Origin of the sequence: Castellaniella sp. FW104-7C03, assembly GCF_040276085.1 — a bacterium.
Classification (GTDB): domain Bacteria; phylum Pseudomonadota; class Gammaproteobacteria; order Burkholderiales; family Burkholderiaceae_B; genus Castellaniella.
In genome coordinates this window covers 1-56,812 of sequence record NZ_JBELOK010000001.1, presented here as the reverse complement: position 1 = coordinate 56,812, position 56,812 = coordinate 1, and the positions used below count along the sequence as shown (strand labels likewise).

The following is a 56,812-nucleotide window of genomic DNA, read 5'->3' as shown; positions in this document are numbered from 1 at the left end:
GTGCTGTACGTGTACCACCGGGTCGCCAATGTGCAGCTCGGCCAGATCGCGCACCATGGCGTCGATATTGCTGTGCTGCTCAAATCGTCGACGCCGGCTGCGGGCGGGCCTGGATGCCTGTGCGGGATAGAGGTCGTTTTCTGTCAGTATCGCCAGGCCCGCGGGGGGCATCAGAAAGCCGCCGCTCAGGGGTGCGACGATGACGGAAAAGCGGACATCGCTGTCGAGAAAATCCTGCCAGGTGTCAAAGGTTGCGTCAGGGGGCAGTTGGTAATCGGTCAGCAACTCGGATAAGGTTTCCCGCCGGCCCGCAGAATCCACACATAGCACGGTGCGCAGCCCTGACGATTGCACGTGCTGGCGCAAACCGGCCAGGGGATCCTCGGCCCGGCGGTTGATGGCCACCACAGGGCAGGGGGCAAAATCTGTATGTGTCTGGTTGTTTACCAGCGCCAGCCGTGCCATCTCGCGCAAGCGCACATGAAACGCTTCGTCGTCCAGGAACAGCGTCTCCAGCGGTAATACCGGACGCTCTGGATCGGATTTTAAAAACTGCCAGCGATTATGCGCGTCTTGCGTAAAGTGCTGGATGGCTGCCGGGGCATCCCCCAGAGTGAGAGCCAGCGTGTCTTCGGGCAGATAGTCAAACAGGGTGGCCGTCTGTTCGAAAAATAGTGGCAGGTAGTACTCCACCCCTGCAAACGCAATGCCGTTACCGATGTCTTTGTAGGGCAGGGCGCGAGAGGGGTCGCCCTCAAAAATCTCCCGGAACCTGGCCCGGAAACGGTTGCGGGCGGCTTCATCCATCGGAAACTCGCGCCCGGGCAAGAGCTCGATCTCATGCACCGGGTACAGGCTGCGCTGGGTGTCGATATCGAAACTGCGGATGGATTCGACTTCACGATCAAACAGATCGATGCGGTAGGGCAGTGCAGACCCCATCGGAAACAGGTCGATCAGCCCGCCGCGGATGCAGAATTCGCCTGGAGCGCTTACCTGGGTGACATGGCTGTAATTGGCCAGCGTGAGCTGTGCCCGCAACTTGTCCTCATCCAGGGTGTCGCCTTGGCGAAACTGAAACGTATAGGCTGCCAGAAACTCGGGGGGTGCTAGGCGCACCAGCGCTGTGGTGACCGGTACCACCAGCACATCCACTTGGCCCTGGCCCAGTGCGTGCAGCGTGCGCAGGCGCTCGGAGATCAGATCCTGGTGCGGAGAAAAGCTGTCGTAGGGCAGGGTTTCCCAGTCGGGCATGAAGCGTACCCGCAGGTCTGGATCAAAGAGTGCAATCTCCTCTGCCAGGCGTTGTGCAGCCAGGGGGTCGGCGCAAAATGCCGCCAGCGGGCGATGTAGCCGGTGGCTGAGCGCAGCCAGCCACAGCGCATCGCCGGAGCCAGGAGGGCGCGCCGTGACATACCGTTGGCCGGGTTTCAGGCTGGACTCGATGGTGTCCAGCGTAGCCATCAAAGGAAAGGGCGAGAGAGCAGAAAGATCTTGCATGAAGAGCGGTAAGGGCACCAGGCGGGGGTATGCCGTCGGGGCTGGCGTGTGGCGCTGCGCAGCGTGTGTGCAGGCATGCCAGCGAAGGGTCGTGTAAGGCTCACAGTATAAAGATTCAGCCGCAACCGTGCGACTCTGCTGCCAGCACAGGGCCATGGTGGGCCAGGCGCAGGCCGTGATGTCCTGTTCTCTGGCCTGCTCGGCTAAAATCGCCTGTCATGAATCCTCATTTGATTGCCATTGTGCCGGCAGCCGGTGTCGGTGCCCGCGCCGCCGGCCCTGAAGGCCTGCCCAAGCAGTATCGCCTGCTGGGGGGCGTTCCCATGCTGCGCCGCTCGGTGCTGGCCTTGCTGGCCAACCCGCAGATTGCCCAGGTGCGGGTTGCCGTTGCGCCGGGCGATCCCTATGTTGCACGGGCCCTGGATGGCCTCTCTGGTGTGGTCTGGCGACCGTGCGGCGGGCCGACACGCTCGGCCACTGTGCTGGCGGCACTGCAGGATGCCGGCTTGCCGGCCGATGCCTGGGTGCTGGTGCACGATGCCGCACGCCCTGGCCTGGCACCCGACGACCTGGCGCGCCTGATTGACACCTGCCTGCAAGCGGGCCGTGGGGGCTTGTTGGCCCGCCCCGTGGCCGACACCGTCAAGCGTGCCGCACCCGAGGCGCCTGCGCAGGTATGTGATACCGTGGCGCGCGAGCACCTGTGGCTGGCCCAAACGCCGCAGATGTTCAGGGCGGCAGAGCTGCAGGCGGCCCTGCAGGCGTGTGCGGGGCTAGGCTACATCACCGATGAGGCCTCAGCCATAGAGCATCAGGGTCAGCAGCCGCTGCTGGTGCCGGGCAACCGTTTAAACGATAAGCTCACCTGGCCGGAGGACTTTGATTGGTTCGAGTCCTGCCTGCGCGGGCAGGCGGGCACACAGGCTTCGGAGATCCCATGACAGCCCAATGTCCGTTTCGAGTAGGCCAGGGCCACGATCTGCACGCTTTGGTGCCCGATCGGCCACTGGTGATTGGTGGGGTAACCATTCCCTATCCGCTTGGCCTGGCAGGCCATTCGGATGCGGATGTGTTGTTGCATGCCGTCACCGACGCTATTTTGGGTGCGGCTGGCCTGGGAGATATCGGGCGGCATTTCTCAGATCGTGATCCCCGCTGGAGTGGCGCTGATAGCCGTCTGTTTTTGCGTGAGGCTGTGCGCCTGGCACGCGAAAAGGGCTGGCAGGTGGTGAATATCGATGCCACTGTGCATGCCCAGGCCCCGAAGATTGGGCCTCATGCGCCTGCCATGGTGGCGTGCATCGCACAGGAAACCGGCGTGAATGCGGCAGATGTGAATATCAAGGCCAAGACCAACGAGGGCCTGGGATATCTGGGCCGCAGCGAAGGCATTGCTGCCAGCGCAGTTGCCTTGCTGGCCCGGATACCGGCCTGAGGCCGCTACTTGTTAAAGGGTGCTGCCGCCGATTGGGCGGTTGCAGGCGCACAGGCCTTCGGTAAGCAAAGCATCCAGGATGCGCAGGGTTTCTTCGGGGCTGCGCCCAACGTTGAAGTTGTTCACTGATACATGCTGGATGATGTTGTCGGGATCCGCAATAAAAGTGGCCCGCAGGGCCACGCCCTCGGTTTTTTCGCGGATGCCGAGCTGGTCGATCAGGGCGCCGGCAGTGTCGCTGAATTGATAGTGATTGAGCTTGCTGAGCTCGGGGTTTTCTCGCCGCCAGGCAAGCTTCACGTACTCGTTGTCGGTGGATCCCCCCATCAGAATGGCTTCGCGTTCTTCGAAGGCATCGGCCAGTGCATTGAAGCCGACGATTTCGGTGGGGCAAACCAGGGTGAAGTCCTTGGGGTAAAAATAAATCACTTTCCATTTACCTGGAAAGGAAGATTCGGTGATGTCCTCGAAGGCAGAAACGCCGTTTTCCTCGTACTGATTAAAACCGGGTTTGACACCGGTGACGCGGAAGGCCTCGAGCTTGTCGCCTATGGTTTTCATCGGGGCTCCTGAGTGATGGACGGCCAAACGGGCCGCCCCTTCATTCTACGCTACAGATTTGTCGGCCGGCCGGGCCTTGATCTTGGGGATTTCGATCCGTGCAAGCAACCCCTGTGAGGGTTGCGAGATGAGTTCGAATTTGCCGCCCACCTGTCCCAGCAGGCGCTCGACAATCGACAGGCCAAGGCCGGCGCCACTGACGCCAGTGCGGGCGGTTTCACCGCGAGCAAAGGGCCGGAGCAGCCGCTGGACTTCGGCGTGCGGGATGCCGACGCCGCGATCCTGGACTTCGATGCGCAGCAGGTTGCCGTTCTGATAGGCCCGTACGGTGATGTGCGGGCGGTCGTCGCTGGGGCTGTGGCCGTAGCGCCGGGCGTTCTCGATCAGGTTGCTGACGATGCGTTTGAGGTCGTTGGCGCTGATGCGTGCCTGCAGGCCGGGGTCGATGCTGGATTTGAGCTCGCCACCCAGGGATTCGGTGTGTGAGCGCTCGCGCTCGGTGAGATCCTGCAGTACCCGGGAGACGTCTATGCCGGTTTCAGGCACTTGCCCGGCGGGCCGGGCGTATTCCATCAACTGGCCGATACTGTGATTGATCTGTGCGAGGTCATCGTCGATGGCCTGCCGTGCCTCGTCGCTCATGTGGCTCATCTCGATTTCAAGCCGAATCCGCGCCAGGGGCGTGCGCAGGTCGTGCGAGATGCCAGCCAGCATGATTTCGCGATCAGCCTCGTTCTGACGGAGATCCCGGGCCATCCGGTTAAAGGCGATGTTCAGATCGCGGATCTCGATGGGGCCTTTTTCGGGCAGGGGAGTGGGTGTCTGGCCGCGGGCGAGTTCGCGCGCAACTTTGGCCAGCCGTGACAAGGGGTGGTTGATGAAGCGCACACTGATCGCTGCCCCCAGCAGGGCCAGCATCAGGGATGCGGCTACCCAGCCCAGCCACTCCCGGCCCGTGGTCAGGCGCAACTGATCGCGGTCGAACACCAGCCAGTACAGTTGGTCGTCGATGTGAAAGCTGATCCAGATGCCCGGCACCTGATTGACTGCCCACATGATGGCTGTTTGTGACCCCAGGCGGCTGCGAATCCCGCTGGAAACGTTGTCCCAGTAAGTGTTGTGCGGCAGGGGTTCGAGCACATCGGTGGATTCGCGCGGTTGTACCCGCAGGCTTTCCTGGGTGGCAAGATCAAGCAGCAAGGCTGGGCGCACTTTTTGGGGCGCGTACACCAGCGCTGAGCGCGTAATGCTGACGGTGGTGGAAATCCGCTGGGCCAGCTGCATGGCACGCGGGCCTTCTTCGATGTTGAACACCACCTGCAACCAGGCGCCCAGACTGATCAGGATCAGTAGGGCGATCAGCAGAAATGAACGCGTAAAGAGGCCCAGGCGCAGCCTGGGCAACAGAGAATGCCGCAGCCGTTTGACAAGCGTCATGAGGAAGCAGGGCATGCCGGCCACTGGCCGGCATGCCGATCAGGGGTTATTGGCCGCCATCGGGCACGAATACATAACCCAGACCCCAGACGGTCTGGATGAAGACGGGCTTGGATGGATTAGGTTCAATCAGCTTGCGCAGGCGGGAGATTTGCACGTCGAGGCTGCGGTCGAAGGCTTCGTATTCGCGTCCACGGGCCAGCTCCATGAGTTTGTCACGGGAGAGCGGAACCTTGGGGTGACGGGCAAATACCTTGAGCACGGAGAACTCGCCCGTGGTGATGGGCACGGAATCGCCATCTTTGGTGAGTGTGCGGGTGGACAGATTAAGGATGTAGGGCCCGAACTCGACGGATTCGTTTTCCTGGCTGGGTGCCCCGGGATGTTCTTCGGTGCCGCGCCGGCGCAAAATGGCGTTGACGCGGGCGAGAAGCTCGCGCGGGTTAAAGGGTTTGGTGAGGTAGTCGTCGGCACCCATCTCGAGGCCCACGATGCGGTCGATTTCTTCGGCCTTGGCGGTGAGTATGATGATGGGGGTGTTGTCGTGGTTGCCCCGCAAACGCCGACAGATGGACAAGCCGTCTTCGCCGGGCAGCATGAGATCGAGCACCAGGAGGTCGAAGTGCTCTCGTTGCCAGAGCTTGGCCATGTCTTTGGCGTCTTCGGCAACGTACACGTTGAAACCCTGCTCGGACAGATAACGCCGCAACAGGTCGCGCAAGCGCGGATCGTCATCAACGATCAGGATCTTGCGGGTTAGAGTCTGGTTATGAGTGTTCATGGGGAAAATGTAACAGGGTGACGGCGGCCGCACCAGTGCTTATCACAAGAAATTACATAAGATGCGTTTAGTTGTGATCTGGATGGCAGGCCAGCCAAAGTTGGCAGGGTTGGGTGCGACGGTGCTGTGGTCTCCAGTAAAATGATGCAGCCATGGACAATTTTCATATTCTAGCGTTCGAAACCTCCGGCAACCAGTGTAGCGTTGCCTTGCTCTCGCAAATCGACGGACGCGTCAGTTTGCGCGCGGCCCAGCATGCCGGTCGTCAAGACCACGCCGAGCGCATCCTGCCCTTGGCGCAGTCTTTGCTCGACCAAGCCAATTTGGCCCGGGCGCAACTGTCTGCGGTTGCGTTTGGCCAGGGCCCAGGCGGGTTTACAGGCCTGCGGGTGGCCTGTGGTGTGGCACAAGGCCTGGCGGTGGCTTTGGATATCCCTGTTCTGCCGGTCGATTCCCTGTGTGCTATCGCCATGCAGCAGGCCTCGGAGAACCCCGCCGGCGTGCATCTGGTGATGCAGGATGCCCGCATGAACGAACTCTATGTCGCTGCCTATCAGTGGCAAGACCCCGATTGGCTCACCTTGCAGGCACCGGCTCTTATTGCACGCGCTGATGTTGCGGCCTGGATGGGAGCTGAGTCTGCCGGCTGGGCCATGCAGGCAGGTGGCGGCTGGACGGTGCACGGAGATGCGCTGGCCGTGTTTCCCGGCTTGGCCGAAGAGTCCCGCCAGATGGGCGCCCAGGTTGCGCCTGACGCGGCATCCGACAAGGTCTGGGCACATGCCTCCACTATTGCCCGGTTGGCTGCGCGCGCATGGCAGGCGGGTCAGGGGCTGGACGCCTCGATGGCCGCCCCCGCCTATGTGCGCGACAAAGTGGCCTACACCACACAAGAGCGCACCCAGGGCCTTGGGGGCAATCCGGCCACAGATGCTACGCAGTGGTCGGTGCATGACATGAGCCTCTCCGATGTCGACGAAGTCGCATCCATCGAGCGTCAGGTGCAGTCCTTTCCCTGGACCAAACAAAATTTTCTGGACGGTCTGCAAGCCGGCTATCGAGGCTGGGTGGTGCGTCGTCTGGGTGCCATGCTGGGGTTTGCACTGGTGATGGACACCCCTGATATGGCCCATTTGCTTGTGATCGGCGTGCGGCCTGATGGTCAGCGCCGGGGTGTAGGGACAGAACTTTTACGCTATTGCCTGGCGCATTGCCGGCAGGCAGGCCTGCCTGCCCTGACACTCGAGGTGCGCCCCAGCAACACGTCCGCCATCGGGTTTTACCAAAAACACGGGTTTCAGCAGGTGGGGTTGCGCCGAGGCTATTACCCGGCCGGCCAGGGTGCCCGCGAGGACGCCTGGATCATGACCCTCACATGCCAAGAGACGTCCGCATGAAACCGCTGGTTCATCCCGCCCAGGCTGCCTGGCTGGCCGAAATCGGTGTTGATTTGCATTGGCTGGATGTGCAGGTGCCAGGTGCGCACCCAACCGTATCTGCAACTGCCCCGTCGGGCGTCGCGGATACTGCTGCTCCCTTGGCCACTCAAGTGGTCCGCGGTTCTGCCGTCAATCCCCTGGATACGCTGCCGGATACCCAGGCAGAATCTTTGGTCCAGGCAGCCACCGATTCCCTGCAAACGCTGGCAGCCGATCTGAAAGTGCCTGGCCGCCAATCGCGCGTCCCATCGCCCGAGGCTGCGCCCACTGCGATACCCGTCCTGGATGTTGTATTGCCCGAGGCTGACCTTGCCCAGTTGGCCAACCTCGTGACGGCTTGCCAGCGGTGTCCGCGTCACCTGCAGCGTCTGCGGGCAGTGCCGGGTGCCGGCGCCGAGAGGCCCCACTATCTGATTGTGGCCGAGCAACCCAGCCTGGATGACGAAATCTCCGGCAAGCCATTTCAGGGGGATTCGGGGCGCCTGTTGGCCGCAATGCTGGCAGCGGTACAGCTGCCTGATGCGCATTCTGTGTATCAAACCTATGTCGTGAAGTGCAGGGCCCCTGGCGGGGCCGAGCCCGCGCCGGCCGAGGTGGCCGCATGCGTGCCGTATCTGCAGCGCGAGATTGCGCTATTAAAGCCGCGATGGATTCTGGCTCTGGGGCGGATGGCTGCGCAAGCAGTGTTGTCTACACAGGCCCCTTTGGATAGCTTGCGTGGAAAGCCGCATATGCTTGGCCTCGAGGGCCAGTCCATCCCGGTGTGGGTGATGCATCAGCCCGCGTCTTTGCTGGTGCGGTCGGCGCTCAAGGCAGAGGCCTGGCACGATTTGCTGGCCTTGCGTACAGCAGTAAACCAGCAGTCGGCCGGCGTTTAACGCAGCGCTGTCCCGTGTTCGGTTTGGCCAATCATTTGTTCCAGCTGGGGGTTGGCCTTGTGGTTCAGGTTGTTCCAGCGGATAAACACCAGCATCAGGCAGGCCACCAATATTCCAAACAGGGCAATAATGCCGTTGATGGGCAGGCCCAGCCAAAGCATCAGGCTGTATACCGCCAGCATCAACAGGATATTCAGTTGTTCGTTGAAATTTTGTACAGCGATAGAATGCCCCGCAGACAGCAGCACATGGCCGCGATGCTGCAGCAGTGCGTTCATGGGCACCACAAAATAGCCCGACAGCGCCCCAATCAGCAATAACAGGGCATATACGGCAAACGGGGCGTATACCAGCGGCATCATCAGCACCACCAGGCCCATGACTACACCCACGGGCAGCACGGATAATGCGCGGCGCAAGGGCACACGGCCCGCCACCACCGCGCCAATAACCGTACCGAACGCGGCAACCCCCATCAGCACGGAGGCCTGGTCCAGGCGGTAACCCAGATGCTGGGCGCCCCATTCGATGACGATGAATTGTAAGGTGGCGCCCGCACCCCAGAACAGGGTGGTGACGGCCAGGGAGATTTGCCCGAGTTTGTCGGACCACAAAACGCGTACGTAGGTAACAAAATTACGCACCAGGGCGGCCGGATGTTTCTCTTGGCGGGGGTAGTATGCGTGAGTGTCGGGAATCAACAAATTGCAGATGGCAGCAGCCACATACACCACCCCGATAATCAGAATCGCGCACTGAGCCGTGTTACTGGCCAGGGCGCTGACCCAGCTGACGGACATCAGCCATTGGGAGACGGCGGGGCTGATCAGTATGCCGCCCAGCACGGTACCCACAATCACTGACAAGACAGTCAGGCCTTCGATCCAGCTGTTGCCCTTGACCAGGAGCTCGGGCGGCAGCATTTCGGTGACGATGCCGTATTTGGCCGGCGAGTACGCGGCAGCGCCTATGCCCACAATAGTGTAGGCCGTAAAAATAAGCGCCAGCTGGTGGCCGTGATCCAGCCCAAAGGCCCCATAGCTGAACATCAGCAGGCAGCCGCAGGTTTTGAGGGCATTGGTGGCAAACATAACCCGGCCTTTGGGGAAAGAATCCGCAAAGGCCCCCACAAACGCGGCCAGCACGACGTAGGCCAGCGCAAACCACCACTTCATCATCGGCGCCATCCAGTCGGGGCCGCTGAGATCGGCAATCAGGCCGATGGCTGCGATCAGCAAGGCGTTGTCGGCCACAGACGACAGCGCCTGTGCAGCCATGACCATGTAAAAGCCTTTGTTCAATCGCAGACCTCAAAGGAGTGGGAGGTGAGCCGCCACGGGCAAGCGCAACGGTAAAATCGAGTTGCAGTATAGCGGGTTGCGAGGCCTTGCCTATCAAGTGATAAGCGGTTAGGGCACAGTTTGGTGCGTTATCATACGCTGTTGCGACTTGCCAGCAGCTTGTCTGCCTCCCACTGTGCGCCTTACGCAGATCAAACTCGCCGGGTTCAAGTCCTTTGTGGACCCAACCGTGATTCCCACACCCAGCGAACTGGTGGGCGTGGTGGGCCCCAATGGCTGTGGTAAATCCAACATCATCGATGCCGTGCGCTGGGTATTGGGCGAATCCAAGGCATCCGAACTCCGCGGCGCTTCCATGCAGGACGTGATTTTCAATGGCTCGGGCCAGCGAAAACCCGCCGCACGGGCTTCTGTCGAGCTCGTCTTTGACAACAGCCAGGGCCGGGCGGCAGGGCAGTGGTCTTCTTTTGCCGAGATCGCCGTGCGCCGCGTACTTACACGCGACGGTGCCAGCAGCTATTTCATCAATAATCAGGCCGTGCGCCGGCGCGACATCCACGACATCTTTCTGGGTACAGGCCTGGGGGCACGGGGTTACGCCATCATCGGCCAGGGAATGATCAACCGGCTCATCGAGGCCAAACCCGAAGAACTGCGTATTTATCTCGAAGAAGCCGCGGGGGTATCACGTTATAAAGAGCGCCGCCGGGAAACCGAGAACCGCCTGCAGGACACTCGGGAAAACCTCACCCGCCTGGACGATATCCTGCGCGAACTCTCTTCCCAGCTCGAAAAACTGCAGTCCCAGGCCCAAGTGGCAGCTGATTACCGGGCACTGCAAGCCGAGGGTGAGCGCAAGCAACATGCCTTGTGGCTGCTACGTGAACAATCCGCACGCGAGAGCCGGCAGACACTGGCCGTGCAAACTGAACAGGCACAAGCCACGCTCGAAGCCTCAGTGGCCCGCATGCGTGCGACAGAATCTGCCCTCGAGGCGCAGCGCCAGCAGCATCTCGATGCCGGCGAGGCCGTGCACGTGGCCCAGGGCAAGCTTTTCGAAGCAGGCGCGGAAGTCAGCCGGCTGGAGGCCGAGATCCGGCACGTGGTCGACTCCCGAAATCGTCTGCAGGCTCGCCGGGCGCAATTGCAGTCCCAGGTGCAAGAGTGGGGAGATCAGCAAACCCACAGCCAGTCGGCTATCGAGGCGCTCGAGCAGCAAATCGAAGAAGCCGAGGCGCAGGCGGAGATCCTTGCGCAGCAGGCGCAAGTGGCCCTCGAGGGCTTGCCGGCGCTGGACAGCCAGTTACGTACGCTGAATCAGCAACGCGAAGACGCCCGTCGTACGCTGGCTCAAACAGAGCAGGCCATTGCCCTGGCTGCGCAATCACAGCGTGATGCCGATCATCAGTGGCGTGCGCTGGACGCCCGTCGTGAACGCCTGCAGGCAGATCATCAGGCCTTGGAGCGCCCCGATCCGTCTACCAAAGAGCAGTTGCTGGGTGCCGCCCGGATGGCAGAATCCCGTCTCGAAGAAGCGCAGGGTCGCGTGCTCGAACTCGAGTCGCGGCTGCCCGGGATCGACGCGGCCTTGCAGCAGGCTCAAGAGGCCGCGCAAGCTGCCCGCCTGTCGCTGGAGCGCCTGGAAGCACGGCGCCAGGCGCTGGTTGCCCTGCAAGAAAAAATCCAGTCCGAAGATGCACTCGAACCCTGGCTGCAGCGCCAGGAGCTGCACGGGATGGCACGACTTTGGCAAGGCCTGCAAGTGGATGCCGGCTGGGAGTCCGCCCTCGAAGCGGTCTTGCACGAGCGCATGAATGCATTGGGCGTACGTACGCTGGATCATCTCTATGCCTTCGAGCAGGATCCACCACCGGCCCGGCTGGCGTTTTATCAGACGCCGCCTTCACCTGCGGATGTTGATGGGGGTGCGCCGCCCGACGCCGTGTCTCTGCTGTCGCGGGTAAGCATCCGGGACGCTGCCTTGCAGCCCTTGTTGGCCCGTTGGTTGCATGGGGTGTTTTGCAGCGACAGCCTGGCCGGCGCACTGGCGCGCCGGGGCGAACTCGCGCCTGGTGCGGTATGGGTTTTACCGACGGGCCATCGGGTGGATGCCGGCAGTGTGCGGTTTTATGCGGCCGATTCCGAGCAGGCTGGTTTGCTGGCGCGCCAGCAACAAATTGCTGATTTGGCCAAGGAAATCCGGGCCGCTCAGTTGATGTCCGATCAAGCGCTCGATGCCCATGCGCGCAGCGACAGCGATCACAGGTCTTTGCAGCAGGCACTGCAGTCCGCCCGCCAGCAAATTGGCGAGCGCATGCAGGCTCATCATGACGCCCAGCTTCAACTCAGCCAGCTCGAGCAGCAACTGGCTCGTTCGGATGAACAGGCCAGCCGTCTGGAGCGCGATCTGGCCGAGCTGCGGGAGCAGCAGGCCGGGCTTGAGACACGCCGAGATGAGGCGCAGGCACGGTTTGAAACCCTGGATGAGCAACTGGCCGTGCAGCAGGAAGCCCAGGCCGGGCTCGATCTGCAGGCCGAGGCCTTGTTTGGACAAGCTGAAAACGCCCGCCAGCTGGGCCGTCAGCACGAGGCCGCCGCGCAAGAGGCCGGCTATACAGTGCGCACCTTGCGTCATCGCCTCGAAGAAACCCATCGCACGCTGCAGTTGGCCGCCGAGCAATCGCGCCGTTCGGGTGCCGAGCTCGAATCCTTGCAAGGCGAGCTCTTCGAGCTGGATGAATCCGTGGCGCAAACTGGCTTGCAAGATGCACTAGAGTCGCGAGCCGCCTGCGAAGAAAGCCTGCGCGCGGCACGGATGCGCCAGGACGAATGCGCCGCGACACTGCGTCAGGCGGATGAAAGCCGTCTGACACTTGAGCGCGAACTTGACCCTCTGCGGGCGCAAATCATCGACTTGCAGCTCAAAGAGCAGGCGGCCCGTTTGGCTGTCGAGCAATATTCCGAGCAACTGGACGCCCAGCAGGTAGATCGGCTGGCACTACAGCGCTATGTGGCCGAGCAGCCGGCGCAGTGGCAGCAACTGGGCTGGCTGCAGACCGAGGTTCAGCGGTTGTCCAGGCAAGTGGATGCCCTGGGCGCAGTCAATCTGGCGGCGCTTGACGAGCTCAAGGCGGCCCAGGATCGCAAAGGGTTTCTGGACAGCCAGCGGGCTGATCTGCTCTCGGCCATCGACACCCTTGAGACCGCGATTCGCAAGATCGACCGCGAGACCCGGGAGCTTTTGTCGCAAACATTCGATGCGGTCAATCAGCACTTTGGCGAGCTTTTCCCGCAGCTGTTTGGGGGTGGCGAGGCTCGCCTGACCATGACGGGCGACGAAATTCTGGATGCGGGTGTCCAGGTGATGGCACAGCCGCCGGGCAAGCGCAACAGCACCATTCATTTGCTGTCTGGCGGCGAAAAAGCGCTGACAGCCACCGCATTGGTATTTGCTTTGTTTAAACTGAACCCGGCGCCGTTTTGTCTGCTGGATGAAGTCGACGCCCCGCTGGATGATGCCAATACCGAGCGTTATGCGCGCCTGGTAAGCGGCATGAGTCAACAAACCCAGTTTCTTTTTATTTCGCATAATAAAATTGCCATGCAGATTGCCCGTCAGCTGATTGGTGTAACCATGCAAGAACAAGGTGTGTCACGCATCGTGGCGGTCGATATGGATTCTGCCTTGCAGTGGGCTGCAGACGCAGCCTGAGCACAGAATGAGGTCTTTATGAGTGATTTGCAGGTATTACTGATTTCTATTGGCGCGGCTCTGATCGTGATCGTGCTGCTGTATAACGGCTGGCAAGAATGGCGGGCTCGACGCAGCATGCGTGCCACTGTGCCCGAGACTGATCACGATATCCTGCTGCAGGATGCGCCTTCGCGCCGCGAGCCGGGGCTGTTCGATGCCGAACCTGCTTCGGCTGCTGCCGACGATCTGTCCGACATCGATGCCACTTGCGAGGCCGTCATCGATATCGCTTTTGCCCACCCGGTTGCCGGAGACTCCCTGACACAGGTGGCTCCGTCCATTACCCGTGCTGGTAAAAAGCCTGTGCGCGTCTTTGCGCAGCGCGAAGGCGGTGGTCATCGCATGGTGATTCATCCCGACGAATCCTATGTCGCCCTGCAGCTGGCCGTGGTGGTGGCCAACCGTTCGGGCCCACTGACCGCAATCGAATGGTCCAACCTCTGGACGCTTGCGCAAAATGTCGCCGAGCGGTTTGATGGGCAGATCGAAGCCCCCGAGCAAGAAGCCGTGCTGCGGCAGGCGGTGGATCTTGATGCGCGCTGTGCCCCGATGGACGCCCAGGTAGGATTGATTTTGCAGCTGTCGGCGCCGCAATCGCCGCAAGCAGTGGCTGATGCGGCCGCCGAGGCTGGCTTTGTGCCGTCGCGCGGGCTGTGGGCCTGGATGGCCGAAAATGGCTTGCCGCGCTTTGTGCTGCAAATCGAGCAACCCGCATCCGATGCCGGGATTCACCGGATTGATCTCGTGCTGGATGTCCCCAACAGCATCCCCGATGATCAGGCCTTCAGCCGGATGGTGGCGGTAGGGCGCGATCTCGCGCAGCGTCTGGATGCCCATGTGCTGGATGATCAGGGCCGCACGTTTCAGGATGCCTCCGCGCCGCCCATCGACCAGCAAATCAGCTCGCTCTACGACCAACTGGATCAAGCCGGGTTTCTGGCAGGCACCGAGCGCACCGCCCGAGTATTTTCGTGAGCCTGGATCCACTTTTTGAGCGGCTGCAACAGCTGCGGGAAGACATTCGCTCGGCCAACCATCAATATTACGTTCAAGACAGCCCCAGCTTATCGGACGCCCAATATGATCGCCTGATGACTGAGCTGCAGGCGATTGAAACCCAGCACCCTCAATGGATTACTCCAGATTCCCCAACTCAACGGGTGGGCGCCGCGCCATCCGGGCATTTTGCCCCTGTGCGTCATGCCGTGCGAATGTTGTCGCTGGGCAATGCCTTCGAAGCAGCAGACATCGAGGCCTTTGACGAGCGTGTGCGCACAACCCTGATAGAGGCGGGCTTGCTGGCGGCCGGTGCGTCGGCCACTACACAGGCCAGCCTGTTTTCAGATTCAAATGCTGCCGCCGTGCCGGATGTATCCCTTGTGGAGTACATGGCTGAGTACAAATTTGATGGCTTGGCGGTCAACCTGCGCTATGAGGCCGGTTTGCTGGTGCAGGCGGCTACCCGGGGCGATGGCTCCAGTGGCGAAGACATCACATCCAATATCCGCACCTTGCGGTCTGTGCCGCTGCGCTTGCGTGGTACCGAAGTGCCGGCCGTGGTGGAAGTGCGGGGCGAAGTGTTGATGAACCGGGCCGACTTTGAACGACTGAACCAGCAGCAACAGGCCCGTGGCGACAAAGCCTTTGTCAATCCGAGAAACGCAGCTGCCGGCAGCTTGCGGCAGCTCGATCCCCGGATTACCGCCCAGCGCCCCTTGCGTTTCTACGCTTATGGCTGGGGGCAAATCCGAGATGAGGCCGGCCGCGATCTCCAGCCTCATGACACGCATGCGGCGATGCTGGACTGGCTTGGCCAGTTTGGCTTCGCCGTCAGCCCGGGCCGCCAGTGTTGCCGGGGGGCGGGCCAATTGCTGCAGTTCTATGAAGCAGTGGGTGCAAACCGCAGCCAGTTGCCCTACGACATCGATGGAGTGGTCTACAAAGTCAATTATCTGCGTGCGCAGACTGTGCTGGGGTTTGTGGCACGTGCACCGCGCTTTGCCATTGCCCACAAGTTTCCGGCACAAGAAGAAACCACGCGCCTGCTGGGTATTGACGTGCAGGTTGGGCGCACCGGGGCGCTAACCCCTGTGGCACGGCTGCAACCCGTATTTGTGGGTGGCGTGACGGTTACCAATGCCACCTTGCACAACGAAGACGAAATTCGCCGCAAGGATATCCGCATTGGTGACACCGTCATTGTGCGGCGGGCAGGCGATGTGATCCCCGAAGTGGTCGGCCCGGTGCTGGATCTGCGTCCGGCCGATGCGCCGGTGTTTGATCTGCTGGCCTTGTGCCCCGTGTGCCCCGAGTGCGGCTCGGCCGTCGAGCGGCCTGAAGGCGAAGCCATTACGCGTTGCACCGGCGGTCTGTTTTGCCCGGCGCAACGCAAGCAAACCCTGTGGCATGCGGCCAGCCGCAAGGCCCTGGATATTGATGGTCTGGGAGACAAGCTTATCGAGCAACTGGTGGATGGTGGCCGCGTGCATACCTTGGCCGATCTCTACACGCTCACGGCGCTTGAACTCTCCACTTACCCGCGCATGGGTATGAAATCCGCCGAAAACCTTGTCCAGGCCATAGATGGCAGCCGGCGCCCGCCTCTGTCGCGTCTGTTGTATGCACTGGGTATCCGCCATGTGGGTGAAACCACTGCCCGAGACCTCGCCCGCTATTTTGGCAGCCTGCAGGGAGTGGTTCAGGCCGATGAGGATGCGCTGTTGCAAGTGCCCGATGTCGGGCCTGTGGTTGCGGCATCGGTCAACCGTTTTTTTGCTGAAGCGCACAACCGGGATGTGCTGGCTGCCCTGCAGGCAGCCGGGGTAGAGCCGCAGCAAGAGGTAGCGCCGGCAGGCGCCCACGCACTAGCCGGCAAAACGCTGGTGCTTACAGGTACATTACCCACGCTCAGCCGCGACGAAGCCACGCAAAAAATCCTGGCGGCAGGCGGCAAGGTAAGCGGCTCGGTGTCCGGCAAAACTGCATGGGTGGTGGCTGGCGAGGACGCCGGCAGCAAGCTGGCGAAGGCTAAATCACTGGGTGTGCCCGTGATTGATGAAGCGGCCTTGCTAGCCTTGCTGTCCTGATTTTGCCCGGGCAATAAAGTTGAGGATCCAGTGCGCCAGCAGTTGGTCGTGTACGGCCAGTTGCAGGCTGTGCCGTGCCGCCAGCACGCGTTCGGCGCCGATGCGGTCGCGCCTGAAATTGACCAGATCAGACACATAGGCACGGGTGAATTCGGGGTGGCCCTGGATGCCCAGAAAGTGCCGGCCAATCTGCATCATGTACATCGGACAAAAGCTGCTGCCCACCAGTATCTGGCCCCCCGGCGGTAGCTCGGACACCTGATCCTGGTGGCTGGCCAGCAACTGCAGATCTTCTGAGTACCAGGGGCTCATCCAGGGTTGTTTCTCTTGCACCGTGGTGGCGTAGACACCCAAGCCCCAACCCATGGGGCTGCGCACCACTTGCCCGCCCATGCTGCGGGCCATCAACTGGTGGCCAAAGCAGATACCTACTAGCGGTTTGTCTGCCTGCCAAAGCAGGCGGATAAAGCCCGATAAGGTGCGGATCCAGTCGAAGTCGTCGTTGGCGCTGCATTTCGAGCCAGTGGTGATCCAGCCATCGTGTGCGTCTGTGGAGGAGGGGGTTTCTCCTTGGTGGCAGGCATATACCGTGAAGCGTGTCCTGGGGTCTGCCGCCAGCAGCAGGGTCTGGATCATGTCCGGGTAGTTGCCATGCCGTGGCTGGAGTTCGGGGGCAACGTCATCACATTGCAGGATGCCGATATTCATGCCGCGCCTCCGGCGGAAGCGCTTGTTGCGGTATTGGTGGCCGTCCAGCGCCGGATTATGTCAAAGTGATCGAACCCCCAGAAAGGCTCGTCGTCGATGATGATGAAGGGTGAGCCAAAGACCCCGCGGGCCATTGCAGCCTCGTTGGATTGCCGCAGCAAGGCCTTGATGGTGTCCGTGGCGATTGCGTTGGCGATAGGCGTGGTGTCCTCGCCGAGATCGGCCGCCAGTTGCAAGGCGCAGTTGGCGTCACTGATGTTGACACCCTGGGTGTAGTACGCCTGAAATACCCGGTGTGCGTAGCGGACGGCCAGTTGTGGATCGGATTGCTGCAGATGCAGCATGATGCGTGCCGCCGCCACGGTGGTAACCGGAAACGGGCTGGGCAACTGAAACGGGATTTGATGTAGGCGTGCGGTTCGGTGCATGTCGCGTCGCGAGTACTCGCCTTTTAGGGGAATCTGCACCAGTGGCGCCGAGCCCATCGCCTTGAACATGGGGCCCAGCAGCACGGGATGCCAGTGCACCGAGCGTTTCAGGTCTTGTGCAAGAGCCTCTATTTGCGTGCTGGCAAAGTAGCCGTACGGCGATGAGAAATCGAAATAAAAATCGATAGGAGCCAGTGTGTCCGCCATTAGTAACCCTCAAATTCTTCTGTCCGGATATTGTCTTCGTCGGTGCCCAGCTCGATGAGCAGCGCCCGCATGGCCTTGACCATCCCTTCCGGCCCGGCCAGATAAAACCGTGGGGAGTGGAGATCCGGCACATGTTTGCGAATCAGCGTGGCGTCGACATGGCCGTGCTCGGCCGCTTCTGTGGAGGCTTGGGTGTACACCGGCACAAAACTGAAATTCTTGTGTGCCTGTGCCAGTTGCTGAAGCTCTTGCGTATAGGCGGCTTGTGCCGGGGTGCGGTTGGCATAGATCAGTGTCAGTGCCTGCTCTGTGTGATCGTGCAGGGCCTGCACGATCATGCTGCGTACCGGCGTGATGCCGATGCCGCCAATGATAAAGACGGCGGGTACGGTTTGGACTTTGTGCAGGGTGAAATCGCCAAAGGGCGCAATCAGCTTAAGCGGTGTGCCGTCCGGGGTGGCCTTGAATGCATTTTTAAACGGGGTGCCCCGCATCCGGGTGGCCACCACGATGTGGGGCTCGTAGGCGGCATTCACAAACGAAAACCCGTGGATGCGGTCTTGTTTTGGGGTGTCATCCGCACTGGGGAGTTTAACGTCACAAAACTGCCCGGCGCGGATCTCTAGCCCCGCGGGTTTTTCGAGCGTGAATTCCATTGTGCCCTCAGCAATCTCTTTTTTGCCGAGCAACTTGACGTCGTAGGTCGTCATGGCTTGCCTCTTGTCGATAAGGTCGATCACAGTCTGTGTTCTCGTCGTACTGGGCGGAACCTCCAGAAACAGTATAGGTCGATGACAGCCAATGGGTGCGCTTGCTGCGGATGGCACCGGGGTTATCTTGCGGGTGCCGGGCAGCAAGGCGACGGTTCAGTCACGAAAGTTTTGATATTGCAGTGGGAGGTCGACGTCGGTCTTGCGCAGCAGGGCGATCACCTGCTGAAGATCGTCACGCTTTTTGCCGGAAATCCGCAGCTTGTCGCCGTTGATCTGTGACTCGACCTTGAGCTTGGCCTGCTTGATGGCTGCAATCAGTTTTTTTGCGGTGGCTTGCTCGATCCCCTGGCGAATGGTGACCTTTTGCCGGGCGCCACCCAGGTTTTCGAGGGGATCGGCGGGTTCCATGCAGCGCACATCAATACCACGGGCCGACAGCCGGCCGCGCAGGATATCCAGCATCTGCTTAAGCTGGAAAGCACTGGGGGCCGATTGCGACACCACGTATCCGTCCAGTTCAAAGCGTGCATCCGTGCCCTTGAAATCGAAGCGGGTAGAGAGTTCACGATTGGCCTGATCCACCGCGTTGGTGAGTTCGTGTGTGTCTACTTCGGAGACAACATCAAAGCTGGGCATAAAAGCATCCTTGAAAAACAGTGATTCCTGGATTGTATCGATGTGCAGGGATTGGCAGAGATCTTGTTAGGGCCGCAACAACGTGCGATTACAGTGCGCGCAACACCATATAGGCGGCGGTGCCTGCCGCAATGCTGGTCAGGGCGTGCCGGGCACGCCACTGCAGGATGATCACCACCAGCACCGCACAAGCTTCTTGCCAGGGCCAGGGCCCTGCGGGATTATGACGCGCCTGGCCGACCATGGTGTCCAGCAACAGCAGGGCCATGATGGAGAGTGGCAGCGTATTGCCCAGCTTGTGTACCCAGGGCTGACGCCGCAGCCATTGGCCTCCGATAAACGGCAGGGCGCGCAGGCCCACTGTGATGGCTGCCATGGCCACAATCGCCAGGACAACGTAAACCGTATCAGCCATGAGAATTGCCTGAAGGATGCGTAGACGGTGTTGCTGTGCGCGGCCGGCGCCAAACGGCCACGATCAGGCTCAGGGCAATGGCCACGGCCAGCGCTTGTGCGGGCATCAGCAGCCAGGCAATGCCGTATGCCCCCAGTGCCGTCCATAAGGGGATGATGTCCCGGCGCGTGCGCCATTGTTCGACTGCCAAGACGGCAAACAGGGCCGCCAGGGCAAAATCCAGGCCTTCCAACCCCAGTTGCCCGCGTGCGCCTAGGATGGCGCCCACCGTAGTGCCCAGGATCCACCATCCATGGTTGAGCGCGCACACCAGCGCCATGCGCCGAGCCCGTTGGGGCTCTGGCAATGCTGTCAGCACCGAGTAGGTCTCGTCCGTGAGCGCAAAAATACTGTACCAGCGCTGCAGACGCGAAGCGGGCATGTGATTGAGCAGCGACAGCCCGTAAAACACGTGGCGCAGGTTAAGCACCAGGGTGGCCAGCGCGATGGTGCTTAAGGGCAGGCCGGCGGCCAGCATCGGTACCATCATGAATTGCGCTGCGCCGGCATAGATCAGCACGCTGGATGCAATGGCCAGCCAGGCCGGCCCGCCCGCCTGGACAAACAGAAATCCAAACACGGCACCCAACGGTACATAGCCCATTGCCACCGGAGTGGTGAGGCTGGTGACAGACAAGGAAGAGGGCGCAGGTGGAGGTGAAGCCATACGTTTTGGGAGATACGGTTTGCTCTGCATCAGTTGCCGGGGCCTGAGGTTTTGAGTCTCGGGCTTGGGGATAACACTCAGAAATCAATCCGTTTAAGAGGGGACGGCCAAGCGGCGAACCGATATCATAACGGTTACCACGTATTTCAAAATTATTCAGTGATGCAATGCGGGCTTTGTTTTAATCATGAACTTTGACCCCGGAACCCTGCTGCTTGTTGCGGCCTTCATCCTGTTTCTACTGGGTGGGCTGATGTTCCTGGCTGCTTTTCAGGGGCGTCGGGAGCCAACCCTTTGGTGGGTGGGTGCCAGCATGTGGTTGTCATGCAGTGCCTTTTTGCTGGGGATCACCCGCCAACATCCAGAATATCTGGCTTTCTCGATTATTGTAACCAACACCCTCCTGATTTTGTCTCACGCCTGCCTCTGGACGGGCCTGCGCCTGTTTCGTGGCCACAAGGTGCTATGGCCCGTCTTGCTGGCGGGGCCGGCCATTTGGCCGGTTCTGGGCCTATGGCCGGTGTTTATGCAAGAGGTCGACCTTCGGGTAGCGGTGTATTCGGTTTTATGCCTGGTGTATCTGCTGGCCGCTATCCGCGAAATCTGGCCAGAGTGGCGCGAACATCAGTCAGCCATTTCACCCTTGCTGGGGTTCCTGGTATTGCATGCCTTGTTTTATGCCTACCGGATCCCTCCCCGCACCTTTCAAGATCATGTCTGGGCAAACTGGCCGGAGTTTGCGCTGGTGATGTTTGAAGGCATCTTTTTTGTCGTGGGTCTTTCATACAGCGTGCTGATGGCGGTACGGGCCCGGGCCGAAGACAACTACCGTTACGCAGCCTTGCATGACGTCTTGACCACGCTACCCAATCGCCGTGCACTGTTTCATCAGGGGGCCGTGCTGCTGCAAGAGGCCAGTGCCCATCACGCGGATATCGCTGCCCTGATGTGTGATCTCGATCATTTCAAGCTGATCAACGACCGCTTTGGCCATGAAACCGGAGACCAGGTGCTGATCCGCTTTGCTCGGGTGCTGCGTGAGGTGGTTGGTGATGAAGGTTTTTACGCCCGGCTGGGCGGCGAGGAGTTTGTCGTTCTGGTTCCTCACACGGGGCGTCTGGGTGCAGAACAATGGGCGCAGAAGATTCGATCCGGCCTGGCGGCATGCAGTGCCCAGCTGCCCAGCCCTCTGACGGTCAGTGTAGGAATCGCCTGTGCTTCGGGTATGCCTGTCAGCCTTGATCGCCTGCTGGCACAGGCAGATCAGGCCATGTACCTGGCCAAGGCGGCCGGGCGCGACTGCATCCGCGTGTGGCCGTAAGCCCGATCCTGGTGTCCTGTCTGGCTAGCCGCCGTAACCAGGCGCTGCCTCTGGCGTCTTTTGCAGTTGCCAGTCGATTCCGGGCTCTCCCTGGGCTTGCAGCCAGGCGTTGGCATCGCGAAAATGCTGACATCCAATAAAAGGACGGGGTGGCCGCATGGCTGATAGTGGTGAAGGATGGTTGGCGGTCAACACCTTCACCGGCCCGGCAGGTGCCTGCATTTCCAGCAATTTTTGGCGTGCCTGGGCATGAGCCCCCCACAGCAAAAGTACTTTTGGGCGAGGCTCGCGCAGCGCCCGCATGATCAATGCGTCGGTGATGTGCTCCCAGCCTTTTTTGGCATGCGAGCCCGGTTGGTGCGCCTCTACGGTCAAGGATGTGTTCAGCAATAAAACGCCTTGGCGGGCCCAGCGCACCAGGCTGTTGCGCGGCGGCTGCGCCGGCATGCCGTATTCGAGTGCCAGTTCTTTAAACATATTGCGCAGGCTGGGGGGTGTGGGGCAAAAATCGGGCACCGAGAACGCCAAGCCTTGCGCCTGATTGGGCCCATGGTAGGGATCTTGTCCGACGATGATGACCTGCACCGCCTCGGGTGGGGTTTCGATCAGGGCCCGAAATGGCCGCAGTGGAAAAATCTGTGCGCCGTCTGCCAGGCGTTGCGTCAGAAGTATATCCAGTTGGGCCACAATCCGGTGCAGATGCGGTGCCAGCAATACCGTGCGCCATTCGGTGGGCAGTGCTTGTATCTGTTCGTCCAGGCTGCCCTGGAAGGCATTCAGAACATCGGTGTTAGGGGCGGGTGTGCTCATGCGGGTTTTTGCGGCCTGATGTGGCAGCATGCAGGAATGCTTGTCAGGCTGAGGTTTCCGGATCGCTTAAAGCAGTACAGTTTACGCTGCCCCTACCCAATAATATCTGGTGATCCCGCCGTCCGGCGCGTATGGTGTCACCTTTGTCCAATTATCCTGGTGTGGAGAGCCTTCCTTATGCAGCAATCAAGCCGTGGCTGGATCAACGGGGCCCTTGGTGTGGCTATTTTTAGCGGCTCCTTGCCTGCCACACGTGTGGCAGTGCTGGGCCTGGATCCCTGGTTTCTCACTGCCGCGCGTGCAGCGCTGGCCGGGATCCTGGCCTTTATCCTGCTGGCGCAGCATCGCCAGCAACGGCCTACTGCTGCCGAGTGGCGCACGCTGGTATTGGTGGCACTGGGAGTAGTGGCAGGCTTTCCCCTGCTGTCTGCCCTGGCGCTGCAAACCATTACCTCAGCACATTCCTTGGTCTTTATTGGCTTGCTGCCCTTGTCCACGGCCTTGTTTGGCACCTGGCTGAGCCACGAGCGCCCCTCACGGGCTTTCTGGATGTTTGCCGTGCTGGGTGCGCTGGCGGTGATGGGGTTTGCCTTCAGTCAGGATGGTTCAGGTTCATTGCTGGCAGATGCTTGCATGGTGGGTGCCATTGTCAGTTGCGGATACGGCTATGCCGAAGGCGGACGGTTGTCACGCCGGCTGGGTGGCTGGCAGGTCATCTGCTGGGTGCTGGTGCTGTCACTACCCATCAGCATCCCGATGGCGTGGATCTGGGCGCCTGTGCAGTGGGCCAGCGTGCCGTGGTCGGCCTGGGCCGGGCTGGGGTATGTGGCGGTATTCAGCATGCTGGTTGGCTTCATCTTCTGGTATCGCGGCCTGGCGTTGGGCGGCATTGCGGCAGTGGGCCAATTGCAGTTGCTGCAGCCGTTTTTAGGTCTTGTGCTGTCAGCCTGGTTGCTGGGTGAATCGGTTACGCCGGCAATGGTGGGTGTCACCGCGTTTGTGGTGGTATGCGTGGCGGGTGCCAAATATACTGCTGCGGCTCCTGTGGCGGTTGAAACCAACGCCTGAACCGCTGAACACATAGGCCAGATATATGAGCTGTATAAGGGCCGCATAAGGGCCGTATATAAGTCCATGCTTTAAACATAATGTACTTGCCAGTGACCAAAGGTATCAGTACAGTGGCCTGTATGGTCAACCACTGGCAATGTCCTTGATCCATCTCTCTTACCAGAAAGAGTTTCGGCGCGCGATCGGCATCGTCAGCCTCTTGACGGTGCTTTTGTTGATGGTGGCTGTGGTGCCTATGCCGGCCGCCTTTCACGATGTCGCCCACTACCTGGCATTGCATACGGTAGTCGAAACCTTGTCAGTCATCACAGCTTCAGTCATTTTTGCTGTGGTCTGGAGCAGCCGGCAAGAGTCATTGTCGCGGCCGCTGGTCTTGCTGGGCAGCACCTTTCTGGGTGTTGCCCTGTTTGATTTCCTGCACCTGCTGTCTTACCAGGGCATGCCGCCGTTTATCACCCCCAGCAGCCCTGAGAAGTCCATTTATTTCTGGTTGTTGGGCCGGCTGCTTGGCGGGATGGGTTTGCTGGCCGCTGGCCTGGTGTCCTGGCAAAAAGGGCGAGTTTGGGTGCCGTTGGGCCTGCAGGTATTGGGTGTTTTGCTGTTTGTGTCGGCACTGTCCCTCCTGTATTTTGGCTGGTCAGGCTGGGTGCCCCGTACGTTTTTACCTGGCCAGGGCCTCACTCCCTTCAAGGTGGGCGCCGAGTACACACTGATCCTGCTGTATCTGGTGGCAGCGGGTCTGTTTGTGTGGCGCATGCGGCAAGAACGCAGGTTCAATGCACCGGATCTCTTCATCGCGGCGTGCGTCATGGCGCAAAGCGAGTTTTTCCTGACGATATACTCCAGCGTCACTGACGGCTATAGCGTCCTTGGCCACCTCTACAAGATTGTTGCCTACATTTTTCTGTACCGGGCGGTGTTCTCAGAGGCCGTGCAACATCCTTATGCCTTGCTGCAAGAGTCCCGCGAACAACTGCGTGCAACGCTTGATGCCTTGCCCGATTTAGTGCTTGATATGGATCTCGATGGCCGCTATCTCAGCATCCATACCGGCAGAGTCGATACCCTGGCGGTGCCACCCGAGCGCTTGCTGGGCCGGCCCGTGGATGAGTTCTTGTCTGCACGCAACAGCCGGATCGTGCGCGAGGCCCTGCACGAGGCCTTTGTGCACGGACAGTCGCGGGGCAAGATAGTGGCGTTGATGGATAAGCGGGTGGTTCACTACTTTGAACTCTCGATTGCCCGCAAGGCCACTGCGCGTGGCCGGACTCCCCAGTTTGCGGTGATTTCCCGTGATGTCACCGATCGCATGAAAAGCGAGCAGGCACTGCGCACATTGTCCATGGCAGTGCTGCAAAGCCCCCAGTCCATCATCATCACAGACCGTCGCGCGTGTATCGAGTTCGTCAACGAGGCGTTTACCCGGGTGAGCGGTTATACCGCTGCCGAGGTTATCGGACGTAATTTGCGCCGGCTCAAGCCGGGACGTACCCCGTCCGCCACGTTTCGGGCGATGTGGGCGCAATTGGCCCAGGGCAACGCTTGGCGTGGCGAATGGATCAACCTTGCCAAGGATGGTCGCGAATACATCGAGTCGGTCCTCATTTACCCGGTGCGCAATGTCCTCGGAGAAGTCACCAATTATCTGGCCCACAACGAGGACATCACCGAAACCCGCCGGGCTGCCGAGCAGATTCGCTCACTTTCCCATTACGATCAGCTCACGGGCCTGCCAAACCGCCAGCTGCTGCGCAAGCATTGCCAGGGCGCACTAGATCGCGGTGACCCGCTGGCCGTTTTGTGGATCGATCTGGATCACTTCAAGGCGGTCAACGACACGCTGGGACACCATGTGGGTGATGTGCTTTTGCAGGAGATGGCACGGCGTCTGCGCAAGGCATTGCCCGAGACTGCTTCTGTCTCGCGCTATTCGGGGGATGATTTTGTGGTGGTCTTGCCGATGTCTTCTCAGGACGATATCGCCCAGCAGGCAGAATCCCTGCTGGCGGCTCTGTACCAGCCCATGCATTTGGCCAATCAGGAGATCTATACCTCTGCCTCTATCGGCGTGGCCCTGCATCCGGATGATGCGGTCGAGTTCGATGTACTGCTGAAGCATGCGGAAACCGCCATGTACCGTGCCAAAAGCGATGGGCGCCATTGCGTGGGGTTCTTTACCCATGAGATGCAAACCCATGTCAGTCGGGAGTTGCTGTTGGGCAATGCCTTGAAGCAGGCGTTGCAAAACCAGGAATTATTTTTGGTGTATCAGCCTCAAATTTCCTTTGAGAACGGCGCGGTGCTGGGTGCGGAGGCCTTGTTGCGCTGGCGTTCGCCCCAATGGGGGCTTGTGCCGCCCAGTGAGTTTATCCCCATTGCTGAACGCAGCGGCCTGATCGCGCCTATTGGCGAGTGGGTGCTGCGCACGGCGTTGCGGCAATTGCGCCAGTGGCAGGTGCAGGGTTTGCCGCCGATGTGCATGGCGGTCAATTTGTCGGCAGTGCAGTTCAATCGGCCGGGTCTGGGCAAGCAGATTCAGGCGATTTTGGCGGAGGCTGGGGTTCCCGCTGGCTTGCTCGAGCTTGAAATCACCGAAGCGGTCGCAATGAAATCGCCCGAAATAGCTGCCTTGCGCATGGAAGAGCTCGCACACATGGGTGTGCGCTTTGCCATCGATGACTTTGGCACCGGGTATTCGTCTTTAAGCTATCTCAAGCGTTTTCGCCTGCACAAGCTGAAAATCGACCAATCCTTTGTGCGGGACATCAACCTTGATCCCGATGATCAGGCGATTGCCACCGCCATCATTCAGCTGTCCCGCAGCCTGGGGCTACGCACCATCGCCGAGGGGGTCGAAACTTTTGAGCAGCAAGAGTTCCTGCGCGCCAATGGCTGCGAAGAAGCACAGGGCTACTTTTACAGCAAACCCCTGGAGACAGAGGCATTTAAGGCTTTTGTGCAGCAAATGCCTTTACCGCGCCTTGCCCGATAAGCCCATGCATCCGAACTTAAGTGACCGAACAGACCACCCAGGACACTAGTGCTTTTCCCAGATCGTCATTTCTGACAGCGTGTGCTGAAACTTGTGCCGGGTTTCGCGGATCACAAACGGTACATCAAGTGGCTCGGCAATCAACTTGAAGTGTGCCTGCAGGTGCTCTTTAAGGCCGTCCAGTGTGGTGTAGTTTTCAGCGTCCTTCTTGAAGCCGCCAATCCAGGCTGCCCGGGGGGTGTGTTCTTCGAGCCAGGTGTAGGGCGACGCAATCATCAGCAGGCCGCCCGACACAATGCGCTCGTGGATGGTGTCGAGAAACCGGGCGGGGTCGTACAGACGGTCGATCAGGTTGGCGGCCAGTATCAGGTCGTAATTACAAAACTGTGGCTTCAGGTTGCAGGCGTCGCCCTGATAAAATTCAACCCGGTCAATCGTCTCTGACAGATCGAGATCGGACAGGCTGCGTGATTTGTAGGACACCAGTTCGCCTTCATCTGTCAGGGTATAGCGCAAGTGCCCTGTCTGGATCAGTTGCACGCCCTGGTTGATGAAGCGGGCAGAGAAGTCGACCCCTGTCACATGATCGAAGTGGCGGGCCAACTCGAAGGTGGCCCGGCCCGACGCGCATCCAAGATCCAGTGCATGGCGATGGGGACGGTTGCCTATGGCTGCAATCGCATGTTGAGCCAAGGCCTGCGGGAAATTGGGCACATCGAAATAGGTGTCGCCGTAGTGGAACTCGGCGTATTCGGACATGAGCTTGTCGGTTTCGTAGTAGGCGGCCGGTGCCTCGGCCGGCGCATGAGACACCACATAGCGGAACCCTGCGTGCTGAAAGAAGTGGCGCCGGAAGGCGTAGCGCGCTGAGCGCGCGGCCTCGTTGCCGCAGGAGATCCAGGATCCACCTTTCATCAGGTTGTGACGGCCATCAAACGTGGGGGTGGTGAAATCATCGTAGATGGGATGGACGTCAAAGCCGTTGAACGGGTAGGTAGGGGTTTCCGTCCATTGCCAGACGTTGCCTACCACGTCAAACCAGTCGCCATGGGCGTGTTGGTCTACCGGGCAGGATGAGGCGCCATGGTCAAGATGCAAATTGGCTGCGCAGCGCTGGTCGGTGGGGTCTTTCAGGCCGGCGGTGTCGTACAGCCGGTACCATTCGTCTTCGGTGGGCAGGCGCACCGGCTGGCCGGTTTCGGCCGCTTTCCAGTTGCAAAATGCCTTGGCTTCAAGGTAATTGACTTCTACCGGCCAGGCCCAGGGCATGGGAACTTCTTGCGTCATCAGACGCAAGTACCAGCCCTGTGGCTTCTTTACCCAAAAAGTGGGGTGGCTGGCCTGGCTGAAGGCCAGCCATTGCTGGCCTTCGTCTGTCCAGTTGTGATGGTTGCGATAGCCGCCCGCCTCTACAAACGCCAGAAATTCCTGGTTGCTGACCAAATAGCGGCTGGCTTGAAAGGATTCGATATTGGCTTCGTGGGTGCCATATTCGTTGTCCCAGCCGTATTGTGGATTTGAAAACGCCTTGCCCAGGCGTACGACGCCTGCGGGTACCCGCGTGACGGTGTTTTCAGGGGCCGGGTGTGGCGTACTGGCCAGTGGCTCCCAGCCTGTGGCCGGCCGCACGTATTTAAGGGCATGCTGGCGAATCAACACAGACGAGGTTTCCAGGTGGATGCGCTCGTGTTCAACTCCCATGATCAGCGCCCACCAGGGGTTTTGCCAATCGATGGGCGATTTCAGGGGAGTGCGGTCGATGACGTCGCACACCAGTGCCCTGACCTTGTTGCGGTAGGCGTGCACTTCGGCCACCGAGGGCCACTGGTAATTGTTGTCGTCCAGATCATCCCAGCTCATTTCGTCCACTCCGACAGCAAAGGTGGATTCGAGTTGCTGGTCTACCCGCTGGTCGATCAGGCGGGCCAAAAGCATCTTGTTGATAAAAAATGTGGCCGTGTGTCCGTAATAGAAGAGCAGGGGGTGCCGCAGCGAGATGGGTTTGACGAGGTAGGCCTCATCGCTGGCCAGACACCGAAACAAGGACTCGTAGCGATCAAAGGTTTCCAGAAAATATCGCCGGATGGACGCCCTGAGCACGTTGGTATCCGGTTCTGCCAGGTTGGGGGTACGCATAAACAACGCCAGGGTGTCAGGGTGTTCGGTGGGCAACAAAGGAACGGCAGGAGTGGACATAAAAAAATCCGTGCAAAAAATTGATGAATCCTGGAAACCCTTTAGCCTAACATGCGACTTGATGTATCGTGCCAGAGACGGTTCCCATGCATAATGCTTTGATGCAGCATACCCCTGTTCTGTTTCAAGGAGCATCGTTGACCACCTGGCTGCGTGTGTATTTCACAGGGCTGTTGCTGGCCTTCTCGGGGTTGCTTGTTTCTGGTGCCGCACTGGCCCAGCCGCTGGCTGCGGTCTGCCCGATCCGCAATGTGTCTGCGGTTCAGTCGCAGATTGCCTCGTTGTCCCAGGTGTGCTTTGCCCAGGACGAAAAACAAGCCCTCAGCCCCCAGGATTTTCTCAGCGGCCGCTGGCCTATCCAGCGCCGTGATGCAGATCAACTGGTTTTTACACATACCAAGACGGCGTACTGGGTATACGTGCCCCTGCGTAATACCGACCCCGTGGCACGCAGCTGGTTTCTGCAACTGGATTATCCCTTGCTGGATAACGTAGATGTCTGGGTGTACCAGCTGGATCCGGGATCCGACGCGCCTCCCGCCCTGGTGGGTGCCCAGCAGATGGGTGATGCCCGTCCTTTTGACGCCCGGCCGGTTACCCATCATCTGTTGATGTTGCCATTGGACTTTTTACCCGGAGAATCGCTGGGCGTGGTGATTCGGGTGCGCAGCAACGGTGCCATCAATATTCCCTTGTCGCTGTATACCGCCGAGGCCGCACTGGCCCAGACCCAGGATCAAAGCCTGGCATTGGGCATGTTTATCGGCGCTGTGTTGTTGCTGGCCCTGTTCAACCTCACGCTGTTTGTCCGCCTCAGGATCCCGCAGCCGCTGTTCAATGCGTTCTACATCATCTGTGTGGGGCTTTTCCTGGCGTCCATGTCGGGCCTCAGTTTTCAGTACCTGTGGCCGGCGTCGCCCTGGCTGGCCAATGTCGCGGTGCCGGTTACCGAGGTTCTTGCCCTGCTCAGCCTCTTGCTCTTTACCCGATGCTTTCTGGGCGTCACGGCTCGGTCGGGATGGCAGCACTACTGCATTCGGGGGTTGGCAGGCATCGGTCTGGTGCTTCTGGTAGCCAGCTTCTGGGTGCCTTATCCGGTCATCATCAAGGTCAATACCGCATATGCCCTGGTCAGCATGCTTGCCATGCTGGGGGTGGGTGTGGCACAGGCCAGATTGGGCCATCTGGATGCGCGTTGGTATGTGGCCTCCTGGCTGGTACTTTATGCCGGGTTCCTGTTTTACGGGTTGGCTGTGTTTGGCTATATGCCCGGTTTTATGGCACAACAGCGCTGGGTACAGATTGCCGCCGGCAGCCAGGTTTTTTTGCTGACGTATGCCGAGGTCATCCAATTGCGCAGGCTGCTGGATCATGCCCTGAAGATCGAGTCTTCGGCCCGCAGCTCCCTGCAGCAGGAAGTCCAGTCCAGAACCGCCGATTTGCGCTCTACGATGGCGGCCTTGCAACAGGCCAACCGCCAGCTGCGCGAGCTGGCCCGCATTGATCCGCTGACAGGGCTGCTCAATCGCCGCGGGCTGGATGAATCTCTGGATGAGTTGCTCAGCCATGTTAAACCGATACCAGAGCCGCAGATCACCTTTGTAGTGTTTGACCTCGACCACTTCAAACGCGTCAACGACCAGCATGGTCATGATGCCGGCGATGAGGTGCTGAAGTGGGTGGCCGAGGTGTTGCGCAACCTGCTGCGACGCCAGTCTGATGTGCTGGCACGGTTTGGCGGCGAAGAGTTTGTTGCGTTGTTACCCCATACGACAGTGCCTGATGCCCAGGCGCTGGTGATGCGGGTGCTGGCACATGTGCACGCACAGACCATCGCGCTACCCAATGGCGCGACGCTTTCGCTCACACTCAGCGCGGGGCTGGCCAGCTGGCAGCCTGGTGACACAGCGGCCAGCCTCTTTCGGCGGGCCGATGAGAGCCTCTATCAGGCCAAGGCACAGGGTCGAAACCGGCTGGTTATCGCCCCTTCTGCCATCATTTGACCCTGCTTCCATCAGGGATGACCCTGACGGCTGCGTGGAAATATCGCACAATGGATGTTTTTCATTGCTTGAGAAGGATCAAGATGGCACGCATCGTTCTGTTCGAAAACATCCATGCCAGCGCCAAAGAAGTCTTTGTGGCCGCGGGTTTTGACGAAGTCATCACCCATACAGGCGCGCTCACCGGAGATGCTTTGCACAATGCGCTTCAAGGCGCGCAGGTGGTGGGCATCCGGTCTCGGACGCATCTCGACCAGGCTGTGCTGTCTGCACTTCCCGAACTTCGTGCCGTTGGCTGTTTTTGTATCGGCACCAATCAGGTAGACCTCGAAACCGCTGCCATGCGGGGGGTTCCTGTCTTTAATGCGCCGTTTTCCAATACGCGCTCGGTGGCCGAGCTTGTCTTGGGCGAAGCCATTTTGTTGCTGCGCCGTATCCCCGAGAAAAACGCGCGTGTCCACGAGGGCTTCTGGGACAAAACGGCCGATGGTGCCTACGAGGCCCGTGGCAAGACACTGGGTATTGTCGGCTATGGCAATATCGGTTCGCAGGTAGGCATTCTGGCCGAGTCCTTTGGTATGCGGGTGCTGTATCACGATATCGAAGCCAAGCTGCCCCTGGGCAATGCGCACGCCACTACTTCCCTCAAGAAATTCCTCGGTCAGGTAGATGTCGTCACCTTGCACGTGCCGGGTGGCAAGGACACCACCAATCTGATGGATGCCGAGGCCATTGCCGCGATGAAGCCAGGCAGCATCTTGATCAACGCCTCGCGCGGCACTGTGGTCGACATTCCCGCGTTGCAAAAGGCGCTCAAGTCAGGGCATTTGTCGGGTGCGGCCATCGATGTGTTCCCCACCGAGCCCAAAAGCCGCGACGAAGGCCTGGACAGCCCGTTGCGTGGCATGCAAAACGTCATTCTTACCCCGCACATTGGAGGCAGCACCCAGGAGTCCCAGGAAAACATCGGCCGCGAAGTGGCCGAGAAGCTCAAGCGTTTTGTCAGTAGTGGTACCACCAAAGGTGCCGTCAATTTCCCCGAGATCGCCTACCACGAGCAGGCGGGCGCCGCGCGGATCATTCATATTCACCAAAACGTGCCTGGTGCCATGGGTGCCCTCAGCAATCTGATGGGCGAGTTTGGCCTCAATATTGTCAGCCAGCAGCTGCAAACCCGGGGCAAAATCGGCTACGCCATCACCGACGTCGATGGCGAGGTCACTGATCAGGTCGTCGAGGGGCTGCGCCGCCACCCCATCACCATCCGCTGCGACCGCGTTTGATTGCACCTTTGAGCCGCCAGCCAACCGCGCCCCGCAAGGGCGCGGTTTTTTTTCGGGCAAGCCTCCTGTTGGCAGCGTCCATGCGTGTATGAAGATTTGTCCGGCTAGTCATCCAGGCCCTAAGACCCTTATACTGACCTGACTTTGTCAGATCACGCGACCCTGGCTTTCCCCATGGATACAGGCGGTCTGCAAAACAAGTGATGGTTTGATCTAGATCATCATCCTTGTTGTCTATGGGGTTTATTGTGCCAGGGTTTCTGTCCCAGGAGTCCTGCGCATGAGCTCTCCCCCTGACGTTTCCTCACGCAAAAAACGTCGTGTCCTTACGGTCTGGACACCCGAAGACCAGGCGTTTTGGGCGCAAGAAGGCCAGGCAATTGCCAACGTCAATCTCTGGATCTCCATTCCGGCCTTGTTTCTCGCCTTTGCCGTGTGGCAAATGTGGAGTGTCGTCGCCGTCAACCTCCCCAATCTTGGGTTTCAGTACACCGAAAACCAGCTGTTCTGGCTGGCTGCGTTGCCTGCGTTGTCAGGGGCAACGCTACGTATCTTTTACTCGTTCATGGTGCCTGTCTTTGGCGGCCGCCTCTGGACAACCCTCACCACGGCCAGCCTGTTGCTGCCTACCATCGGCGTAGGTATCGCCGTACAGGATCCCACCACGCCGTATTCAACCATGCTGATGCTGGCCTTGCTGTGCGGGCTGGGCGGGGGTAATTTTTCTTCCTCCATGTCCAATATCAGTTTCTTTTTTCCCAAAGAGCGCAAGGGCTCTGCTCTGGGGCTCAATGCCGGCCTAGGTAATCTGGGGGTGTCTTCGGTGCAGTTTCTTGCCCCCTTGGTCATCACTATGGGAGTGCTGGGGCCATGGGCGGGTGGTCCGCAAATGGCTACGTTGTCTGGCGCGCATGGGGCCCCCACCGAGGTCTGGGCGCAAAATGCGGCGTTTATCTGGGTGCCCTTCATCATCATCGTCACCATGCTGGCCTGGGTGGGCATGCATGACATCGCCGATGCCAAGGCGTCCTTTTCCCAGCAGGCCGTCATTTTCAAGCGCCGGCACAACTGGATCATGTGTTTTCTGTACCTGGGCACGTTTGGCTCGTTTATCGGGTTTTCTGCCGGCTTTCCGCTACTTATCAAATATCTGTACCCGGATATCCGTCCTTTGCAGTATGCCTGGCTGGGGCCTTTGGTGGGAGCCATGGCACGGCCCTTCGGCGGCTGGCTGTCCGATCGCCTGGGCGGTGCCCGCGTCACTTTCTGGACATTCTTCTGGATGGTTCTGGGCGTGCTGGGTGTGATGCTTTCGTTGCCCGATGGCCAGTCGGCCGGCAGTTTTCCAGGGTTTTTGCTGGCGTTTCTGTTTCTGTTTTTCCTCACGGGGATTGGCAATGGGTCTACCTTTGCCATGATCCCGGTCATTTTCAATGCGCTGGCGCAGCGCCGGCATGCCGCCGGATCTCCCGCCAACGCTGAAGCCGAAGGTGCCAAAGAATCAGCCGCAGTGTTAGGCTTCAGTGGTGCCATGGGGGCCTATGGCGGCTTTTTCATCCCCAAGAGCTTCGGCACGTCCTTTGATCTCACTGGCAGCGCAGACGCCGCCCTGGTTTTCTTCATTGTGTTTTATGCAATCTCCATTGTCGTGACCTGGTGGTTTTATGCCCGGCGCGAGGCGGAGATTCCCTGCTGAACACGTCTTCTGGGCCTGTCCTCACCTGGGTGTGGTGGCGCGGCCGACATTTTTAGAATTCTTTCCAACGGAGCCATCGTCGTGAGCCATTTCATTGATCGCCTGAAATATTTTTCCCGTCCGAAAGAGCCGTTTTCCAATGGGCATGGCACTGTGGTGCACGAAGATCGCACCTGGGAAGAAGCCTACCGCAATCGCTGGCAGCACGACAAAATTGTCCGCTCCACACACGGGGTCAACTGCACGGGCTCCTGTTCCTGGAAAATCTACGTAAAAGGCGGCATTGTTACCTGGGAAACCCAGCAAACCGACTACCCCAGAACCCGCCCTGACATGCCCAACCACGAGCCCCGTGGCTGTCCGCGGGGCGCCACGTTCTCGTGGTACCTGTACAGCGCCAACCGGGTCAAATATCCCATGTTGCGTGGCCGGCTGGCACGGATGTGGCGCGAGCAGCGTCAGTCGCTGGGGCCGGTTCAGGCCTGGGAATCCATCGTCTCTGACCCCGAAAAAGCCTCATCCTATAAATCGATGCGGGGTTTGGGCGGTTTTGTGCGATCCAACTGGGATGAGGTCAACGAGATCATCGCTGCGGCCAATATCTATACCATCAAGCGCTACGGGCCAGATCGCATCGCGGGGTTCTCGCCGATTCCGGCCATGTCCATGATCTCCTACGCCTCGGGCAGCCGTTATCTGTCGCTGCTGGGTGGGTCTTTGCTCAGTTTCTACGACTGGTACTGTGATCTGCCCCCCTCCAGCCCGCAAACCTGGGGCGAGCAAACTGACGTCAGCGAATCCGCCGATTGGTATAACTCCACCTTCATCATGCTGTGGGGCTCCAATGTGCCGCAAACGCGTACACCCGATGCCCACTTCATGGTCGAAGCGCGTTATCGGGGTGCCAAGGTTATTTCGGTTTTCCCGGATTATGCCGAGGGTGCAAAGTTTGGCGATCTCTGGATCCACCCCAAGCAGGGTACCGACGCCGCCTTGGCCCTGGCCATGGGCCATGTGGTGCTCAAAGAGTTTCACCTGGCGGGTAAAAGTGCGTATTTCGACCAATACTGCCGCCAGTACACCGACATGCCTTTCCTGGTTCGGCTGGTGCGTCAGGGCGATCACTACGTGCCGGATCGCAAGCTGCGGGCTGCCGATTTCACCGACCGTCTGGGCCAGCAAAACAACCCCGAATGGAAAACCGTCGCCTGTGACGAAAACACCGGTGATTGGATTGTCCCCCAGGGCTCCATCGGCTTTCGTTGGGGCCAAAAAGAGGGTGAGGACGCCGGCAAATGGAACCTCGAACTCAAAGATGCGCGGGGCCAGGCTGTCAAGCCGCGCCTGTCCTTGCTGGATGTCCGGGACGACGCCGTTCCCGTGGCTTTTCCCTATTTTGGCGGCGTGCACCACGATTACTTCAAGGGCACCGACCACGATGAAGTGTTGGTGCGCCAGTTGCCGGTCAAGCGTGTACAAACTGCCGAAGGCGAAGTGCTGGTGGCCACCGTATTTGATCTTTTCGTGGCCAACTACGGTATCGACCGTGGCTTGGGGGGCGAAAACGTCGCGTCTTCCTTCGATGACGATGTCCCCTACACCCCGGCCTGGCAAGAGCGCATCACGGGTGTGCCCCGCGAACAGGTCATCACCGTGGCGCGCCAGTTTGCCGATAACGCCGACAAAACCCAGGGCAAGTCGATGGTGATTCTTGGGGCCGGCCTCAATCACTGGTATCACATGGATATGTCGTATCGCGGCATCATCAATCTGGTTTCCATGTGTGGCTGTGTGGGTCAGTCGGGTGGTGGCTGGTGCCACTATGTGGGACAAGAAAAACTTCGCCCGCAAACCGGCTGGACGATGCTGACCTTTGCGCTCGATTGGCTGCGCCCGCCACGCCACATGAACGGCACCTCGTTTTTCTACGCCCACTCCGATCAATGGCGCTACGAGAAGCTGAAGGTCTCCGAGCTTCTGTCACCACTGGCCGACCCCACCAAATACCAGGGTGGGCTGATCGACATGAACGTGCGTGCCGAGCGCATGGGCTGGTTGCCCACTGCCCCGCAGCTGCAAGCCAATCCGCTTAAAGTGGTGCAAGATGCCCAGGCAGCCGGGCAAGACCCCAAAGATTACGTCGTCAAGGGCTTGACCGACGGTTCTTTGAAATTGGCCTGCGAAGACCCGGACAACCCCGAGAATTTTCCCCGCAACCTGTTTGTGTGGCGCTCCAATATTTTGGGGTCTTCCGGCAAGGGGCACGAATATTTCCTCAAGCATCTGTTGGGTACGCAACACGGCGTCCAGGGCAAGGATCTGGGCGAAATGGGCGAAAGCCGGCCTCAAGAAGTCAAATGGCACGACGAAGCCCCTCAGGGTAAGCTCGATCTGCTGGTTACGCTCGATTTTCGTATGTCCACCACCTGTGTGTACTCGGACATCGTGCTGCCTACGGCCACCTGGTACGAGAAAAATGATCTCAATACCTCGGACATGCACCCGTTCATCCACCCCTTGTCAGCAGCGGTTGATCCCATCTGGGAGTCGCGCAGCGACTGGGAGATCTACAAGCAGCTGGCCGAGAAATTCACCGAGCTTGCCGCAGACGCAGATCTTCCGGACGAAGATCTCGTCATGCAGCCCATGCAGCATGATTCTCCGGGAGAGCTCTCCGATCCCTACGAGGTTCGCGACTGGCGCAAGGGCGAATGCCAGCCGATCCCGGGCAAGACGATGCCCAACCTGATGGTGGTAAATCGCGACTACAAAAATCTGTACAAGCGCTTTATTACGCTGGGCCCGCTGGCCGAGAAGCTGGGCAATGGCGGCAAGGGCATCTCGTGGGATACCAAAGAAGAAGTCGATTTCTTGCGCAAGCTCAATTACACCGAGCGCGAGCCGGGGGTGGGGCAGGGCCAGCCGCGCATTTTCACGGATATCGACGCCTGCGAGACTGTGCTTACCCTGGCACCCGAAACCAATGGCCATGTGGCGCTCAAGGCCTGGGAGGCCCTCTCCAAATCAACCGGGCGCGATCATACCCATCTGGTGCGCTCCAGCGAGCACGAGAAAATCCGCTTCCGCGATATCCAGGCGCAACCGCGCAAGATTCTCACCTCGCCCACCTGGTCGGGGATCGAATCCGACAAGGTCAGCTACAGCGCGGGCTACACCAATGTGCACGAAATGATCCCCTGGCGCACGCTCACCGGCCGTCAGGAGCTCTATCAGGATCACCCCTGGATGCGCGACTTTGGCGAGGCACTGTGTGTGTACCGGCCACCGGTGGATACAAAAACCATCAAGCCGATGCTCGACAAGCAGTTCAGTAACGGTGAGCCCCATGTGGTGCTTAACTTCATCACACCGCACCAAAAATGGGGCATCCACTCTACCTATTCCGACAACCTGATAATGCTCACCCTATCACGCGGTGGCCCCATTGTCTGGATGTCCGAAATCGATGCCGCCAAGGCGGGCATTGTCGATAATGACTGGATCGAGGTCTTTAACGTCAATGGCGCCCTGGTGGCGCGGGCGGTGGTCAGCCAGCGGGTGCCCGAGGGCATGACCATGATGTATCACGCCCAGGAAAAAATCGTCAATGTGCCGGGCTCCGAGATCACCGGGAAGCGAGGCGGCATTCATAACTCGGTTACCCGCATTGTAATTAAGCCAACCCACATGATTGGCGGATATGCCCACCTGGCCTACGGGTTCAATTATTACGGCACTGTCGGATCCAACCGCGATGAGTTTGTGGTGGTTCGCAAACTGAAGAACGTTGACTGGATGGACGAGACGCACGAAATCCCTGCCCAGACACAGGCCTAAGGAGCTACCCCATGAAAATACGCGCACAAGTTGCCATGGTCCTCAATCTGGACAAATGCATTGGCTGCCATACCTGTTCGATTACCTGCAAAAATGTCTGGACGTCCCGTGAGGGCATGGAATACGCCTGGTTCAACAACGTCGAAACCAAGCCTGGCATTGGCTATCCCAAAGACTGGGAAAACCAGGATCGCTGGAACGGCGGTTGGCGACGCAAGGCCAATGGCCGCATCGAGCCCCGCCAGGGTGGCAAGCTTAAGCTTTTGTCCCGCATTTTTGCCAATCCCAATTTGCCCCAGATTGACGATTACTACGAGCCCTTTACCTACGATTACGAGTATCTGCAAAAAGCCCCCGAGCGCACCACGCCGCCCGTGGCACGGCCGCGTTCGCTGATTACCGGGCAACGCATGGAGAAAATCGAGTGGGGCCCCAACTGGGAGGAAATCCTGGGTGGCGAGTTCTCCAAACGCTCCAAGGATTACAACTTCGAGGACGTGCAAAAAGACATCTACGGGCAGTTTGAAAACACCTTCATGATGTACCTGCCACGGCTGTGCGAGCACTGCCTTAATCCAACCTGTGTGGCCAGTTGCCCCTCGGGCTCCATCTACAAGCGCGCCGAAGACGGTATTGTCCTGATCGACCAGGACAAATGCCGCGGCTGGCGCATGTGCATTTCCGGCTGCCCTTACAAAAAAATTTACTACAACTGGAAATCCGGCAAGGCTGAGAAATGCATCTTCTGCTATCCGCGCATCGAGGCCGGGATGCCTACGGTGTGTTCCGAAACCTGCGTGGGGCGTATTCGTTACCTGGGCGTGCTGCTTTATGATGCCGACCGCATCGAGGCGGCTGCCAGCGTCCCGGACGAAAAAGATCTGTACGAAGCGCAGCTCGATCTTTTCCTGGATCCCTTCGACCCGGAAATCCGTCGTCAGGCCCTGGCCGATGGCATTCCCGAAAACTGGCTGGATGCCGCCTGTAATTCGCCGGTGTACAAAATGGCGGTCGAGTGGAAAATCGCCTTCCCGCTGCACCCCGAATACCGCACCTTGCCGATGGTCTGGTACGTGCCGCCGCTGTCGCCCATTCAATCGGCGGCCAACAGTGGTCAGATTGGCGCGTTTGGCGAAATTCCGGATGTGAAATCCTTGCGAATTCCCCTGCGTTATCTGGCCAATCTGCTGACGGCCGGCAACGAACCCCCTGTTGCGCTTGCGCTCGAACGCATGCTGGCCATGCGTGCATTCATGCGGGCCCGTTCGGTTGACCGCCAGGAGCGTCAGGATATCCTGGATCAGGTTGATCTCACGGTGCACGAAGTCGAAGACATGCATCGCTACCTGGCCATTGCCAACTACGAAGACCGTTTTGTCATCCCCACGGCACACCGCGAAAACGCTGAGAACGCCTTCGAGATCCGGGGCGGTTGCGGTTTTACGTTTGGCAATGGCTGTTCGGGGGGCAGCTCCGAGGGCTCGCTCTTTGGCAAGCCACGCAACAAACGCAAACCGACGGTGGTCTTTCTTGATCCCGCCCGGACGGCCTGAAGGAGACCCGCATGACAGAACTGCTCACAACACGGGATGCGGCGGTGTTCTCCGTGATGTCGCTCTTGCTCAGCTATCCCGAGCAAGATTGGCTTGATGCCTTGCCCGAACTCTCGGATGAACTTCCGCCCGAGGCGCAGCAACGGCTGGCCCCCCTGTTTGCCTATTTGCGCAGCTTCGACGATCTGATCGACCTTCAGGAAGCCTATGTGGCCACCTTCGATCGGCGGGCTGCGCATTCGCTGCATTTATTCGAGCACGTCCACGGCGAATCCCGCGACCGTGGCCAGGCGATGGTGGATCTGCAAAACGAGTACCTGAAGCATGGGCTCGAGCCTGCCACCACCGAGCTGCCCGACTACGTTCCCCTGTTTCTGGAGTTTCTCGGACAGATACCTCCAGAGGCGGCGGAGACCTTGTTGGGCGATGCCATCCATGTCCTGTCTCGACTGGGCGACAAACTCACAGAGTCCGACAGCCCCTACGCCTGCCTGTTTGTGCATTTGCGTACCCTTACGCCGGTGCAGCCCGAGATGTTGCCGGATCCGCCCGAGGGCGAGATGGAAGAAACCATGATCACGTTCGGCCCGCAGGCCGATGGCACTGAGCCTTTGCTGATGCAGCGGGCAGGCCAGCAAACGCAGCCGCTGGTGTTTCATCCGCCACGGGTGCGTGCCAAACAATCAGGCAACAAACCGGTTTGAGGAGATCATCATGAAAGACAGTCTGAATCTTTTCTTTTTCGGGGTGTATCCCTACATTGCCCTCAGCATTTTTTTCCTGGGCAGCCTGGTGCGCTTCGAGCGCGAGCAATACACCTGGAAAAGCGACTCCAGCCAGTTGTTGCGTTCAGGCTCTTTGCGCTGGGGCAGCAATCTCTTCCATATCGGGATCATCTCCCTGTTCTTCACCCATCTGGTGGGCTTGCTGACGCCACCGGCTGTTTATCATGCCTTTGGCGTCACCACCGAGTTCAAGCAACTGCTGGCCATCATTGTGGGCGCCATCCTGGGGATCATCTGCCTCATTGGCTTGTTGCTGCTGATTCATCGCCGCTGGGCAGAAATTCGTATCCACCATAACAGCACCCATGCCGATTGGGTCACGTTGCTGTGGATCCTGCTGGTGCTGGCCTTTGGTCTGGCAACGCTGTTTACTTCAGTGCAGCACACGGACGGTGCCGTGATGATCCAGCTGGGCGAGTGGTCGCAGCGCATTGTCACCTTCCGTTCAGGGGCGGTAGGGGCCCTCGAAGGCGTACCGCTGGTTTATCGCCTGCATATGGTGCTTGGGATGACGCTCTTCCTGATCTTCCCGTTTACCCGGCTGGTGCATGTGTGGTCGGGTTTTGCGTCGGTCACGTATCTGGTGCGTCCCTGGCAACTGGTTCGCCCACGCCGCTAAGGAGGCCTCATGATCACGGTTAATGACATCACCATTACCGAGGCCGAGGTGCTGGCCGAGGTGCCCAATCATCAACAAGAGGCCAACCCGCGCCTGGCGGCCGGCCAAGAACTCGTCTTGCGCGAGCTCATCCGCCAACGGGGTGCAGCGCTGGATCTGAATGCGGATTCGGATGAGGCCCTGACGGCGGCCGTGCTAAATGAAGACGTGCGCACGCCACAGGCAGACGAGGCCAGTTGCCGGCGCTACTACGAGCAGCATCCTGACGAGTTCCGCGAAGGTGATCTCATCGAGGTCTGGCATATTCTTTTTCAGGCCACTTCGGGGCTGGACGTGCAAAAACTGCGCTCCCGGGCCAATTTGCATCTGGCCGAGCTCCACCGCAAAGGTCTGGGGCATTTTGCCCAGTTTGCCCGCGAGTACTCCAACTGCCCCTCCGGGTCAGAAGGCGGCTCGCTGGGTGAACTTACCCGCGGCGAGATGGTGCCCGAGTTTGAAAAGGCCGTGTTTGCCATGCCCGAGTACACGCTGGCCCCCGAGCTTATCGAATCCCGCTTTGGTTTTCATATTGTCCGAACCGGACGTAAGGCCGAAGGCCACATTGTGCCCTTCGAGGCTGCGCATCAGCGCCTGGCCACCTGGCTCGAAGAATCCAGCTATCGCCGGGCGGTACACCAGTACCTGCAGCAACTGGTGGGCAGTGCCCAGATACAGGGTATTCCTATGCAGGGGTCGGATTCACCCTTGGTGCAATAAGCCTGCCTGACGCCTGATACGCACCTCGGCTGCCGGTTTCGCCGGGGTGTCAGGCGTCAAACCAGGCTGGAGGGTACCTGTGGGTGGCAGCACGTCGGCCAGCGTGCGGGCATCCAGATAATCCATAAAGGCCTGCAGGGCCCCGGCAATCACGGGTTTCAGCCCGCAGTGGCCGCTGAGGATGCACTGGTTGTCAGACCCCATGCATTCCACCAGCGCCAGATCGTTTTCCATATCGCGGATCAGGGCACCCAAAGGAATCTCATCTGGCTCGTGAGCCAGCTCCATCCCGCCATTTTTACCACGTACCGTCCGGATCCAGCCGTGTTGCCCCAGCCGGTGGGTGATTTTCATCAGGTGCGGCTCGGAGATGCCATAGAACTGGGCAATTTCCGCAATCGTGCACAGGCGGTCGCGGTGGTTGCTGAGGTACATCAGCAGCCGTACCGCGTAGTCGCTCATGTTGGTGAGGCGCATGGTGGTCCTTGCCCTAACGGGCTTCTGCGGGGCGAACCACCGCCGGCTTTTTGGCCGCGGCCACCGGTGCCGGTTTGTCGGGCCGTGGGCGGATCAGCATAGGAACAAAGCGCCACAGGTAAAGGCCCAGGGCAACAATCCAGGCCACTGCGCTGAGATGCAGTAAGTGCACGCTGGTGGCCGTGGGCCACAGCGCAGCCAGGCGCAGGACGGCTGCCACCACCACCAGCCAATGGCCGGCCAGCATGCTGCGATCCAGCGCCAGGGGCCGCCCCAGGTGGCCCAGGGCAGTACGGGTGAGCATACCGATGATCAGAATGCAAAAGCCTGCCAGGCCAATCAGGTGCACGTGCGTCGCGCTGCGTGCCAGCACCCCATTGAGAATGGCCGGGTCAAACAGATTGCTGAACTGCCAGGCGGCAAACAGCAGGCCGATGCCGATAAAGGCATAGCCCAGGTACAGAATCCAGAGCATCGGCTTGTGCAGGACGGCTTTGGGTTTCCAGTAAAATAGTTGTCCCAGGCTGATCAGGCCGGTGATGAACAGGCTGATCGCCATCACCAGCGGCAGGGTGTGCACCCCGCTGCCGGGTGTCATGGGTGTACCGGTGATCTGCACCCCGATGCCTGCGGCCAGGGCCAGCCCGCTGAACACCATCTGGTATTGCCCGGAGCGTGTCAGCATGGGGATTTTCAGATCAGGCACCATGCGCATTGCAAAAAACGGGATCACCCGGCGGGCAATCAGCAAGGCAATGATGGCCATGCCGATCAGGCCGATGTCAAAGCGCTGCATCAGTTCGATGTAGTTGCCGTCCAGCGCGGCCAGCAGGTACATCAGGTCGGCGACCCCCAGCATGAAAATCAGAACCGGCACCCCATAGTTGCGCCGGCTGCGTCCCTTGATCATGACGCGGCCCAGGGCCACGGCAGAGCCTGCGAAGAATAGGAGTTCGGCAACCAAGGCAACCCAGAAACCCATCAGGCCACCGGCCAGGAAACCGATGCGGGCAATGCACCACAGAATGCAAAGAACGGCCAGCGGTGTGCCGTGCAGGGGGTTAAAGCCCGTCCACGTGGCGCTGGCAGTGAGCAAAAAGCCCACCGCAATGGTGATGATGAAGCCCCAGAGCATCTCGTGCGCATGCCAGCCCACCATGGACAACGGGCCGGTGAGCAGCTGTGGCGTGAAAATCCACAGCGCGATGGAGATCAGTGCCCAGCTTGCCCCCGCGATATACAGCGGGCGGAAACCCAGGGCCAGAAATGCAGCCATGGAAGGGCGGTTGGGGGAGAGAGGCGCGGGCGCTTCTTCAACGTTCAGCAGATGAGACATTTTCGTCAAACTCCGTGACGGGATGATTGGGGGAATGACTGATCTGATAGCCATACCAGAGACTGCGGGCAATCCGCTGGGCAAAATCCTGGGCCTGGGCCTGAAAGGCGGGGTTGTCAAACTCGGCCAGTGTCTCGCGAAACAGATCCAGCCAGCGGATGAACATGCTGCCCTCGATGCCGGGCAAAGCCACATGGCGGGGCATGGGCGTACCACTGTAGGTGCCCGTGCGACGCAGCAGTGACGACCAGAATCTCACCATGCGTTCAAGGTGTTCGTCCCAGTCGTCGATGTGGGCATCAAAGATGGGGCCGAGGGTCTTGTCTTGCCGGACACGGCGGTAAAAGTGGTGGACGAGGGTGACGATTTCGTCTTGGGTGCAGACAAAGGGTTCGTCCATTCAGCGCTCATAAGGTGTCAATTTTCAAAGGTTCATATTATAGGTACCTTATTAAGATACCGTAAAGTGAATCTTTTGACTGGCTGTCGCTACCGTGCTTCAGTTATCATCAAAGCCCTGGCCGACTGTCATGGTATGACCAGGGTTTTTTTGCTGCCGCCAGGGGCGCATTGGATGCCCGGGTGCTTATTGTTGCCAAATCCCCCACATGTCCAAACCCGCCTTTCTGTCGTGTATTGTGCCGTGCCTCAACGAGCAGGCCAACCTGGCTATTTTGCTGCCAGAGCTTCTGGTGACCCTCGAGCCCCACGTGGATCAGCTGGAGATCATCGTGGTTGATGACGGCAGTACCGATGCCACGCCCGATTTCATGCGCCGCATGTGTAGCCTGCATGCCCAGATCGTGTATTTGCGCCTGTCGCGCAATTTTGGCAAAGAGGCCGCCCTGACGGCGGGCCTTGAGGCTGCGCGCGGCACGGTCATGGTTTGCCTGGACGCCGATCTGCAGCATCCACCGCAAATGGTGCCGGCAATGTTGGCGCGTTGGCGTGAAGGCATCCAGATGGTGTATGCCGTCAGGGCCAGCCGCACCGAGGAAAGCCCGTTCAAGCGCTTGGGCACACGGCTGTTTTATGCACTGATGCGCACCTCCGACGGCCTCACTGTACCGCCCAATGCGGGCGATTTCCGCCTGATGGATCGTGTAGTGGTGGATGCACTGTTGCAACTGCCTGAGCGCGACCGCTTCATGAAGGGGCTGTTTGCCTGGGTGGGCTTCGAGGCTGAGCCCATGCCATACACCCCGCTGCAAAGGCGCTTCGGGGTCAGCCGGTTTCGGCCACTGAAGCTCCTGCGTTTTGCCGTGGATGGCCTCACTGCATTTACGACTTGGCCGTTGCGGATCCTCAGCCTGGTGGGGGCCTGCTTGTCCCTGGTTGCATTTTTGTATGGTCTGTTCATCATCATCACGCACTGGTTATATGGTGATGCCGTGCGCGGTTGGGCCACCCTGATCACCGTGGTGCTGTTTTTCTCTGGCGTCAACCTGATGTCGATGGGGGTGGTGGGCGAATACATTGCCCGGATTTTCACCGAGGTCAAAGGCCGTCCGGTGTATCTGCTGCGCGAGCACCTGGGGGGTGACGGTGCACCGGCACAAGCAAAGCAAACCGATGATGTCCCCGCTCAAGACAAGGATGCTTCATGATGCGTGCCACAGGCTTGCGCGGGTTTGGCTCACGCGTGCTGGACAGTACAGAAAACGTCTGGCGCAGCATGCAAACGCGGCGTGCCTGGCCCTGGATTGCTCTATGGGTGTTTGTCTGGCTGGCGGCCACCACTTGGGCCTATCCCTTGCTGTTGCCCGACGAAGGCCGTTACGTGGGGGTGGCCTGGCACATGCTGGTTTCGGGTGACTTTCTCACCCCGCGCCTGGATGGCATGCCGTTTTTTCATAAGCCGCCCCTGTTTTACTGGCTGACAGCAGGTGCATTGGCTGTGTTTGGCGATAACGCCTGGGCGGGCCGCCTGGTGTCTGTTTTGTCTGCCACCTTGCTGGTTACCGGGTTTTATGTCTTTTTAAGGCGCTACGATCGCGTGTCCGTGGCGCGTCGTGCAGCACTGATTCTTGCCGTGCAGCCGTTTCTGTTTGGTGCGGCCCATTATGCCAATCTGGACATGCTGGTGGCGGCGCTCATGGGCCTGACCGTCATGGCGGGTGCACATGCTGTGTTTCAGCATCAGTTGCAGCGGCCCAGCCACTACGCAATACTGGGGATGTATGCCCTGGCTGCCGGCGGGTTTATGGCCAAGGGCCTGATCGGTGCTGTGCTGCCCGGGGGGATCCTGTTTTTCTGGTTGCTGGGTCTACGCCAGTATCGGGCCATGGGGCGCCTGCTATGGTGGCCCGGTATTGTGCTTTTCCTGGTGCTGATTTCGCCGTGGATGCTCATCATGGAGGTGCGCCATCCCGGTTTCTTTGATTACTACATTATCTATCAGCACTTTCAGCGTTTTCTCGAAACCGGCTTCAATAATCCGCATCCGTTCTGGTTCTACGTGCCGGTGGTGCTGGGCCTGACTCTGCCTTGGTCTGTGCAGCTGTGGCGCTGGTTTACCTTGCATGGCCCGCTACAAACGCATTTCGTACCACCTCTCGAGCGCATCGAGCAGGTCGAGCGCCCGGTCATGCGCGGGCTGATGCTCTCCTGGTTACTGGTTGTGCTGGTGTTTTTCTCCATTCCCAGCTCCAAGCTGGTGGGCTACGTCATCGCCGTGTTGCCGCCGCTAGCCTGGTTTGTCCAGGAAACCTTCGAGCAGCGCCACGAAGAAACCGACCCGTCAGTGGCCAGAAGCCTGGTGCGCCATGCGCTGATTGCCATGGGGCTTTGCCTGCTGGCCGTGGTGGCGCTGCTGCTGTTTCCGCAGCGTACCTCTAAACCGCTGGCCCAGGTGCTTGCCTCCTCTGCCCAGGCAGGCGACCGCCTGGTGATGTTCAACCAGTTTGCTTACGATGTGCCCATGTACGCCCACTGGACGTCTCCTGTGATTGCAGTGGCAAACTGGGAGGATCCGGGCATCATGCGCGGAGACGATTGGCGCCGCGAGCTGGCGGATGCTGCGCAGTTTGCTCCCGTCATCGGCCAGGCTGTGCTCTGGACACCCCAGCGTTTGCAGGCCAGTGTGTGTGAGCCAGGTCGTCCTGATACCTGGATCATGGCGTGGCTCGACGAAGCAGGCCGCTTGCCGGTGCTGGCAGGCAAATTGCCTGTTGCCAAAACACGCAAGATGGGGCTTTGGAAACTCTCTGCCGCAGATCAGGTTAATGGCTGCGCCGAAACGCCCAGTACCGGCCCAAAATAAATGTCATCCCTGCAATGCCGATCAGCACCAGGGCCAGCAGGATGTCATAGCGGATCCGGGTGGCTTGCAGCAAGATGGCGTAGCTGATTTCGTTAATGGCAAAGCCCAGGGCTGACACTATAAAAAACCGCACCGCCGCCCGTAACAGGGGCGCGTGCTGATGGCGAAACGTCAGGCGGTAATGCCCGGCAAATGACACAACGAAAGCCACCAGCCAGCCAATTACATTGGCGACCAGGGGTGCCAGGCCGGCCCAGGCCACACAGGCAACGGCAATTGCCCAGTGGGTGGCTGCCGCTGCACAGCCTACAATAACAAACCAGCCGATCTGGCCCAGAAAGTTTTTAAGCATTCGTCTTGATACGTTCCGGTGACATCAACCAAGCATGAACCAAGCTTCTTCTTCCAGCCTTCCGTCTGATTCACAATATCGGCGCATTGTAGTGTGTGCAGATGATTTCGGAATCAGCGCGTCGGTGGACGCCGCCATTCTGGATCTTGCCGCGGCCGGCCGCCTGTCGGCCACCAGTGTGCTGGTGGATGGCCCCACGGCTACCCAGAACATGCCGGCTCTCTTGCAAACGCATTTGCAGGTTGGCCTGCACCTTAATCTCACTGAATCCTTTGGCCAAGCGGGTGTGTGCCTGCCATTGCGGCAACTGATTTTGTCCGCCTATCTACGCCGGCTGTCCGCCGGGGCGGTGCGCGACAGCATCCGGCGGCAACTGGCACGGTTTGTTCAGCTGACAGGCCGCAACCCGGATTACATCGATGGGCATCAGCATGTACATCAGTTGCCCGTCGTGCGGGATGCCTTGTTGGCTGTGTTGGCAGAGGCTCCAGCACATCGCCCCTGGTTGCGTCATACGGGGCGTCCGCGCACACAAGGCCTGCCCTTGCGTTTGCGGCTCAAGGCCTGGGTGATTGCCTGTCTGGGGGCGCGTCAACTGTGGTGGCAGGCACAAGCGGCAGGGTTTTACCAAAACCCGGGGTTTCTGGGCGTGTATGATTTCACAGGAGGCACCCGGGCATATGCACACTGGATGTCTTGCTGGTTGGCTCAAGCCCAGGCGGATGATGTACTGATGTGTCATCCGTCCAAGGGTGTCGATGCCCAGGATCCACTGTCAGAGCAGCGCCTGGCAGAGTTCTCTGTCTTGTCGGGTGCGCCGTTGGCTGGTTGGCTGGCCAATCATTGTTTAATCATTGCGGGCACAGGCCCCGCCAAGGAGACACCATGAGCGTTTCTTATCAATCTCTTGCTCCGAATTTTGCGGTATGTGGCCAGTTGCAGCCCTCGGACATGGCTGAGTTGGCCCAGGCGGGCTTCAAGTCCGTGATCATCAATCGCCCGGATGGCGAAGGTGGCGCCGAGCAGCCGCAGTCGGATGCCGTGCTGGCCGCCGCCCGGGCCGCAGGCATGGAGGCCCGCTACCAGCCCGTGGTCAGTGGTTCGGTCACACAGGCCAATGTGGTGGATTTTGCTGCATTGCTACAAGAGCTCCCGGGGCCGGTGCTGGCCTTTTGCCGTTCGGGTGGGCGTTGCACCAAATTGTTTCAATCTGCTCAGAACCTTGCGTCAGATCAATCTCAGGGCTGATCCGACTATTTTTTAAGCCGGCTAGCAGGTATGCTGAAGCTTCCCGTTCAGCTCTTTGGATGATCTGCGTATGTTCAAGAAAATCCTTATCCCCACCGACGGCTCCAAGCTCTCTGCACAGGCAGCCAACAAGGGTGTCTGTTTTGCCCGCACCATCGGGGCCGAAGTCGTTGCACTGCACGTTACCCAGCCGTTTGCCGCAACCGTTGGCTTCGACGGCATGGCTGCCGCATACGCCATCACCGACGAAGACTACGACCGCACCGCGGCCGAGCAAGCCCAAAAATACCTGCAGCAAGTGCTCGATCGCGCTGCCACAGCAGGTGTCAAGGCAAGCAGCCGGGCGGTTTCCAACTTCAATGTGGCCGATGGCATCGTGCATGCTGCCAAAGAAGAAAACTGCGACCTGATCTTTATTGGCAGTCATGGCCGCAGTGGCTTGTCACGTTTGTTGCTGGGCAGTGTCACCGTCAAGGTTCTGGGCCTGGCCAAAGTGGCCACACTGGTCTATCGCGTCAAAGAATCCGATTAAACCTGCCTAGATTCATGAGCCGAGTCATTTTCCACGAACCCCAGGATCAACCTCGCCCTGCGGCCCCTCTGGCCGCAGGCGAGGCCGTGCGCGATACGCTCGGGCGGCCGTTGCGCGATTTACGTATTTCCGTCACCGACCGCTGTAATTTCCGCTGCACGTATTGCATGCCCCGCGAGGTCTTCGGCGCCGACCACGCATTTCTGCCGCAAAGCGCCCTGCTTACCTTCGAAGAAATCACGCGGGTGGCCAGCATCGCCTTGTCGCAGGGTGTGCGCAAAATCCGGCTTACCGGTGGCGAGCCCCTGCTGCGCAAGCAAATCGAAATTCTCGTCCAGATGCTGGCGCAGCTGCGTACCCCGGATGGCCTTCCTCCAGAACTCACCCTCACCACCAATGGCACGCTGCTTGCCCGCAAGGCCGAGGCCCTGGCCAAGGCGGGGCTCACGCGCGTTACTGTCAGCCTGGATGCGCTGGACGACGCCATCTTCGAGCGCATGAGTGACAGCGGGGTGGCTGTTGCCACCATCTTGCAGGGTATTCAGGTTGCGGCCCAGGTGGGCCTGGCACCGGTCAAGATCAACATGGTGGTGCGCCACGGGATGAACGATCAGCAAATCCTGCCCATGGCTCGGCATTTTCGGGGCACGGGGCACGTGCTACGCTTCATCGAATACATGGATGTCGGCAATACCAATGGCTGGCGCATGGATGAAGTCGTCACTGGTGCCCAGATCATCCAGCAGATCATCCAAGAATTCCCACTGCAGCCCTTGCAAGCCCAGTATCGCGGAGAAGTCGCCAATCGTTGGGCCTACACCGACGGCGCGGGCGAGATCGGCCTGATCACCAGTGTGTCGCAGCCGTTTTGCGGTGATTGCACGCGGATGCGGCTGTCGCCCGAGGGTCGCCTGTTTACCTGTCTGTTTGCCGACCACGGCCACGATCTCCGTGCCTTGCTGCGTTCCGGCGCCACCGACGACGCCGTGCGTGATCGTCTGGCAGGCGTGTGGTCTTCGCGCAGCGACCGCTATTCCGAGATCCGTGGTGAAGCCCACCGCGACCACAAAATCGAGATGAGCTACATCGGTGGCTAAGGGCGCAGGCCTTTATGCACCATCACCGGCGGATTCTCCAGACGGCCTGATTCTGGCCGGCGGGCGATCCCGCCGAATGCGCAGCCCGCAGATGCCTGACATCGACAAAGGCCTGCGCCTGCGCCATGGCCGGCCTTTGGTGGCAGGTGTGTGCGATTACCTGCGCTCGCAGGGGGTGGGGCAGGTACTGATCAGCACCAATCAGCACCTGGATACCTATCGTGCGTATGGCCAAGTACTTACGGATTCTCCCCAGTGGGCCGATTGCGGGCCTTTGGCCGGCGTGCTGGCAGGCCTGCAGCATAGCCAGGCGTCCTGGGTGCTGGTGTTGCCAGTAGATGTCTTACAGTGGCCCCGGCATTTTTTGGCAGGGTTGCAAGCGGCAGCCACGCCTCGGCATCCCGCCTACGCACAAAGCAATGGCCCTCATCCCTTGTGCCTGTTGGTGCATACCGGGATGGCCACAAGCCTGCAGGCGTTTTTACACAGCGGCCAGCGTCAGGTGCAGGCCTGGCTGCAAGCCTGTGATGCACGGGCAGTGCTGTTTGATGAACCCGACTGCCTGGTCAATCTGAACACCCCCGAAGACTGGCAGCGCTGGGCCCTTTAAATCAGCCAGTCGTTAAAAGCGTACCAGACAACCTCCGCGCCGGGTTCCAGTTTTGTGCCGGCAGGGATCCTGGCCAGGCCATTTGCCCAGCCCAGGCTGCTCAGGGCGCCAGAGCTTTGCTGTGCGTGCGGCACCAAATGTGGCAGACCCGCTGCTTGAGGCGCAGCCTGCACCCGGATGAAATCGTCGCGCTCGCCGCCCAGTGGCTTGCCTGATTGCAGGATGCCGCGCCGGAGCACGGGCATCTGGATCTGGCGCCCCTGCAGACCGCGGATCAGCGGGCTGACCAGCAGTGTGAACACCACAAAGGCCGATACTGGGTTGCCTGGCAGACATACCATCGGGCGTTGGTGGAGCTCTGCCAGTGCCACGGGCTTGCCGGGCTTCATGCGAACACGCCAGAGGTCCAGGGTGCCCCCCAGGGCTTCAATGGCCGGTTTGACCAGATCTTTTTCGCCGACCGATGCGCCTCCGACGCTGAGGACGAGATCGCATTGTTGATGGAGATCGGCAATGGCTTGCTGGATGGCGTTTGTGTCGTCGGGGGCGTGTCGCACCAGGGCCGGTGCGGTGTTCATCCCCTGGCAAAGGCTGGCCAGCATGGCGGCGTTGGAGTTGTAGATGGCACTGGCAGGTAGCGGTTTTCCGGGGGCGATCAGCTCGTCGCCGGTTGTGAGGATACCCACGGTCAGCTTGGGGTATACCTCGGCCTCGGGCAGGCCTTGTGCAGCCAGTGCGGCGATCTGGCCGGCCTGCAAGAAGCTGCCTTGCGACAGGATGCAGTCACCCTGGCGCATGTCGTCGCCTTGGCGGCGGATATGCTGGCCTTTGGGAAACACCTTGTTGAAAGTGACACCGGCGTCATCTTCGTGTGTGTCTTCCTGCATGATGACGGTGTCGGCGCCCTCGGGGATAATGCTGCCGGTAAAGAGGCGGATTGCCTGCCCGGGGCGCAGTGCCTCGGGGATTTGTCCGGCAAAGCAGCGCTGTTGCACCGGCAAGGTGCGTGGCAATGGGGTGAGGTCGGCCAGACGCACCGCGTAGCCGTCCATGGCGCTGTTGTCTGCTGGTGGCAGATCCAGGCTTGCCCGGATGTCGCGGGCCAGCACGCGGCCCGTCAGTTGATCCAGGGGCAGGGTTTCGGTGCGTTTGGGCGCGTGCCCACGGGCCGCCAAATGCGACTGGGCAGTATCAAAATCGAGCATATTCAGTGTGTCGCCTTACGATAGACGCTGGCAAAGTTGCAGGGAGGATGGCGGCTGTCGAGCTGTGGCAAAAGGATTTTCTCCCAGGCCAGACGGCAGGCTGCGGTAGACCCCGGCAGGCAAAACAGCAGGGTATCGTTGGCTTGTCCGCCCAATGCATCCGATTGCAGCGCAGAGGTGCCGATATCCTGCCACGATAAATGGCGAAACATTTCGCCAAAGCCGGGGATGGTTTGGTCCAGTAAAGGCGCCACTGCTGCGATGGCCGATTTTTGGTGGGTGAAACCCGTACCGCCGTTGCACAGAATCACCTGGATATCGGTGCGTGCAATCCAGTCGCTGAGAACGCGCCGGATCTGATAGCGGTTGTCGGGGCATAGATCGCGGGCTTGCAGTGTATGGCCTGCTGTCTGCAGCGACTGCGCAAGATAATCCCCGCTGGTGTCATCGTGCGCCTGTCGGCGGCCCGAGATGGTCAGTACGGCACACTGCAGGCTTACAGGAGGAAGAGAAGGATCAGCTTTCATGGGTTTGCGCCGGGGGATGATCCCAGCTTTCAGTTTTAAGTGCGTCGGCTTCTTGTTGCTGCACCCAAAATGCCCGGCCGCTGGCCAGGGTTTCGCGCTTCCAGAATGGTGCCCGGGTTTTCAGTGTGTCGATGATGTACTCGCAGGCACGAAACGCCTCGCTGCGATGTGCGCTGCTGACACCAACAAACACGATGGGATCCCCTACGGGAAGCTCTCCCACCCGGTGCACCACGTGCGTATCCAGGATGTCCCAGCGTGCCTGGGCGCGTTCGCACAGTGCCTGGATTTCGCGCTCGCACATCCCCGGGTAATGTTCCAGGAAAAGGCTTTCGGATGGGGAGTCGGGGCTGTAGTCGCGCACGGTTCCCAGAAAATATACATAGGCGCCCGCCTGGCCAGCTGCTCTTTTTTGCAGTTGGTCGATCAGTGCAGCCGTGTCAAAGCGTTCTGTCTGGACAACCACCATCATCAAAACCTGTCAAAAATCGAGTTTGGCAGCGGCTGGGTCAGCCGCCTGTTACGGGCTCGAAGACCGCGACTTCGTCGCCGGGCCGGATCATGTCCTGGCGCCTGGCGTGTTGCTGGTTGATGGCCAGCTTGAGGCGGCCGGTTGTGCCCAGCGTGGGGCATCTTGCTGTCAGGGCATCCAGCCAGACACCCGCTTGCACCGGGGCAGCCAGTGTTTGGGTTTCCTGGCGGGTGCCCATGTGTTCGGCCACCTGGGCAAAATACAAAACGTTAATCGTTGCGCCATTCACCGCTTTTTCCTCCAGACTTGTAAACGAGCTGGGTGTTCTCGATGAGGATGCCTTTGTCGGCTGCCTTGCACATGTCGTACACCGTCAGGGCAGCCACCGAGCATGCCGTCATGGCCTCCATCTCGACGCCCGTTTGGTGTTGGGTGTGGCAGGTGCTGCGGATGGTAAGCACATGAGCGGCATCATCGGCACTGAAATCTACCCCGACAAAGCTGAGTGGCAGGCTGTGGCACAGGGGAATGAGCTCGGCGCAGCGCTTGGCTGCCAGGATGCCCGCCACCCTGGCTGTGTTCAGGACTTCGCCCTTGGCGTTGGCCTGTGCAGACAGCAGCCCCCAGGCGTGGGCGCTCAGCCGTACCTGGGCTTGAGCGATCGCTGTACGTTGGGTGGCCGCTTTGTGGCCCACGTCTACCATCCGCACCTGTCCGTTTTCGTCGAGGTGCGTGAGCGTGGGAGAAACATCGTTTTCATTCATCGTTCTATGATATCGGATATTTGATACTGTTTGCGGCACCGGCGGGGCCGTAACAGCCACTGGATCCTTCATGGCCAAGACACTCGGTGCGTTTTTTTCGCTCTATCTGGCAACCCTGATTTTGTTGCTCAGCTCGGGGCTGTTCAACACCTATCTGGGTTTGCGGCTCACCGCACAATCCGTCTCCGAGGTCTGGGTCGGGGCGATGATTGCATCGTACTATCTTGGCCTGGTGCTGGGGGCGCGCTTTGGGCACCAACTGATTATTCAGGTCGGGCATATCCGGGCCTACGCCGCCTGTGCTGCCCTTACCACCGTCACTGTGCTGGTGATGATCCTGGTGCACGACCTCTGGTTTTGGCTGGGCTTGCGATTTGTGGCGGGGGTCTCGATGGTGTGCCTGTTTGTGGCCATCGAAAGCTGGCTCAACGAGCAAACCGAAAACGCCTCGCGTGGAACAGTCTTTGCGTTTTATATGGTGGCCACCTGTTCGGGGACAGTGCTGGGCCAGCTGACGCTGGGCCTGTTTCCAGATCTCGACTATCAACCGCTGGTGTTTGTTGCCATCTGCTGTGTGCTCAGCCTGATGCCCATCACCCTGACGCGCCGGCTTCACCCTGCCTTGCAGGTGCCGGCACCGCTGGCCTTGCGTTATTACCTGGCGCGTGTGCCCATGTCCATGACCGTGCTGTTTGTGGCAGGCATGTTAAACGGTGCGTTTTATGGCCTGGCGCCGGTATATGGCTTGCAGCACGGCATGGATAATCACCAGGTGGGTGTTTTTCTGGCGGCCTCTCTGGCTGCTGGCCTGATTTTTCAGTGGCCTTTGGGGTGGCTGGCAGATCGCACCAGCCGTGTGCGCCTGATCCGTGTGGGCGCTCTGGTGCTGGTGGCCCTGGGGGTTCCGTTGTGGGGCTGGCTGCAGTTTCCCTATCCGGCGCTGGTCGCGTTTTCGGTGGTGCTGGGCATTGTGCAATTTACCCTGTACCCGATGGGTACGTCGTTTGCCAACGATAACGTCGACCCCGAGCGCCGCGTCGGTCTGAGCGCCTTGTTGTACATGGTGTATGGCGTGGGCGCGTGCCTGGGGCCCTTGCTGGCAGGTGTGTTGATGCGGGTATGGGGCAGCGACGTGTATTTTGTGTTTGTGTCGGCGTGCTCGGCCATCTTGGTGCTGTTTATTCGCGAGCAACGGGTAAAAGGCGATCACGTCAGCCCGGATGCCCCCACGCAGTTTGTGCCCATGGCCGACACCCTGCAAAATGCCCACGTGATGGCAGTGCTGGACCCCCGGGTGGATATCGAGCGGGACATCTCGCACGATCCGGTGCTGGATGAAGACATCTCGCCCTCAAATGAATCTGCAACAGAAGAAACCGCCGCAGCTGTAGATCCTTCGGTTGCCGGTGGTGCTGGCCAAGCTGCCGATGCCTGTGCGCCGCCTGATGTGGTTGTCAGACCCGCCGCGTCAGCGGCCTCAGCGGGGAAACAGCAGCACGATGGCGCCGATGGCCAGGGCAATACCCAGCCCCTGGATCCAGGACAGCCGCTCCCGAAATACGCCGGCCCCAACCAGGGTGCCGATTGAAATCACGCCGATATTCATGGCCGCAAATACCAGTGTCGGGTTTTCGGGGAAGCTTTGATGAGCCCGGATGTAAAAGTAGATATTGCTGAAATTCAGCGCCCCCAGCAACACGCCGGATGCCAGGCTGCGTCCGTGCCATTGGGTGCGCTGGATAAGCAGCCACACGCCCAGCAACACGCCGGCCAGCAAAAAGCTTAGCAAGAGGGTGCTGGTAAAGCCTGCGCCGGTGCGTGCCATTTGCTTGAACAGGATGTCGATCACACCGTAGCCCAGCCATACGCCCAGCAGGGTAAGCCACACTTTGCGGCCTGTGCCAGGATGTGGTGCTGCAGTGTTGTCGGCTGCAATGCTGTCGGTTTGCTGACGTCGCTGCAGCAAGCATCCTAATGCGGCCAGTGCCAGCAGGATGCCACCGGCCTTGGCCATGGACAGCGCTTCGTGAAACACCAGAAACGCTGCCAGAATGGGGATGATCAGCGATAGACGCTGTGCTGTGTCGCTTAGCACAATACCTGCATGGCGCACGGCAGACGCCATCACCAGAAATACGGATGGCAAAAGTACGCCCAGCAGCACCAGCACAAGCCAGCCTGCCGGTGTTTGCCGGCCCAGCGAAGCCAGCGGCGGTTGCAGCAGCCAGAGGCACAGCACGCAGGCAGTGACGTAATTCATCGCAATCGCTTGCCCGATCTGGATCTGGTAGCGGCGCGCCAGCTTCAGAAACACAGAAACAAGCACGCTGAAGGTGACACTGAGAATGAGGGTGTGCATTATTGTTGGTCCAGGCAGGTGACTTCAGTATCCGCGGGCATGGCCCGTAATCCCAGGCGGTCAAACAGATCCTTGTCGGTCTGCAGCGCCGGGTTGGGGGTAGTGAGCAGTTGTTCGCCCTGAAAAATGGAATTGGCACCGGCCATAAAGCACAGCGCCTGGGTGCTGTCGTGCATGGATTCGCGCCCGGCAGACAGGCGCACCACCGTGGCAGGCATTGTGATGCGCGTCACTGCGATGGTTCTGACAAACTCAAGCGGGTCCAGGTCTGGTGCGTCAGCTAACGGGGTGCCAGGTACTTTTACCAGTTGGTTGATCGGCACGGATTCAGGGTAGGGTGCCAGATTGGCTAGTGTGGCGATCAGGCCGGCTCGCACCTCGCGGGATTCTCCCAGGCCAACGATGCCGCCGCAACACACCTTCAGGCCCGCGTCGCGCACCCGTTGCAGTGTATCCAGACGGTCGTCAAAGGTGCGGCTGTGAATGATTTCGCTATAGTACTCGCGGGATGTGTCCAGATTGTGGTTGTAGTAATCCAGCCCGGCTTCTTTCAGGCGCTCGGCCTGGCCGGGCTTCAACATGCCCAGGGTGACACAGGTTTCCAGCCCAAGACCCTTGACCGCCTGTACATGTTCGATGACGCCGTCCAGTTGACGCTCGGTGGGTGAGCGCCAGGCGGCGCCCATGCAAAAGCGCTGGGCGCCAGCATCCCTGGCCTTGCGGGCAGCGACCATGACTTGTGCAAGCGGCATCAGCGGCGCTTCCTCCACTGCTGTGGCATAACGCGATGATTGCGGGCAATACGCGCAGTCTTCGGGGCAGGCGCCGGTTTTGATGGACAGCAACCGGGACATCTGCACAGCATTGGCCGGATGGTGTTGCCGGTGCACGGTTTGCGCTCGCAGCAACAAATCATTCAGGGGTAGGGCAAACAGATCCAAAATCGCAGGTATCGACCAGGTGGGTGTCAGGGTTTCGTGGCGGATGCAGGTATCCATGGTGTAGCCGTAGAGTGTGTGGTGATGGCGGCATGTTAGGGAGGCTTGATGCCGTTGACAAACTCTATTTACATTGCAATCTAGCCGAACTTAAGACAAATTCTCCTAACCTGTCGTCTTTCTTGCTGTTTGCCTCAGTTGGGACCGGGTGCAGGCGTCTATGTGTTGGCCGTGTTGTTGTGTAACAAATTGCTGCGTTCGCACATTTTCCGGTGTCAACTTGCACGCCTAAAAAAATTCGTGCATAATCTCGCTTCTTCGTTAACGAAGACCTTGTTTGGGGGTATAGCTCAGCTGGGAGAGCGCTTGCATGGCATGCAAGAGGTCAGCGGTTCGATCCCGCTTACCTCCACCAAACTTCTTAATGATTGTGTTGTCCCCTTCGTCTAGAGGCCTAGGACATCACCCTTTCACGGTGAGTACAGGGGTTCGAATCCCCTAGGGGACGCCAAATTTTTTTGGCACCGCTGCGGAGCGGTAGTTCAGTTGGTTAGAATACCGGCCTGTCACGCCGGGGGTCGCGGGTTCGAGTCCCGTCCGCTCCGCCAGAGAATTCAAAAAGCACCTGCTTCGCGCAGGTGCTTTTTTTGGCTCTACCCCATAATCGGGGGATGGGCATTCATCAGACACGGTTAATCACACCGTTCCAGCCGCATTGAGCCAAGA

Annotated in this window: 50 protein-coding genes and 3 tRNA genes (1 of these 53 cut by a window edge); 29 read left to right on the top strand and 24 right to left on the bottom strand. The window is 59.7% G+C overall.

Annotation, left to right across the window (positions count from 1 at the left end; translation table 11 throughout):
* Positions 1–1,500, bottom strand: the 5' end (the start) of a protein-coding gene (gene mfd / locus ABS758_RS00265; RefSeq protein ID WP_350379560.1) for a transcription-repair coupling factor. It extends 1,974 nt beyond the left edge of the window; 1,500 of the gene's 3,474 nt are visible here — the first part of the coding sequence; it begins with the start codon at positions 1,498–1,500; the stop codon falls past the left edge of the window.
* 218 nt (positions 1,501–1,718) lie between these two features.
* Here mfd and ABS758_RS00260 point away from each other — a divergent pair, with 218 nt between their 5' ends.
* On the top strand, positions 1,719–2,441 hold the full coding sequence (locus ABS758_RS00260; RefSeq protein ID WP_350379557.1) for an IspD/TarI family cytidylyltransferase: 723 nt from the start codon (positions 1,719–1,721) through the stop codon (positions 2,439–2,441).
* Positions 2,438–2,935 (top strand): 2-C-methyl-D-erythritol 2,4-cyclodiphosphate synthase, encoded by a 498-nt coding sequence (gene ispF / locus ABS758_RS00255; RefSeq protein WP_350379555.1) that lies wholly within the window; start codon positions 2,438–2,440, stop codon positions 2,933–2,935. Before ABS758_RS00260 ends, ispF begins: the two co-directional genes overlap by 4 nt.
* A gap of 12 nt (positions 2,936–2,947) precedes the next feature.
* Here ispF and ABS758_RS00250 read toward each other — a convergent pair whose 3' ends face one another.
* From ABS758_RS00250 to ompR, 3 genes are read right to left on the bottom strand one after another with little or no spacing between them, the layout of a single operon-like run.
* Positions 2,948–3,496: a peroxiredoxin gene (locus tag ABS758_RS00250; RefSeq protein ID WP_350379553.1), complete on the bottom strand. Its 549-nt coding sequence runs from the start codon at positions 3,494–3,496 to the stop codon at positions 2,948–2,950.
* 45 nt (positions 3,497–3,541) lie between these two features.
* Positions 3,542–4,933, bottom strand: coding sequence for a sensor histidine kinase family protein (locus ABS758_RS00245; protein WP_350379551.1), 1,392 nt, complete (start codon positions 4,931–4,933; stop codon positions 3,542–3,544).
* A 46-nt stretch (positions 4,934–4,979) separates the two neighbouring features.
* A complete protein-coding gene (gene ompR / locus ABS758_RS00240; RefSeq protein ID WP_350379548.1) occupies positions 4,980–5,714 on the bottom strand; it encodes an osmolarity response regulator transcription factor OmpR in 735 nt (244 codons plus the stop codon).
* A gap of 152 nt (positions 5,715–5,866) precedes the next feature.
* Between ompR and tsaB the strand changes: the two genes are divergently transcribed.
* Positions 5,867–7,111 (top strand): tRNA (adenosine(37)-N6)-threonylcarbamoyltransferase complex dimerization subunit type 1 TsaB, encoded by a 1,245-nt coding sequence (gene tsaB, locus ABS758_RS00235; RefSeq protein WP_350379545.1) that lies wholly within the window; start codon positions 5,867–5,869, stop codon positions 7,109–7,111.
* Positions 7,108–8,031, top strand: a complete 924-nt coding sequence (locus ABS758_RS00230; protein WP_350379542.1) for a uracil-DNA glycosylase — start codon at positions 7,108–7,110, stop codon at positions 8,029–8,031. Before tsaB ends, ABS758_RS00230 begins: the two co-directional genes overlap by 4 nt.
* On the opposite strand, the gene lplT is transcribed toward ABS758_RS00230, so the two are convergent.
* A complete protein-coding gene (lplT, locus tag ABS758_RS00225; protein WP_350379540.1) occupies positions 8,028–9,332 on the bottom strand; it encodes a lysophospholipid transporter LplT in 1,305 nt (434 codons plus the stop codon). The genes ABS758_RS00230 and lplT overlap by 4 nt on opposite strands.
* A gap of 175 nt (positions 9,333–9,507) precedes the next feature.
* Between lplT and smc the strand changes: the two genes are divergently transcribed.
* The 3 genes from smc to ligA are packed head-to-tail and all read left to right on the top strand — an operon-like array spanning position 9,508 to position 16,172.
* Positions 9,508–13,044 (top strand): chromosome segregation protein SMC, encoded by a 3,537-nt coding sequence (smc, locus tag ABS758_RS00220; RefSeq protein ID WP_350379538.1) that lies wholly within the window; start codon positions 9,508–9,510, stop codon positions 13,042–13,044.
* An 18-nt stretch (positions 13,045–13,062) separates the two neighbouring features.
* The gene (locus ABS758_RS00215; RefSeq protein WP_350379535.1) at positions 13,063–14,061 is read left to right on the top strand and encodes a cell division protein ZipA C-terminal FtsZ-binding domain-containing protein; all 999 of its coding nucleotides are present in this window, start codon (positions 13,063–13,065) and stop codon (positions 14,059–14,061) included.
* Positions 14,058–16,172, top strand: coding sequence for an NAD-dependent DNA ligase LigA (ligA, locus tag ABS758_RS00210; protein ID WP_350379533.1), 2,115 nt, complete (start codon positions 14,058–14,060; stop codon positions 16,170–16,172). The genes ABS758_RS00215 and ligA overlap by 4 nt, the downstream gene beginning before the upstream one ends.
* On the opposite strand, the gene ABS758_RS00205 is transcribed toward ligA, so the two are convergent.
* The 6 genes from ABS758_RS00205 to ABS758_RS00180 form a co-directional block, all read right to left on the bottom strand.
* Positions 16,155–16,880, bottom strand: a complete 726-nt coding sequence (locus ABS758_RS00205; protein WP_350379531.1) for a glutamine amidotransferase-related protein — start codon at positions 16,878–16,880, stop codon at positions 16,155–16,157. The genes ligA and ABS758_RS00205 overlap by 18 nt on opposite strands.
* On the bottom strand, positions 16,877–17,515 hold the full coding sequence (locus ABS758_RS00200) for a 2-hydroxychromene-2-carboxylate isomerase (RefSeq protein WP_350379529.1): 639 nt from the start codon (positions 17,513–17,515) through the stop codon (positions 16,877–16,879). Before ABS758_RS00200 ends, ABS758_RS00205 begins: the two co-directional genes overlap by 4 nt.
* The gene (locus tag ABS758_RS00195) at positions 17,515–18,225 is read right to left on the bottom strand and encodes a ferredoxin--NADP reductase (protein ID WP_350379527.1); all 711 of its coding nucleotides are present in this window, start codon (positions 18,223–18,225) and stop codon (positions 17,515–17,517) included. The genes ABS758_RS00200 and ABS758_RS00195 overlap by 1 nt, the downstream gene beginning before the upstream one ends.
* 156 nt (positions 18,226–18,381) lie before the next feature.
* Complete coding sequence (locus tag ABS758_RS00190; protein WP_350379525.1) at positions 18,382–18,864, bottom strand: YajQ family cyclic di-GMP-binding protein; 483 nt, start codon at positions 18,862–18,864, stop codon at positions 18,382–18,384.
* Between the two features lie 88 nt (positions 18,865–18,952).
* Complete coding sequence (locus tag ABS758_RS00185) at positions 18,953–19,279, bottom strand: branched-chain amino acid transporter permease (RefSeq protein ID WP_350379523.1); 327 nt, start codon at positions 19,277–19,279, stop codon at positions 18,953–18,955.
* Positions 19,272–19,985 carry an AzlC family ABC transporter permease gene (locus ABS758_RS00180; protein WP_350379521.1) on the bottom strand — a complete coding sequence of 238 codons (714 nt, stop codon included), beginning with the start codon at positions 19,983–19,985 and terminating at the stop codon, positions 19,272–19,274. Before ABS758_RS00180 ends, ABS758_RS00185 begins: the two co-directional genes overlap by 8 nt.
* 187 nt (positions 19,986–20,172) lie before the next feature.
* On the opposite strand from ABS758_RS00180, the gene ABS758_RS00175 reads away from it, so the two are divergent.
* Positions 20,173–21,306 carry a GGDEF domain-containing protein gene (locus tag ABS758_RS00175; protein WP_350379518.1) on the top strand — a complete coding sequence of 378 codons (1,134 nt, stop codon included), beginning with the start codon at positions 20,173–20,175 and terminating at the stop codon, positions 21,304–21,306.
* A 24-nt stretch (positions 21,307–21,330) separates the two neighbouring features.
* Here ABS758_RS00175 and ABS758_RS00170 read toward each other — a convergent pair whose 3' ends face one another.
* A complete protein-coding gene (locus ABS758_RS00170) occupies positions 21,331–22,116 on the bottom strand; it encodes a uracil-DNA glycosylase (RefSeq protein WP_417275998.1) in 786 nt (261 codons plus the stop codon).
* Positions 22,117–22,293: 177 nt separating this feature from the next.
* On the opposite strand from ABS758_RS00170, the gene ABS758_RS00165 reads away from it, so the two are divergent.
* Entirely contained in the window at positions 22,294–23,184 is an 891-nt protein-coding gene (locus ABS758_RS00165) for a DMT family transporter (RefSeq protein ID WP_350379513.1), read from the top strand.
* A 145-nt stretch (positions 23,185–23,329) separates the two neighbouring features.
* Positions 23,330–26,179, top strand: coding sequence for a bifunctional diguanylate cyclase/phosphodiesterase (locus ABS758_RS00160; RefSeq protein ID WP_350379511.1), 2,850 nt, complete (start codon positions 23,330–23,332; stop codon positions 26,177–26,179).
* A 45-nt stretch (positions 26,180–26,224) separates the two neighbouring features.
* Here the strand turns inward: ABS758_RS00160 and ovoA are convergent, their stop codons facing one another.
* Positions 26,225–28,375, bottom strand: coding sequence for a 5-histidylcysteine sulfoxide synthase (gene ovoA / locus ABS758_RS00155; protein WP_350379509.1), 2,151 nt, complete (start codon positions 28,373–28,375; stop codon positions 26,225–26,227).
* 137 nt (positions 28,376–28,512) lie between these two features.
* On the opposite strand from ovoA, the gene ABS758_RS00150 reads away from it, so the two are divergent.
* The 8 genes from ABS758_RS00150 (at position 28,513) to ABS758_RS00115 (ending at position 40,907) form a co-directional block, all read left to right on the top strand.
* Positions 28,513–30,378 carry a sensor domain-containing diguanylate cyclase gene (locus tag ABS758_RS00150; protein ID WP_350379506.1) on the top strand — a complete coding sequence of 622 codons (1,866 nt, stop codon included), beginning with the start codon at positions 28,513–28,515 and terminating at the stop codon, positions 30,376–30,378.
* A gap of 83 nt (positions 30,379–30,461) precedes the next feature.
* Positions 30,462–31,661 (top strand): phosphoglycerate dehydrogenase, encoded by a 1,200-nt coding sequence (gene serA, locus ABS758_RS00145; protein ID WP_350379503.1) that lies wholly within the window; start codon positions 30,462–30,464, stop codon positions 31,659–31,661.
* 280 nt (positions 31,662–31,941) lie between these two features.
* Positions 31,942–33,357 carry a NarK family nitrate/nitrite MFS transporter gene (locus ABS758_RS00140; RefSeq protein ID WP_350379502.1) on the top strand — a complete coding sequence of 472 codons (1,416 nt, stop codon included), beginning with the start codon at positions 31,942–31,944 and terminating at the stop codon, positions 33,355–33,357.
* 81 nt (positions 33,358–33,438) lie between these two features.
* Entirely contained in the window at positions 33,439–37,194 is a 3,756-nt protein-coding gene (locus ABS758_RS00135; protein ID WP_350379500.1) for a nitrate reductase subunit alpha, read from the top strand.
* 11 nt (positions 37,195–37,205) lie between these two features.
* Positions 37,206–38,747: a nitrate reductase subunit beta gene (gene narH / locus ABS758_RS00130; protein ID WP_350379498.1), complete on the top strand. Its 1,542-nt coding sequence runs from the start codon at positions 37,206–37,208 to the stop codon at positions 38,745–38,747.
* An 11-nt stretch (positions 38,748–38,758) separates the two neighbouring features.
* Positions 38,759–39,451 carry a nitrate reductase molybdenum cofactor assembly chaperone gene (gene narJ / locus ABS758_RS00125; protein ID WP_350379495.1) on the top strand — a complete coding sequence of 231 codons (693 nt, stop codon included), beginning with the start codon at positions 38,759–38,761 and terminating at the stop codon, positions 39,449–39,451.
* A 10-nt stretch (positions 39,452–39,461) separates the two neighbouring features.
* The gene (gene narI / locus ABS758_RS00120; RefSeq protein ID WP_350379493.1) at positions 39,462–40,151 is read left to right on the top strand and encodes a respiratory nitrate reductase subunit gamma; all 690 of its coding nucleotides are present in this window, start codon (positions 39,462–39,464) and stop codon (positions 40,149–40,151) included.
* 9 nt (positions 40,152–40,160) lie between these two features.
* Positions 40,161–40,907: a peptidylprolyl isomerase gene (locus ABS758_RS00115; RefSeq protein ID WP_350379490.1), complete on the top strand. Its 747-nt coding sequence runs from the start codon at positions 40,161–40,163 to the stop codon at positions 40,905–40,907.
* Here ABS758_RS00115 and ABS758_RS00110 read toward each other — a convergent pair.
* The 3 genes from ABS758_RS00110 to ABS758_RS00100 are packed head-to-tail and all read right to left on the bottom strand — an operon-like array spanning position 40,890 to position 43,120.
* The gene (locus ABS758_RS00110; protein ID WP_350379488.1) at positions 40,890–41,384 is read right to left on the bottom strand and encodes an RrF2 family transcriptional regulator; all 495 of its coding nucleotides are present in this window, start codon (positions 41,382–41,384) and stop codon (positions 40,890–40,892) included. The two genes, ABS758_RS00115 and ABS758_RS00110, sit on opposite strands and share 18 nt — an antisense overlap.
* A gap of 13 nt (positions 41,385–41,397) precedes the next feature.
* Positions 41,398–42,720 (bottom strand): NnrS family protein, encoded by a 1,323-nt coding sequence (locus tag ABS758_RS00105; RefSeq protein WP_350379487.1) that lies wholly within the window; start codon positions 42,718–42,720, stop codon positions 41,398–41,400.
* Entirely contained in the window at positions 42,698–43,120 is a 423-nt protein-coding gene (locus ABS758_RS00100; RefSeq protein ID WP_350379484.1) for a group III truncated hemoglobin, read from the bottom strand. The genes ABS758_RS00105 and ABS758_RS00100 overlap by 23 nt, the downstream gene beginning before the upstream one ends.
* Before the next feature lie 208 nt (positions 43,121–43,328).
* Between ABS758_RS00100 and ABS758_RS00095 the strand changes: the two genes are divergently transcribed.
* The gene (locus tag ABS758_RS00095) at positions 43,329–44,327 is read left to right on the top strand and encodes a glycosyltransferase family 2 protein (protein WP_350379481.1); all 999 of its coding nucleotides are present in this window, start codon (positions 43,329–43,331) and stop codon (positions 44,325–44,327) included.
* Positions 44,324–45,982 (top strand): ArnT family glycosyltransferase, encoded by a 1,659-nt coding sequence (locus ABS758_RS00090; RefSeq protein WP_350379479.1) that lies wholly within the window; start codon positions 44,324–44,326, stop codon positions 45,980–45,982. The genes ABS758_RS00095 and ABS758_RS00090 overlap by 4 nt, the downstream gene beginning before the upstream one ends.
* Here the strand turns inward: ABS758_RS00090 and ABS758_RS00085 are convergent.
* Positions 45,942–46,334: a GtrA family protein gene (locus ABS758_RS00085; protein WP_350379477.1), complete on the bottom strand. Its 393-nt coding sequence runs from the start codon at positions 46,332–46,334 to the stop codon at positions 45,942–45,944. The genes ABS758_RS00090 and ABS758_RS00085 overlap by 41 nt on opposite strands.
* Before the next feature lie 34 nt (positions 46,335–46,368).
* Here ABS758_RS00085 and ABS758_RS00080 point away from each other — a divergent pair, with 34 nt between their 5' ends.
* From ABS758_RS00080 to mobA, 5 genes are all read left to right on the top strand, one after another.
* Positions 46,369–47,223 (top strand): ChbG/HpnK family deacetylase, encoded by an 855-nt coding sequence (locus ABS758_RS00080; RefSeq protein WP_350379474.1) that lies wholly within the window; start codon positions 46,369–46,371, stop codon positions 47,221–47,223.
* On the top strand, positions 47,220–47,582 hold the full coding sequence (locus tag ABS758_RS00075; protein WP_350379472.1) for a protein tyrosine phosphatase family protein: 363 nt from the start codon (positions 47,220–47,222) through the stop codon (positions 47,580–47,582). Before ABS758_RS00080 ends, ABS758_RS00075 begins: the two co-directional genes overlap by 4 nt.
* A gap of 70 nt (positions 47,583–47,652) precedes the next feature.
* Positions 47,653–48,114, top strand: a complete 462-nt coding sequence (locus ABS758_RS00070) for a universal stress protein (RefSeq protein WP_350379470.1) — start codon at positions 47,653–47,655, stop codon at positions 48,112–48,114.
* A gap of 14 nt (positions 48,115–48,128) precedes the next feature.
* The gene (moaA, locus tag ABS758_RS00065) at positions 48,129–49,211 is read left to right on the top strand and encodes a GTP 3',8-cyclase MoaA (protein WP_350379468.1); all 1,083 of its coding nucleotides are present in this window, start codon (positions 48,129–48,131) and stop codon (positions 49,209–49,211) included.
* Positions 49,204–49,821 carry a molybdenum cofactor guanylyltransferase gene (gene mobA, locus ABS758_RS00060; RefSeq protein ID WP_350379466.1) on the top strand — a complete coding sequence of 206 codons (618 nt, stop codon included), beginning with the start codon at positions 49,204–49,206 and terminating at the stop codon, positions 49,819–49,821. Before moaA ends, mobA begins: the two co-directional genes overlap by 8 nt.
* On the opposite strand, the gene ABS758_RS00055 is transcribed toward mobA, so the two are convergent.
* From ABS758_RS00055 to moaC, 5 genes are read right to left on the bottom strand one after another with little or no spacing between them, the layout of a single operon-like run.
* Entirely contained in the window at positions 49,818–51,026 is a 1,209-nt protein-coding gene (locus ABS758_RS00055; protein WP_350379464.1) for a molybdopterin molybdotransferase MoeA, read from the bottom strand. The two genes, mobA and ABS758_RS00055, sit on opposite strands and share 4 nt — an antisense overlap.
* A 2-nt stretch (positions 51,027–51,028) precedes the next feature.
* Positions 51,029–51,553, bottom strand: coding sequence for a molybdenum cofactor biosynthesis protein B (gene moaB, locus ABS758_RS00050; protein ID WP_350379462.1), 525 nt, complete (start codon positions 51,551–51,553; stop codon positions 51,029–51,031).
* Positions 51,543–52,022: a molybdenum cofactor biosynthesis protein MoaE gene (locus ABS758_RS00045; protein ID WP_350380192.1), complete on the bottom strand. Its 480-nt coding sequence runs from the start codon at positions 52,020–52,022 to the stop codon at positions 51,543–51,545. The genes moaB and ABS758_RS00045 overlap by 11 nt, the downstream gene beginning before the upstream one ends.
* A gap of 40 nt (positions 52,023–52,062) precedes the next feature.
* Positions 52,063–52,314, bottom strand: a complete 252-nt coding sequence (locus ABS758_RS00040) for a MoaD/ThiS family protein (RefSeq protein ID WP_350379460.1) — start codon at positions 52,312–52,314, stop codon at positions 52,063–52,065.
* A complete protein-coding gene (gene moaC, locus ABS758_RS00035; RefSeq protein ID WP_350379458.1) occupies positions 52,295–52,789 on the bottom strand; it encodes a cyclic pyranopterin monophosphate synthase MoaC in 495 nt (164 codons plus the stop codon). The genes ABS758_RS00040 and moaC overlap by 20 nt, the downstream gene beginning before the upstream one ends.
* A 70-nt stretch (positions 52,790–52,859) precedes the next feature.
* On the opposite strand from moaC, the gene ABS758_RS00030 reads away from it, so the two are divergent.
* Positions 52,860–54,377, top strand: coding sequence for an MFS transporter (locus ABS758_RS00030; RefSeq protein ID WP_350379457.1), 1,518 nt, complete (start codon positions 52,860–52,862; stop codon positions 54,375–54,377).
* On the opposite strand, the gene ABS758_RS00025 is transcribed toward ABS758_RS00030, so the two are convergent.
* Positions 54,267–55,148 (bottom strand): DMT family transporter, encoded by an 882-nt coding sequence (locus ABS758_RS00025; protein ID WP_350379455.1) that lies wholly within the window; start codon positions 55,146–55,148, stop codon positions 54,267–54,269. The two genes, ABS758_RS00030 and ABS758_RS00025, sit on opposite strands and share 111 nt — an antisense overlap.
* Entirely contained in the window at positions 55,148–56,146 is a 999-nt protein-coding gene (gene bioB / locus ABS758_RS00020; protein ID WP_350379453.1) for a biotin synthase BioB, read from the bottom strand. The genes ABS758_RS00025 and bioB overlap by 1 nt, the downstream gene beginning before the upstream one ends.
* 279 nt (positions 56,147–56,425) lie before the next feature.
* Between bioB and ABS758_RS00015 the strand changes: the two genes are divergently transcribed.
* From ABS758_RS00015 to ABS758_RS00005, 3 genes are all read left to right on the top strand, one after another.
* A tRNA-Ala gene (locus tag ABS758_RS00015) sits at positions 56,426–56,501 on the top strand.
* Between the two features lie 20 nt (positions 56,502–56,521).
* A tRNA-Glu gene (locus ABS758_RS00010) sits at positions 56,522–56,597 on the top strand.
* Positions 56,598–56,617: 20 nt separating this feature from the next.
* Positions 56,618–56,694: transfer RNA gene (locus ABS758_RS00005), tRNA-Asp, on the top strand.
* The last annotated feature ends 118 nt before the right edge of the window (positions 56,695–56,812 follow it).

Excerpts from the sequence above, each read along its gene's own strand:
- ABS758_RS00260 (WP_350379557.1), top strand. The coding sequence starts at position 1,719 with ATGAATCCTCATTTGATTGCCATTGTGCCGGCAGCCGGTGTCGGTGCC.
- ispF (WP_350379555.1), top strand. The coding sequence starts at position 2,438 with ATGACAGCCCAATGTCCGTTTCGAGTAGGCCAGGGCCACGATCTGCAC.
- ABS758_RS00250 (WP_350379553.1), bottom strand. The coding sequence starts at position 3,496 with ATGAAAACCATAGGCGACAAGCTCGAGGCCTTCCGCGTCACCGGTGTC.
- ABS758_RS00245 (WP_350379551.1), bottom strand. The coding sequence starts at position 4,933 with ATGACGCTTGTCAAACGGCTGCGGCATTCTCTGTTGCCCAGGCTGCGC.
- ompR (WP_350379548.1), bottom strand. The coding sequence starts at position 5,714 with ATGAACACTCATAACCAGACTCTAACCCGCAAGATCCTGATCGTTGAT.
- tsaB (WP_350379545.1), top strand. The coding sequence starts at position 5,867 with ATGGACAATTTTCATATTCTAGCGTTCGAAACCTCCGGCAACCAGTGT.
- ABS758_RS00230 (WP_350379542.1), top strand. The coding sequence starts at position 7,108 with ATGAAACCGCTGGTTCATCCCGCCCAGGCTGCCTGGCTGGCCGAAATC.
- ABS758_RS00215 (WP_350379535.1), top strand. The coding sequence starts at position 13,063 with ATGAGTGATTTGCAGGTATTACTGATTTCTATTGGCGCGGCTCTGATC.
- ABS758_RS00205 (WP_350379531.1), bottom strand. The coding sequence starts at position 16,880 with ATGAATATCGGCATCCTGCAATGTGATGACGTTGCCCCCGAACTCCAG.
- ABS758_RS00200 (WP_350379529.1), bottom strand. The coding sequence starts at position 17,515 with ATGGCGGACACACTGGCTCCTATCGATTTTTATTTCGATTTCTCATCG.
- ABS758_RS00195 (WP_350379527.1), bottom strand. The coding sequence starts at position 18,225 with ATGACGACCTACGACGTCAAGTTGCTCGGCAAAAAAGAGATTGCTGAG.
- ABS758_RS00190 (WP_350379525.1), bottom strand. The coding sequence starts at position 18,864 with ATGCCCAGCTTTGATGTTGTCTCCGAAGTAGACACACACGAACTCACC.
- ABS758_RS00185 (WP_350379523.1), bottom strand. The coding sequence starts at position 19,279 with ATGGCTGATACGGTTTACGTTGTCCTGGCGATTGTGGCCATGGCAGCC.
- ABS758_RS00180 (WP_350379521.1), bottom strand. The coding sequence starts at position 19,985 with ATGGCTTCACCTCCACCTGCGCCCTCTTCCTTGTCTGTCACCAGCCTC.
- ABS758_RS00175 (WP_350379518.1), top strand. The coding sequence starts at position 20,173 with ATGAACTTTGACCCCGGAACCCTGCTGCTTGTTGCGGCCTTCATCCTG.
- ABS758_RS00170 (WP_417275998.1), bottom strand. The coding sequence starts at position 22,116 with ATGAGCACACCCGCCCCTAACACCGATGTTCTGAATGCCTTCCAGGGC.
- ABS758_RS00165 (WP_350379513.1), top strand. The coding sequence starts at position 22,294 with ATGCAGCAATCAAGCCGTGGCTGGATCAACGGGGCCCTTGGTGTGGCT.
- ovoA (WP_350379509.1), bottom strand. The coding sequence starts at position 28,375 with ATGTCCACTCCTGCCGTTCCTTTGTTGCCCACCGAACACCCTGACACC.
- serA (WP_350379503.1), top strand. The coding sequence starts at position 30,462 with ATGGCACGCATCGTTCTGTTCGAAAACATCCATGCCAGCGCCAAAGAA.
- ABS758_RS00140 (WP_350379502.1), top strand. The coding sequence starts at position 31,942 with ATGAGCTCTCCCCCTGACGTTTCCTCACGCAAAAAACGTCGTGTCCTT.
- narH (WP_350379498.1), top strand. The coding sequence starts at position 37,206 with ATGAAAATACGCGCACAAGTTGCCATGGTCCTCAATCTGGACAAATGC.
- narJ (WP_350379495.1), top strand. The coding sequence starts at position 38,759 with ATGACAGAACTGCTCACAACACGGGATGCGGCGGTGTTCTCCGTGATG.
- narI (WP_350379493.1), top strand. The coding sequence starts at position 39,462 with ATGAAAGACAGTCTGAATCTTTTCTTTTTCGGGGTGTATCCCTACATT.
- ABS758_RS00115 (WP_350379490.1), top strand. The coding sequence starts at position 40,161 with ATGATCACGGTTAATGACATCACCATTACCGAGGCCGAGGTGCTGGCC.
- ABS758_RS00110 (WP_350379488.1), bottom strand. The coding sequence starts at position 41,384 with ATGCGCCTCACCAACATGAGCGACTACGCGGTACGGCTGCTGATGTAC.
- ABS758_RS00105 (WP_350379487.1), bottom strand. The coding sequence starts at position 42,720 with ATGTCTCATCTGCTGAACGTTGAAGAAGCGCCCGCGCCTCTCTCCCCC.
- ABS758_RS00100 (WP_350379484.1), bottom strand. The coding sequence starts at position 43,120 with ATGGACGAACCCTTTGTCTGCACCCAAGACGAAATCGTCACCCTCGTC.
- ABS758_RS00095 (WP_350379481.1), top strand. The coding sequence starts at position 43,329 with ATGTCCAAACCCGCCTTTCTGTCGTGTATTGTGCCGTGCCTCAACGAG.
- ABS758_RS00090 (WP_350379479.1), top strand. The coding sequence starts at position 44,324 with ATGATGCGTGCCACAGGCTTGCGCGGGTTTGGCTCACGCGTGCTGGAC.
- ABS758_RS00085 (WP_350379477.1), bottom strand. The coding sequence starts at position 46,334 with ATGCTTAAAAACTTTCTGGGCCAGATCGGCTGGTTTGTTATTGTAGGC.
- ABS758_RS00080 (WP_350379474.1), top strand. The coding sequence starts at position 46,369 with ATGAACCAAGCTTCTTCTTCCAGCCTTCCGTCTGATTCACAATATCGG.
- ABS758_RS00075 (WP_350379472.1), top strand. The coding sequence starts at position 47,220 with ATGAGCGTTTCTTATCAATCTCTTGCTCCGAATTTTGCGGTATGTGGC.
- ABS758_RS00070 (WP_350379470.1), top strand. The coding sequence starts at position 47,653 with ATGTTCAAGAAAATCCTTATCCCCACCGACGGCTCCAAGCTCTCTGCA.
- moaA (WP_350379468.1), top strand. The coding sequence starts at position 48,129 with ATGAGCCGAGTCATTTTCCACGAACCCCAGGATCAACCTCGCCCTGCG.
- ABS758_RS00055 (WP_350379464.1), bottom strand. The coding sequence starts at position 51,026 with ATGCTCGATTTTGATACTGCCCAGTCGCATTTGGCGGCCCGTGGGCAC.
- moaB (WP_350379462.1), bottom strand. The coding sequence starts at position 51,553 with ATGAAAGCTGATCCTTCTCTTCCTCCTGTAAGCCTGCAGTGTGCCGTA.
- ABS758_RS00045 (WP_350380192.1), bottom strand. The coding sequence starts at position 52,022 with ATGGTGGTTGTCCAGACAGAACGCTTTGACACGGCTGCACTGATCGAC.
- moaC (WP_350379458.1), bottom strand. The coding sequence starts at position 52,789 with ATGAATGAAAACGATGTTTCTCCCACGCTCACGCACCTCGACGAAAAC.
- ABS758_RS00030 (WP_350379457.1), top strand. The coding sequence starts at position 52,860 with ATGGCCAAGACACTCGGTGCGTTTTTTTCGCTCTATCTGGCAACCCTG.
- ABS758_RS00025 (WP_350379455.1), bottom strand. The coding sequence starts at position 55,148 with ATGCACACCCTCATTCTCAGTGTCACCTTCAGCGTGCTTGTTTCTGTG.
- bioB (WP_350379453.1), bottom strand. The coding sequence starts at position 56,146 with ATGGATACCTGCATCCGCCACGAAACCCTGACACCCACCTGGTCGATA.